The organism is Pedobacter sp. Bi126, assembly GCF_918698245.1.
GTDB lineage: Bacteria > Bacteroidota > Bacteroidia > Sphingobacteriales > Sphingobacteriaceae > Pedobacter.
The window spans coordinates 57,672-115,342 of the sequence record NZ_CAKKMS010000010.1; the positions used below are offsets into that span (position 1 = coordinate 57,672).

General features: G+C 39.4%; 51 protein-coding genes. 16 read left to right on the forward strand and 35 right to left on the reverse strand.

Annotated elements, in window-relative coordinates:
- Nucleotides 1-74 precede the first annotated feature (74 nt).
- From LQ201_RS24500 to LQ201_RS25755, 4 genes are all read right to left on the reverse strand, one after another.
- Nucleotides 75-920, reverse strand: a complete 846-nt coding sequence (locus tag LQ201_RS24500) for a sugar phosphate isomerase/epimerase (protein WP_230146370.1) — start codon at nucleotides 918-920, stop codon at nucleotides 75-77.
- A 123-nt stretch (nucleotides 921-1,043) separates the two neighbouring features.
- Nucleotides 1,044-2,216, reverse strand: a complete 1,173-nt coding sequence (locus LQ201_RS24505) for an efflux RND transporter periplasmic adaptor subunit (protein ID WP_230146371.1) — start codon at nucleotides 2,214-2,216, stop codon at nucleotides 1,044-1,046.
- Between the two features lie 12 nt (nucleotides 2,217-2,228).
- Entirely contained in the window at nucleotides 2,229-6,605 is a 4,377-nt protein-coding gene (locus LQ201_RS24510) for a CusA/CzcA family heavy metal efflux RND transporter (protein ID WP_230146372.1), read from the reverse strand.
- Nucleotides 6,606-6,721: 116 nt separating this feature from the next.
- On the reverse strand, nucleotides 6,722-7,039 hold the full coding sequence (locus tag LQ201_RS25755; protein ID WP_371823070.1) for a DUF6660 family protein: 318 nt from the start codon (nucleotides 7,037-7,039) through the stop codon (nucleotides 6,722-6,724).
- 195 nt (nucleotides 7,040-7,234) lie between these two features.
- On the opposite strand from LQ201_RS25755, the gene LQ201_RS24515 reads away from it, so the two are divergent.
- Entirely contained in the window at nucleotides 7,235-8,350 is a 1,116-nt protein-coding gene (locus LQ201_RS24515) for an acyltransferase (protein ID WP_230146373.1), read from the forward strand.
- 305 nt (nucleotides 8,351-8,655) lie between these two features.
- Here LQ201_RS24515 and LQ201_RS24520 read toward each other — a convergent pair whose 3' ends face one another.
- Nucleotides 8,656-9,531 carry an alpha/beta fold hydrolase gene (locus LQ201_RS24520; protein WP_230146374.1) on the reverse strand — a complete coding sequence of 292 codons (876 nt, stop codon included), beginning with the start codon at nucleotides 9,529-9,531 and terminating at the stop codon, nucleotides 8,656-8,658.
- A gap of 598 nt (nucleotides 9,532-10,129) precedes the next feature.
- Here LQ201_RS24520 and LQ201_RS24525 point away from each other — a divergent pair.
- Together LQ201_RS24525 and LQ201_RS24530 are read left to right on the forward strand one after the other, a co-directional pair.
- Nucleotides 10,130-10,381, forward strand: a complete 252-nt coding sequence (locus LQ201_RS24525) for a hypothetical protein (RefSeq protein WP_230146375.1) — start codon at nucleotides 10,130-10,132, stop codon at nucleotides 10,379-10,381.
- A gap of 225 nt (nucleotides 10,382-10,606) precedes the next feature.
- Nucleotides 10,607-11,197 (forward strand): cupin domain-containing protein, encoded by a 591-nt coding sequence (locus tag LQ201_RS24530; RefSeq protein WP_371823071.1) that lies wholly within the window; start codon nucleotides 10,607-10,609, stop codon nucleotides 11,195-11,197.
- 50 nt (nucleotides 11,198-11,247) lie between these two features.
- Here the strand turns inward: LQ201_RS24530 and LQ201_RS24535 are convergent, their stop codons facing one another.
- Together LQ201_RS24535 and LQ201_RS24540 are read right to left on the reverse strand one after the other, a co-directional pair.
- On the reverse strand, nucleotides 11,248-11,754 hold the full coding sequence (locus tag LQ201_RS24535) for a hypothetical protein (protein WP_230146378.1): 507 nt from the start codon (nucleotides 11,752-11,754) through the stop codon (nucleotides 11,248-11,250).
- 31 nt (nucleotides 11,755-11,785) lie between these two features.
- Nucleotides 11,786-12,583: a DUF4382 domain-containing protein gene (locus LQ201_RS24540; RefSeq protein WP_230146379.1), complete on the reverse strand. Its 798-nt coding sequence runs from the start codon at nucleotides 12,581-12,583 to the stop codon at nucleotides 11,786-11,788.
- A gap of 194 nt (nucleotides 12,584-12,777) precedes the next feature.
- Here LQ201_RS24540 and LQ201_RS24545 point away from each other — a divergent pair, with 194 nt between their 5' ends.
- From LQ201_RS24545 to LQ201_RS24560, 4 genes are read left to right on the forward strand one after another with little or no spacing between them, the layout of a single operon-like run.
- Nucleotides 12,778-13,062 carry a hypothetical protein gene (locus tag LQ201_RS24545; protein ID WP_230146380.1) on the forward strand — a complete coding sequence of 95 codons (285 nt, stop codon included), beginning with the start codon at nucleotides 12,778-12,780 and terminating at the stop codon, nucleotides 13,060-13,062.
- Nucleotides 13,063-13,066: 4 nt separating this feature from the next.
- Nucleotides 13,067-13,918 (forward strand): hypothetical protein, encoded by an 852-nt coding sequence (locus tag LQ201_RS24550; protein ID WP_230146381.1) that lies wholly within the window; start codon nucleotides 13,067-13,069, stop codon nucleotides 13,916-13,918.
- 5 nt (nucleotides 13,919-13,923) lie between these two features.
- A complete protein-coding gene (locus tag LQ201_RS24555; protein WP_230146382.1) occupies nucleotides 13,924-14,598 on the forward strand; it encodes a response regulator transcription factor in 675 nt (224 codons plus the stop codon).
- Nucleotides 14,534-15,910 (forward strand): HAMP domain-containing sensor histidine kinase, encoded by a 1,377-nt coding sequence (locus tag LQ201_RS24560; RefSeq protein ID WP_230146383.1) that lies wholly within the window; start codon nucleotides 14,534-14,536, stop codon nucleotides 15,908-15,910. Before LQ201_RS24555 ends, LQ201_RS24560 begins: the two co-directional genes overlap by 65 nt.
- Nucleotides 15,911-16,695: 785 nt before the next feature.
- On the opposite strand, the gene LQ201_RS24565 is transcribed toward LQ201_RS24560, so the two are convergent.
- Genes LQ201_RS24565 through LQ201_RS24575 form a run of 3 tightly spaced genes read right to left on the reverse strand, consistent with a single transcriptional unit; the run spans nucleotide 16,696 to nucleotide 20,009 of the window.
- Nucleotides 16,696-18,969 (reverse strand): alpha-galactosidase, encoded by a 2,274-nt coding sequence (locus tag LQ201_RS24565; RefSeq protein WP_230146384.1) that lies wholly within the window; start codon nucleotides 18,967-18,969, stop codon nucleotides 16,696-16,698.
- A 54-nt stretch (nucleotides 18,970-19,023) separates the two neighbouring features.
- On the reverse strand, nucleotides 19,024-19,755 hold the full coding sequence (locus tag LQ201_RS24570) for a DUF3667 domain-containing protein (RefSeq protein WP_230146385.1): 732 nt from the start codon (nucleotides 19,753-19,755) through the stop codon (nucleotides 19,024-19,026).
- Between the two features lie 5 nt (nucleotides 19,756-19,760).
- Nucleotides 19,761-20,009 carry a hypothetical protein gene (locus LQ201_RS24575; protein WP_230146386.1) on the reverse strand — a complete coding sequence of 83 codons (249 nt, stop codon included), beginning with the start codon at nucleotides 20,007-20,009 and terminating at the stop codon, nucleotides 19,761-19,763.
- An 84-nt stretch (nucleotides 20,010-20,093) separates the two neighbouring features.
- On the opposite strand from LQ201_RS24575, the gene LQ201_RS24580 reads away from it, so the two are divergent.
- Nucleotides 20,094-20,852, forward strand: a complete 759-nt coding sequence (locus LQ201_RS24580; protein ID WP_230146387.1) for a response regulator transcription factor — start codon at nucleotides 20,094-20,096, stop codon at nucleotides 20,850-20,852.
- A gap of 74 nt (nucleotides 20,853-20,926) precedes the next feature.
- Here the strand turns inward: LQ201_RS24580 and LQ201_RS24585 are convergent, their stop codons facing one another.
- Nucleotides 20,927-21,667: an SDR family NAD(P)-dependent oxidoreductase gene (locus LQ201_RS24585; protein WP_230146388.1), complete on the reverse strand. Its 741-nt coding sequence runs from the start codon at nucleotides 21,665-21,667 to the stop codon at nucleotides 20,927-20,929.
- 92 nt (nucleotides 21,668-21,759) lie between these two features.
- Between LQ201_RS24585 and LQ201_RS24590 the strand changes: the two genes are divergently transcribed.
- Together LQ201_RS24590 and LQ201_RS24595 are read left to right on the forward strand one after the other, a co-directional pair.
- Nucleotides 21,760-22,152, forward strand: coding sequence for a helix-turn-helix domain-containing protein (locus LQ201_RS24590; protein WP_230146389.1), 393 nt, complete (start codon nucleotides 21,760-21,762; stop codon nucleotides 22,150-22,152).
- A gap of 102 nt (nucleotides 22,153-22,254) precedes the next feature.
- Nucleotides 22,255-22,713 carry a DinB family protein gene (locus LQ201_RS24595; RefSeq protein WP_230146711.1) on the forward strand — a complete coding sequence of 153 codons (459 nt, stop codon included), beginning with the start codon at nucleotides 22,255-22,257 and terminating at the stop codon, nucleotides 22,711-22,713.
- Between the two features lie 327 nt (nucleotides 22,714-23,040).
- On the opposite strand, the gene LQ201_RS24600 is transcribed toward LQ201_RS24595, so the two are convergent.
- The 9 genes from LQ201_RS24600 to LQ201_RS24640 all read right to left on the reverse strand — a co-directional run bounded on the left by LQ201_RS24600 (nucleotide 23,041) and on the right by LQ201_RS24640 (nucleotide 31,438).
- Nucleotides 23,041-24,009: a YafY family protein gene (locus LQ201_RS24600; protein WP_230146391.1), complete on the reverse strand. Its 969-nt coding sequence runs from the start codon at nucleotides 24,007-24,009 to the stop codon at nucleotides 23,041-23,043.
- A 52-nt stretch (nucleotides 24,010-24,061) separates the two neighbouring features.
- Nucleotides 24,062-24,652, reverse strand: coding sequence for a YdeI family protein (locus tag LQ201_RS24605; protein WP_230146392.1), 591 nt, complete (start codon nucleotides 24,650-24,652; stop codon nucleotides 24,062-24,064).
- 268 nt (nucleotides 24,653-24,920) lie between these two features.
- Nucleotides 24,921-25,082 (reverse strand): hypothetical protein, encoded by a 162-nt coding sequence (locus LQ201_RS24610; RefSeq protein ID WP_230146393.1) that lies wholly within the window; start codon nucleotides 25,080-25,082, stop codon nucleotides 24,921-24,923.
- 70 nt (nucleotides 25,083-25,152) lie between these two features.
- Nucleotides 25,153-26,889, reverse strand: coding sequence for an STN and carboxypeptidase regulatory-like domain-containing protein (locus LQ201_RS24615; protein WP_230146394.1), 1,737 nt, complete (start codon nucleotides 26,887-26,889; stop codon nucleotides 25,153-25,155).
- On the reverse strand, nucleotides 26,889-27,848 hold the full coding sequence (locus tag LQ201_RS24620) for a FecR family protein (RefSeq protein ID WP_230146395.1): 960 nt from the start codon (nucleotides 27,846-27,848) through the stop codon (nucleotides 26,889-26,891). The genes LQ201_RS24615 and LQ201_RS24620 overlap by 1 nt, the downstream gene beginning before the upstream one ends.
- Nucleotides 27,849-27,858: 10 nt before the next feature.
- Complete coding sequence (locus LQ201_RS24625; RefSeq protein WP_230146712.1) at nucleotides 27,859-28,461, reverse strand: RNA polymerase sigma-70 factor; 603 nt, start codon at nucleotides 28,459-28,461, stop codon at nucleotides 27,859-27,861.
- A gap of 127 nt (nucleotides 28,462-28,588) precedes the next feature.
- Nucleotides 28,589-29,683, reverse strand: a complete 1,095-nt coding sequence (locus tag LQ201_RS24630; RefSeq protein WP_230146397.1) for a hypothetical protein — start codon at nucleotides 29,681-29,683, stop codon at nucleotides 28,589-28,591.
- A gap of 157 nt (nucleotides 29,684-29,840) precedes the next feature.
- Nucleotides 29,841-30,635 carry an SDR family NAD(P)-dependent oxidoreductase gene (locus tag LQ201_RS24635; protein WP_230146398.1) on the reverse strand — a complete coding sequence of 265 codons (795 nt, stop codon included), beginning with the start codon at nucleotides 30,633-30,635 and terminating at the stop codon, nucleotides 29,841-29,843.
- Between the two features lie 227 nt (nucleotides 30,636-30,862).
- Entirely contained in the window at nucleotides 30,863-31,438 is a 576-nt protein-coding gene (locus LQ201_RS24640; RefSeq protein WP_230146399.1) for a Crp/Fnr family transcriptional regulator, read from the reverse strand.
- A 120-nt stretch (nucleotides 31,439-31,558) separates the two neighbouring features.
- On the opposite strand from LQ201_RS24640, the gene LQ201_RS24645 reads away from it, so the two are divergent.
- Nucleotides 31,559-32,299 carry an SDR family oxidoreductase gene (locus LQ201_RS24645; protein WP_230146400.1) on the forward strand — a complete coding sequence of 247 codons (741 nt, stop codon included), beginning with the start codon at nucleotides 31,559-31,561 and terminating at the stop codon, nucleotides 32,297-32,299.
- Nucleotides 32,300-32,456: 157 nt separating this feature from the next.
- Here LQ201_RS24645 and LQ201_RS24650 read toward each other — a convergent pair whose 3' ends face one another.
- The 7 genes from LQ201_RS24650 to LQ201_RS24680 all read right to left on the reverse strand — a co-directional run bounded on the left by LQ201_RS24650 (nucleotide 32,457) and on the right by LQ201_RS24680 (nucleotide 40,229).
- On the reverse strand, nucleotides 32,457-32,819 hold the full coding sequence (locus tag LQ201_RS24650) for a hypothetical protein (RefSeq protein WP_230146401.1): 363 nt from the start codon (nucleotides 32,817-32,819) through the stop codon (nucleotides 32,457-32,459).
- 76 nt (nucleotides 32,820-32,895) lie between these two features.
- Nucleotides 32,896-34,026, reverse strand: a complete 1,131-nt coding sequence (locus LQ201_RS24655) for a sensor protein KdpD (RefSeq protein WP_230146402.1) — start codon at nucleotides 34,024-34,026, stop codon at nucleotides 32,896-32,898.
- A gap of 274 nt (nucleotides 34,027-34,300) precedes the next feature.
- Nucleotides 34,301-35,371 (reverse strand): porin, encoded by a 1,071-nt coding sequence (locus LQ201_RS24660; protein ID WP_230146403.1) that lies wholly within the window; start codon nucleotides 35,369-35,371, stop codon nucleotides 34,301-34,303.
- Nucleotides 35,372-35,550: 179 nt separating this feature from the next.
- On the reverse strand, nucleotides 35,551-36,111 hold the full coding sequence (locus LQ201_RS24665) for a K(+)-transporting ATPase subunit C (protein WP_230146404.1): 561 nt from the start codon (nucleotides 36,109-36,111) through the stop codon (nucleotides 35,551-35,553).
- Between the two features lie 127 nt (nucleotides 36,112-36,238).
- Nucleotides 36,239-38,266, reverse strand: coding sequence for a potassium-transporting ATPase subunit KdpB (gene kdpB, locus LQ201_RS24670; protein WP_230146405.1), 2,028 nt, complete (start codon nucleotides 38,264-38,266; stop codon nucleotides 36,239-36,241).
- Nucleotides 38,267-38,393: 127 nt separating this feature from the next.
- On the reverse strand, nucleotides 38,394-40,112 hold the full coding sequence (kdpA, locus tag LQ201_RS24675) for a potassium-transporting ATPase subunit KdpA (RefSeq protein ID WP_230146406.1): 1,719 nt from the start codon (nucleotides 40,110-40,112) through the stop codon (nucleotides 38,394-38,396).
- Nucleotides 40,113-40,151: 39 nt separating this feature from the next.
- Complete coding sequence (locus LQ201_RS24680) at nucleotides 40,152-40,229, reverse strand: potassium-transporting ATPase subunit F (protein WP_082035969.1); 78 nt, start codon at nucleotides 40,227-40,229, stop codon at nucleotides 40,152-40,154.
- 610 nt (nucleotides 40,230-40,839) lie between these two features.
- Here LQ201_RS24680 and LQ201_RS24685 point away from each other — a divergent pair.
- The gene (locus LQ201_RS24685; RefSeq protein ID WP_230146407.1) at nucleotides 40,840-41,037 is read left to right on the forward strand and encodes a cold-shock protein; all 198 of its coding nucleotides are present in this window, start codon (nucleotides 40,840-40,842) and stop codon (nucleotides 41,035-41,037) included.
- 95 nt (nucleotides 41,038-41,132) lie between these two features.
- Nucleotides 41,133-41,771: a Crp/Fnr family transcriptional regulator gene (locus tag LQ201_RS24690; protein WP_230146408.1), complete on the forward strand. Its 639-nt coding sequence runs from the start codon at nucleotides 41,133-41,135 to the stop codon at nucleotides 41,769-41,771.
- Nucleotides 41,772-41,842: 71 nt separating this feature from the next.
- Here the strand turns inward: LQ201_RS24690 and LQ201_RS24695 are convergent, their stop codons facing one another.
- From LQ201_RS24695 to LQ201_RS24725, 7 genes are all read right to left on the reverse strand, one after another.
- Complete coding sequence (locus tag LQ201_RS24695) at nucleotides 41,843-43,330, reverse strand: redoxin domain-containing protein (protein ID WP_230146409.1); 1,488 nt, start codon at nucleotides 43,328-43,330, stop codon at nucleotides 41,843-41,845.
- A 4-nt stretch (nucleotides 43,331-43,334) separates the two neighbouring features.
- Nucleotides 43,335-44,456, reverse strand: coding sequence for an AhpC/TSA family protein (locus LQ201_RS24700; RefSeq protein ID WP_230146410.1), 1,122 nt, complete (start codon nucleotides 44,454-44,456; stop codon nucleotides 43,335-43,337).
- Between the two features lie 38 nt (nucleotides 44,457-44,494).
- A complete protein-coding gene (locus tag LQ201_RS24705) occupies nucleotides 44,495-45,874 on the reverse strand; it encodes a RagB/SusD family nutrient uptake outer membrane protein (protein ID WP_230146411.1) in 1,380 nt (459 codons plus the stop codon).
- Nucleotides 45,875-45,885: 11 nt separating this feature from the next.
- Nucleotides 45,886-49,179 (reverse strand): TonB-dependent receptor, encoded by a 3,294-nt coding sequence (locus LQ201_RS24710; protein WP_230146713.1) that lies wholly within the window; start codon nucleotides 49,177-49,179, stop codon nucleotides 45,886-45,888.
- Nucleotides 49,180-49,448: 269 nt separating this feature from the next.
- Complete coding sequence (locus LQ201_RS24715) at nucleotides 49,449-50,441, reverse strand: FecR family protein (RefSeq protein ID WP_230146413.1); 993 nt, start codon at nucleotides 50,439-50,441, stop codon at nucleotides 49,449-49,451.
- A gap of 164 nt (nucleotides 50,442-50,605) precedes the next feature.
- On the reverse strand, nucleotides 50,606-51,202 hold the full coding sequence (locus LQ201_RS24720; RefSeq protein ID WP_230146414.1) for an RNA polymerase sigma factor: 597 nt from the start codon (nucleotides 51,200-51,202) through the stop codon (nucleotides 50,606-50,608).
- Between the two features lie 394 nt (nucleotides 51,203-51,596).
- Nucleotides 51,597-52,562 (reverse strand): phosphatidylinositol-specific phospholipase C, encoded by a 966-nt coding sequence (locus LQ201_RS24725; protein ID WP_230146415.1) that lies wholly within the window; start codon nucleotides 52,560-52,562, stop codon nucleotides 51,597-51,599.
- Nucleotides 52,563-52,734: 172 nt separating this feature from the next.
- On the opposite strand from LQ201_RS24725, the gene LQ201_RS24730 reads away from it, so the two are divergent.
- Genes LQ201_RS24730 through LQ201_RS24740 form a run of 3 tightly spaced genes read left to right on the forward strand, consistent with a single transcriptional unit; the run spans nucleotide 52,735 to nucleotide 55,632 of the window.
- Nucleotides 52,735-53,919, forward strand: a complete 1,185-nt coding sequence (locus tag LQ201_RS24730) for a glycosyltransferase family 87 protein (RefSeq protein ID WP_230146416.1) — start codon at nucleotides 52,735-52,737, stop codon at nucleotides 53,917-53,919.
- On the forward strand, nucleotides 53,916-54,848 hold the full coding sequence (locus tag LQ201_RS24735) for a glycosyltransferase family 2 protein (protein ID WP_230146417.1): 933 nt from the start codon (nucleotides 53,916-53,918) through the stop codon (nucleotides 54,846-54,848). The genes LQ201_RS24730 and LQ201_RS24735 overlap by 4 nt, the downstream gene beginning before the upstream one ends.
- Nucleotide 54,849: 1 nt before the next feature.
- Complete coding sequence (locus tag LQ201_RS24740) at nucleotides 54,850-55,632, forward strand: polysaccharide deacetylase family protein (RefSeq protein WP_230146418.1); 783 nt, start codon at nucleotides 54,850-54,852, stop codon at nucleotides 55,630-55,632.
- Between the two features lie 23 nt (nucleotides 55,633-55,655).
- Here LQ201_RS24740 and LQ201_RS24745 read toward each other — a convergent pair whose 3' ends face one another.
- On the reverse strand, nucleotides 55,656-57,422 hold the full coding sequence (locus LQ201_RS24745; RefSeq protein WP_371823072.1) for a S8 family peptidase: 1,767 nt from the start codon (nucleotides 57,420-57,422) through the stop codon (nucleotides 55,656-55,658).
- Between the last annotated feature and the right edge of the window lie 249 nt (nucleotides 57,423-57,671).

Consider the following 57,671-nt stretch of genomic DNA (forward strand, 5'->3'; position numbering starts at 1 on the left):
GGGTATAAATTGATATGCGGCCGAAGGAAAAAACCGCATATCAATCATTAATTTACGATCAATCGCAAACAGAACTAGCGGGTACCATCGCAAACACCCCTAAAATAGCCAACAGATTCAGCTATTCCTGCTAAGGGATCTTTCATGTCTTTTTCATACTCTAAACTACAGCAGCCCTGGTAATTAACCTTTCTCAGCATTTTTACGAATGCAGGGATATCAATTACGCCACGGCCGAGTTCGCAAGTGGTACCTTCATTTGCCGCGACAGTTACATTCTTTAAATGCATATCAAAAATACGTTTCGAGAATTTCTGAAGGTCTGCAACTGAATCCCGTCCGTCTCTTTTATTATGCCCCATATCAAAGCATATACCAACACGTTGATCCAGGTTTTTAATGAGGTTGTAGATGCTTTCTGCATTTGGATATAGTTTATCCTGCGGGCCATGATTATGAATGGCATAACGAATATTATATTCTTTTGTCTTTTGGGCAACATACTCCAGGTCAGCATGCGCTGGAATTCCGATCAACAGATCAACACCAACCCTTTTTGCATAATCAAATGCATTATCGATCTCTTCTTTATTTTTGGTGTATATAGGGCCTACGGCATACCCTACTATGTTATTATCCTTAAGTTTAGCATGAAAGGCAGCAATTTCTTCTGCTGTACTTTTAAAAGGCAAATGAAAGTCTTTAATACAGAGGTAATGTACATCAACCTTTTTCATCATTTTAAGCGATTCGTCAAGGTTAAAGTTAAGGAAGCTATAACCGGCGATTGCTAATTTAAAAGCGTCTTTACCCGCGGCATTACCTTTAGCAGGCGCTGCAAAAACTGACGGGGCATCGATCAGCGTTGCTGCAGTTAGCCCCAATATTCCTGTTTGTAAAAAATTTCTTCTTGTAGTCATTTTAATTTATCTGGCGAATAAAGTTAATATTTAAATTGGTGCAGTTCAAACCTGCAAACAGATCTTTTAAAAAAATGAACTGTTTCACAGCATCAATTTTTGCCAGCTATAAAGCTTAAATAGCTAATGTTCCTCACCTTCTTCTTCAGCGTTCTTAACCTTGCTTAACAGATCGTAGGCGCCTTTTACCACCACCTTCACATCATTGATCTGCCCGGCAAAAGAAACCTGGGTGTAACCATTTTCGGCAACACCTGTTTTCACTTCTGTCATCCTGTACCGATAAGTGCTACGGCCCTTATCAGCAGGCTGATCTATAAATACGAACTTTTTGCCTTCAAACTCAACAATAGCGGCATCGGGTAGTGCTTCAACTTTGTTCATTCCACTTTCCACATAAGCCTTAAGGTACATGCCCGGAAGCAGCTGTGTATCCTCCTTATCCAGGTGGCAATGAATTTGCACGGTACGCTCTTTGCTAATTTCCCTTCCGATGAGGTAAACCGTAGCCATGCGCTCCTTTTCTTCATTGGCCAGTACAAAGCGGACTTTCTGCCCCAGCTTAAGTTTGGGTACATCCTTTTCAAATACCGTAAGCTCTGCATGCAGGTGCTCGGTATCGGCAATTTTAAACAACACATCGGTGGTGCTGGCAAAGGCACCTATATTGGTATTAACCTGCGTAACGTAACCCGCCATTGGCGTATAGAGGTTAAAGGTTTTCTGGATCTGTCCTTTTTCCAGTGCCGCAAAACTGATGTTCATAATGGAAAGTTTCGAACGCTGCCCCAGCAATCTTGCACTCACACTCTGGTATTCGCTCCTTGCTTTCTGAAGTGCTTTTTTTGAATTTACGTTTTCCTTTGCCAATTCTTCCTGGCGATCGAGCTCCTGCTTTAAAAACTGCAGCTGGCTTTTATAGTCCAGATAATCTTGTTGCATCTGAATAAATTCCGGATTCTGCATTACGGCTACGAGCGCCCCTTTGGCTACCCGTTTTCCCTGTAGCATATCGGTGCTTTTTACAATACCTTCCAGCGGTGTGGAAATAGATACCAGGCTTTGCGGGGGAAGATCGAGCATGCCGTTTACTTTCGTTGTTCCGCTTAATTCTTTCAGTTCAATGTCTCCCAGCGTAATTTCTGATAGTTTGTGCTGCTCTGGGGTAAGGGTTACAATATCGCTCTCTTCGTGAACGGTCTCTTTTTCGGGCTCCTTTTCTGTATTGGGGCTGCTACAGCCAGCCAAATAAAATGGAAAGGACAGCAGGGTAAGATATTTATATATGGATCTCATGAGATTTATGCTTTAAAATGATTTGTTGTTACCGGTTAAAAATTCAATCTGGTTGATGCTCTGGCTTAACTGGAGTAGGGCCATCAGGCGCCCCTCGTAAATACCATTTGCCTGTTTAAGGTTCAACAGGTATTCCGAATAGCCTATTTCTCCGTTCTGGTAGGCGATGCGGCTATTTTTTAATATCAGTGCCGCATTGGCTAGCGCCGAAGTAATAAAATAGTCGTAACGTTTCCTGTTTTTCAGGTATTCGCCCAGGGCCTGCTGGTACTGGCCTGTTAGTTTTCGCTGATGGAGCTGCAGGTCGTTCGAGGCAATATCCCTGTTAATGGATGCGGCCTTTGCCTTCGCAGAATAAGCGCTGTAAAATAGCGGAATGGAAAGCCCTACCTGAAAGCCTTGAAAACGTTTGTCGCGGCCAAAGAAAACATCACTGCCGTTAACATTTTGAAAACCGGTTAGCGACTGGTTAAAATACCCCAGGGTAAAATCGGGCATCGCTTTGGCAAGTTCTACTTTTCGCTGTTTTTCGGCAATCACAATCTGTTGCCTGAAATAGGCAATGGCTGGATTTTCATTTAGAAGAACCGTATCTCCGATCGAAACCCCGGGTGTTTCCCTTAAAAATTTGTCGGCGATTAGGGGTAGCTCGCCCCTTCCAATCAGCGTAGCCAACTGCGTTTTATAAATTTCGATATCAGACCGGTCTTGATCGAGCAGGTTCTGTACATCTTTGAGCTGCGTCTCTGCAGCTACCTTTTCAAGCAGGTTACCCTCGCCTGTTTTGTATTTTAGCGAAGCTGATTTTACAAAACCCTTATAGATACTGTCTTGCTCGAGCAGCAGTTTTTCCTTCGAATAGAGGTACTGAAGATTGGTGTAAACCGTCTTCACCTGAAAAATGAGTTCGTTTTTACTTGAAGCCGCCTGAAGCTGGCCTGATTTGATACGTTCATCCCCTAATGCAGCATTTGCGGCGAAAAGTGTTGGAAAGGGAATGTTTTGCGAAATGGTAAAGTTGTTGTCGTTTTTGATCAGACTGTTGTACTGCCCGTAAAGCATAGACACTTCAGTTTTGGGCATTTCGAAGGCACTTTTCCTGAGTGCCTGTTGCAGCCCTACACCAAGGTTAGCCCCGCTAATCGCCCTGTTGTTTTCCAGTGCCGAAGATATTGCCTGTTCAAGCGTTAATGCAGTTTGGGCCTTAGCAGGCTGAAATCCAAACAAAGTAATAGACATCACGATTATGCCTGCTACTGGAGCAATTCTTACTTTTTTGCGCCCCATTTTTTCTACCCAGATATAAAGCACCGGAAGTACCAAAAGGGTCAGTAATGTGGCAGAGATTAATCCACCGATAACAACCGTTGCCAATGGGCGCTGTACCTCAGCACCGCTTCCGCCCGAAATGGCCATTGGAAGAAAGCCCAGAGAGGCTACAAGGGCCGTCATAATCACCGGGCGAAGCCTAACCGAAGTTCCTGTTCTGATAATTTCGAGAATATTGTTCATTCCTTCTTTTTTTAACCTGTTAAATTCACTGATCAGTACGATACCATTCAATACCGCCACGCCAAAAAGGGCAATAAAACCGATGCCTGCGGAGATGCTAAACGGCATGCCCCTTGCCCATAGGGCAAATACGCCACCAATGGCCGACAATGGAATTGCGGTAAAAATTAAAAGCGCATGTTTAATCGATGAAAAAGTAAGATAAAGCAACAGCAAAATGAGCAATAGGGCCAGTGGCACGGCAATACCCAATCTTTTGGTGGCTGCCTGCAGGTTCTCAAAAGTGCCGCCAAAGGTTGGATAATAACCTGGTAAAAACTTAACCTCTGTATCAATATTCTGCTTGATTTCCTTCACAATACTTTCCACGTCCCTTCCCCTCACATTAAAGCCAACGGTAATCCGTCGCTTTGCATCATCACGCTGGATCTGGTTTGGCCCTTCCCTGTACTGGATATCAGCCAGTTGTTCCAACGGGATCTGGTTGCCATTGGGTGCCGTTACAAACAGATTCTTCACATCCTCAAGCGACTGCCTGTTTTCTTTTTCCAGGCGTACAACCATATCAAATCGCTTTTCGCCTTCAAATACAAGTCCTGCAACCTCTCCGGCAAATCCCGAGCGGATAGCGGTATTCACATCTTCGATGTTCAGTCCGAACTGCGCAATCTTTTCTCTATGGAACTTGATGATAACCTGTGGAAGTCCCGAAGCTTGTTCCACATAAATATCCTCAGCACCTTCTATTTTTCTGGCTATAGCACCAATCTTAGCTGCATAGGTACTGAGTTTCGAAAAATCCTCTCCATAAACCTTGATTACCACATCCTGCCTGGCACCTGTCATGAGTTCATTAAAGCGCATCTGAATGGGCTGTTGGAACCCGAAAGTAACCCCAGGAATATACTGTTCAAGCTTGGCCTGCATCTTTCCCGCAAGCTCATCTCTTGTCGAAGCATTTGTCCAGTCGCCTTTATCCTTTAAGATAATGATCAGGTCACAGGCTTCAACCGGCATGGGGTCGGTTGGAATCTCGCTAGAGCCAATCTTTCCGATTACCTCTTTTACCTCAGGGAAATTTGCCTTTAATACCTTTGCTGCGCGTGTAGCAGCCTCAATGGTTTGAGAAAGGCTGCTTCCGGTAAGCACCCGGGTTTCTACGGCAAAGTCGCCCTCCTCTAGCGTGGGAATAAATTCGGCGCCCAGATAATTGAAAATAATGAGACAAATGGCGAATAATCCTATGGCAATGCCCACAACAGCCACCCGTGCCCGCAGTGCAAAATTGAGCATTGGGGTGTACACCTTTTGAAAAAAAGACATGATCCTGTCTGAGGTATTTCTTTTGGTGCTGATGGTTTTGTTTAGAAACAGCGCACTCATCATCGGCACATAAGTTAACGACAAGATAAAAGCGCCAAGGATAGCAAAAGTCACCGTTTGGGCCATTGGCCTGAACATTTTGCCTTCTATCCCAACCAGTGCCAGAATTGGCAGGTAAACGATGAGGATAATGATTTCTCCAAAAGCAGCACTGTTACGGATCTTGGAAGCAGATTCAAAAATCTCGGCATCCATCTCCTGCTGGTTTAACCTGTTTTTGTTTTTTCGGACACCCAGATGGTGAAGAGATGCCTCCACTATAATTACCGCTCCATCTACGATTAGCCCAAAATCTATAGCGCCAAGGCTCATCAGGTTTCCGCTGACGCCAAAAAGGTTCATCAGGCATATGGCAAAAAGCATAGCAAGTGGAATAACCGAGGCCACAATCAATCCGGCGCGGAAATTCCCCAAAAGCAGTACCAGTACAAAGATCACAATCAATGCGCCTTCAGCCAGGTTTTTGGTCACCGTACCAATGGCACTGTCTACCAGTTTTGTGCGGTCGAGAAATGGCTCGATCACCACGCCCTCTGGAAGATTCTTTGCAATCTGATCCATCCGGGTTTTTACATTTGCAATAACCTTAGAAGAGTTGGCGCCCTTGAGCATCATTACTACTGCCCCTACTACCTCGCCCTGATCGTTTCTGGTCATGGCGCCGTACCTGGTGGCCGCACCGATCCTCACTTCAGCTACATTTCGGATCAGCACAGGAATGCTATTCTCATTGGTCCGTACAACGATGTTCTCAATGTCCTCAATACTATTGATAAGCCCCTCGCTCCTGATAAAATAGGCGTTAGGTTTCTTATCGATGTAAGATCCGCCGGTGTTCTGGTTATTTTTTTCAAGTGCCTTAAAAATGTCGCTGATGGATATATCCATACTTCTGAGCTTGTCGGGATTAAGGGCAATCTCATACTGTTTGAGGTATCCCCCAAAGCTGCTCACATCTGCTATGCCCTCTACGCCCAGGAGCTGGCGGCGAACAATCCAGTCTTGAATGGTGCGGAGCTCGGTAGCATCATATTTTTTTTCATATCCCTTTTTGGGATGGATAACGTACTGGTAAATCTCTCCCAGTCCGGTTGTTAATGGTGCAATCTCTGGCGTGCCGATCCCCTTCGGAATGGCTCTTTCTACTTCGGCAAGCCTTTCGCTCACCTGTTGACGGGCCCAGTAAATCTCTACGTTTTCCTTAAACACCACTGTTACAACTGAAAGGCCGAACCTGCTAAAGGAACGGATTTCTTCTATTCCGGGAATAGTGGCCATGGTCTGCTCTACCGGGTAGGTTACAAAACGCTCAATATCTTCTGCGCCGTTGCTTGGTGAAGAGGTAATAATCTGGACCTGGTTATTGGTAATATCGGGAAGGGCATCTATGGGCAGCTGTCTAAGGGAGTATATGCCCCAGGCAATCAGCGCCAGTATCATAATTCCCACCAGCAGTTTCTTCCTGATGGAGAATTGTATTATTCTGTTCAGCATTGTCGTTTAAATCAAAAATCAATAAATAGCAGGGCATCATTGCACCTCATGGTGCAAAATTGTGCATGTAAAAAAGCATGCTTTTCATGGATAGCGCCATGAGATAAAAAAATTGATTAAACGAGTTTAGGGGGTTGCCAGATATCGAGTGGTTGTTTTTTCAATGCCGAGCACTGGAAAACCGGGTATGGTTTCCGGAATACCGGAACAATCAGATCTGTTAACTTTTCGGTTGGAAAGTGTTGCCCCACCGAGCAGCAGGCACAGCTGCAGAATGGCGGACAGGATTCTCCGTGCATATGCTCAGCTTTTGATTGATCGCTGTGCACAGTGCTTTCAGTGTGAGACTTCGAAACCATATCTTCCTTGTCCTGGCAGGGCATTAGGCCCAGAAGGATCAGATAAAGAGAAAAAAGGAATACAAAGTTTTTCACCAAGGGCAAATGTAATGATTAATGTTTTTAATTCATAAAGCCCGTTTTTATTTTAATACCTGTTTTGTTTTGATGGTAAAAAAACAATTTATCTCCTCAGGCAGTCTTAATATGCTACGTATCATTATAGATGCAAAGTTATGAGGTAAAGAATGTTGGTTATTTTTATGGCTTGCAATTTTTACAAGCCCTTACATGCGTACTAACCTAAATAATGAACTGGCCACCAAGCCACATTACCCTATATTAGATGGCCTTCGCGGTGTCGCAGCTATAATCGTTGTCACCTTTCACTTAACCGAGCCCTTAGGCACCGGGCACCTCGATATCCTTGTTAACCATGGTTATCTGGCTGTAGATTTTTTCTTCTTATTATCGGGTTTTGTAATGGGCTACGCTTATGACGACCGATGGAATAAAATGAGTGTGGGCAGTTTTTTCAAACGCCGTATTGTACGTTTGCAACCCATGGTGATTTTGGGGATGACCATGGGCGCTATCGGATTCTATTTTACAGATTCTACCATATGGCCGCTCATTCATACTATTCCACTCTGGAAGATGCTGCTGGTACTATTAATTGGCTATACCATCCTACCGATACCACTATCGCTTGATATACGTGGCTGGCAAGAAATGCATCCCATGAACAGTGTGGGCTGGTCCTTGTTTTTCGAATACATTGCCAACATTCTTTATGCGGTGTGGATCAGGAAGTTTTCAAAAACGGCATTAACTATCTTAGTGGTTATCGCCGCTATTGCATTGGCACAGCTGGCCATTACAAACGGCGATGTGAGCGGTGGCTGGACACTGAATGTAGAACAAGTGCGTATTGGCTTTACCCGTACCGTATACCCTTTCTTTGCGGGTTTGTTACTTTCGCGCATTGCCAAGCCCACCCGAATTAAAAATGCCTTTTTATGGTGCAGCCTTTTGGTGGCACTAGTACTTTATATGCCGCGCATTGGCGGTGCTGAGCAGCTTTGGATGAACGGGATTTATGAATCTGTCTGCATTATCATTGTGTTCCCGCTCATCGTGTATATTGGCGCCAGTGGCGTACTGCAAACGCAAAGAGAGCATAAGATATGCAAATTTTTAGGCGATATATCCTATCCACTTTACCTGGTACATTATCCATTGGTTTATTTTTACGTGGCCTGGATCAGCAACCATAAAGGCACAACAATTGTGCAGGCCTGGCCATATGCCTTACTCATTTTAGTTGGTGGGATTGTTTTGGCCTATGCCGCATTAAAATGGTACGACGAGCCAGTGCGCAAATGGTTGCAGAAAAAGTTTGCATAAGACTGAGTTAGGCTTAAAAGAGGCTGTGAGGAATCGTCATTGCGAGAAGGCTTTTTCAGCCGACGAAGCGATCTTACAACGATCGCTACCAGCGTGCGCATTAAGATTGCTTCGTTCCTCGCAATGACGATCTTTCTATTGGAATCTGTCATTGATAGCCTATCGAAAGCCCTGTTTAATGCCCGTAAAGCGTTTCGACTACTTGTCCCGATTCATCGGGAAGCTCTCCGTAGGAGTCCTTTGGACAACCTGACAAATCCGAATGGAATCAGAACTTGTGACACAGACTCTTCTTTTGGTCTATGTTACTTTAAAAAATCATTTAGGTAAGTTGAGATTATTTTCGTCTGCATCATTAAACTCACATGCCCCTGGCCAGGGACAATGGCCAAATGAGATTTTGGCATCGCCCCCATATCGGAAAATTTGTCGCCGCCAAGTAATTGGTAGGTTTTACTCAGTTCTACTTTATCCAGGCCGTCATTATCTCCTGCGATGATTAATACGGGTGAAGTAATTTTCGCAATATTGGCGTCGCCCATGTCGAATGTTGTCCCTGCAAAAACAATCATCTGTTCTATAAATTTTGTCCATTTTGTTTTGTCAGGCGCTACCGCATCATATGCCGTTTTCATAGGTGTATTTGCAAACATTTCAGGTTTCATATTTTTAAATGCATCTGCTATTTCAGGTTTCCAGCCAGTACTTTTATAAGTAGAAGAAATGACCACTAATTTTTTTATGCGTTTAGGACTTTGTATGGCTAACTTATAGGCTATAGAGCCACCCATGCTATACCCTGCAACATCGGCACTGTCTACTTTTAAATGTTTCATTACGCCCTCCACATCACTTGCCAGCACAGCCTGGTCTAATTTCCGATCAGAAAAAGGTGTGTGTCCGTGTCCCTGTAACTCAATAGCGATTACTTTTCTGGTTTTCGATAATTCGGGTATTAATTGCCCCCAGTTTGTTTCGATAGTCATAAAAGCACCATGCAGTAAGATGAGCGGTTTACCCTCACCATATACTTCGTAATAAACTTTAAGGCCGTTAACCGGTGCATAACCGCTCTCGGCAGGCTTAAGTTGTTGCGCTTTTGATTGAGCTGCTGCAAACATGATGATTGCGAAAAGTAGTACTGATTTAAGGATCTTACCTTTTTGAAATAAATTTTTCATAAAGCTGTTTAAATTTAGTTTGAACGATATTAACCATACAAATATGAGATTCATTCGGGGCTTTACCACGACGTAAAAACGACAACTTCGGTGGCGGATTGCGACATTGCAGATTTGAAGGTTGATGCCAGTATGTTTAGAAAAAATTGCAAATGAACCCAGCTAATGGTGTATCATAAATATAGAATGTCATCCTGAGGAGTAATTATTTTATAAAAATTCAATATTAATGACAGGAGAATTTAAAAAATTAAATCTCCTCAGATTATCGTCATTGCGAGAAGGCTTTTTCAGCCGACGAAGCAATCTTACAACTATCGCTAGTAGCGAGCGATTTAAGATTATTCATTTTTGCAGTTGTTTTCAAAGGCATTCATGAGCTCGCTTCGTTCGGTTGTCTTCGTGCCTCGCAACGACGGCCTTTCTTTTGGAATCTGTTAATGGTAGTTTGTCGAAGGGCTTTGTTAAATAACCTTTTAACTAAACTCATCGAAAGATGAGCTTCTTTAATTAAACCTAATCTACCACTTTTAGTAGTTGCGTTTAACACGTATATTTGAATATTACCCACAAGAGATTACGCTCAAAACCACGGAAAATGGAACAAAAAAATCTAACGGAATTAACAGACGAAGCGTTGCTGCTAGAAGCAAAAAAAAGGAAATCGGCAGTCATAACCAATGCCATACTAATTGGATTCCTGATCGGTGTTGTATTTTACAGCGTGATGAAAAACAGTTTAGGCTTTTTAACCCTCATCCCCTTATTTTTCATTTATAAGCTGACAAATAACTCAAAATATAACAATCAGGAATTAGAGAACCTTTTAAAAGAAAGAGGTTTGAAATAAGAAAGATTGTTGATGATCGGATAATGGTGGATCACCTTGGCCAATGGATTGAAGTGTAAAAATATACAGGGAAAAATCTAAGAAAGATGGAATCCAATATCAAAATCATTAATAAAAATGAAGGCGAGTATTTAGGCATTGCAGGAGGTAATTACAGGATCATCATTTCTGGTGAGCAAACCAGTGGCAACTATGCGGTTATTGAAATGATTGTCTCCCCAGGTGGTGGCCCACCGCCGCACGCCCCACCCCGACACACAGGAAATGTTCCATGTATTGGAGGGAGAAGTCGAGTTTAAAACAGAAAACGGCAAACAAATTGTTTCAAAAGATGGCTTTGTAAATATCCCTCTTGGTGGAGCCATTCACTGCTTTAAGAACACTTCAGAAAAACCTGCACGATTGCTCTGCACGGTAGTACCCGCCGGATTGGAAAATCTATTTCAGGAAATAGGTGTGCCTGTTCTTCCTGGACAAACACTCCCCATTCCTGAACTAACAGAAGAGCGGAAAGCATTTTTAAACGAGATGGATTTGAAATACAATCAGCAAACCTACCCCAAGGATTTCTGGGATAGTAAATTCATTGACTTGATTAATAAAAAAGATAACAGCAATTGGCACACTTATGGCTTATTAAAAACCATGAAACAGATATATCTTATTGTAGCGTTATCAGTAATGCTGCTTACCAGTGCTTGTTATAGTATCAGAACTGCTGGTAATAGCGGGAAAGTTCCTCCAGGGCAAGCCAAAAAAGGAACAGGTTCTAAATCGGCCAAGCCTTTTGCTCCAGGGCAACAAAAAAGAAATTAAAAAGAAAACCCTCCAAATTTGGAGGGTTTCTTTCTTTATTACACAAACAACTAATGTTTTCCCTTACCGTTTCCATGGCCTTTGCCATTTCCGTTTCCTTTATTAAAATGCTGTGAGGGTTTTCCTTTATTGCCTTTATAAACTTTGGTATTCCCCTTGGCCGGTGCATATTTCTGTCCTTTGCTTTTCCCTATTGCCGATTGCCCATGGTTGCCTTTAAATTTGGCATATTTTACTTTATGGGTTTCGAAATAACGGTAAGGTTTACGTGAGTTAATTACTACCTTGTAGCCATTATATAAATCATACCCGCTATATCTTGGTGGTAGAGATGTGGTAAAAACCCAACCTCCTGCACCCATATAAATAAACTGTTTTTTGGGCACATAATAATAACTCTCAATATCGGGCAGGTAGTAATAATCTACATAATCATAGCCGGTTGGACCCCATGCAGGCTGTGCGCCAATGTTTATGTTTACACTTACCTGGGCCTGAGCTTTAAAAGTGAGGCTGCTGCTTACCACGAGTAACAACAGCAAGAATAGCTTTTTCATCGTTTTAAATTTAGATCTGAATAATGGGATTTTACTGTTTTAAAGTAACCGTGCCCAACGATGTGTTTTGCCCTAAAGCCACTTTAACAGCCGTAATGGTACTATCTCTATAACCAACAACCGGTGCAAATTTAACTGAATAGGTACCTGAAGATAAGCCACCAACTGTAAACTTACCAGTTAAAGGATCGGCAACGGTACCCACAGTATCTGTACCAGCAATAACCAAAACTTCAGGATGGCTTGCTAAAGGCAAAACAGTTCCCGAAATCAATCCGGTAGTTGCTGACGCGATTCCACGTACCACTGGTTTTAATAAATATTTTCCGTTTCCGGTGCTTACGATAGATTTCGCCGCATCAAAGTCTAATAGAAGTGTATAAGCAGCGCCTTCAACCAATTCAGGATTAGCGGTTAATTTTACTTTCCAGCCAGAAGATTGTGCACTTGGTGTTTTAAGTTCCTGTTGAACCCCATTTACCACAATTGTATTTCCGGTTTCGTTGAGTACCAGTCTGATTTCGGTAATTTCGCCTGAAGGCATTTCACCTGAAGCAACCAAAATATCAGGGTTACTGGTGCCGATCCTAAAATCAAGGATATCGAATATACCTGCACTAGCTGCAAATACATAAGGTTTATCGCCCGATACCAGTACAATCTCTTTTACACTTAAATTAATCTTATCGAAGTTACCCGGAGCATCCGTCATTTTAATCTGAACTTTAGTTGTTCCCTGGCTTGATTCATTTTTTTTACACCCATAAAAGACAGTCATCCCGATTACAACGAAGACGGCTAAAATGGTATTTACAAAATTTGTTTTCATAACTGTAGATTTTATTTAAAGTTTTACGCTTCAAAGTTGAGGGCCGAAGATGAAACCAACATGAAATTTAAATTTTATTTTTTTCATCTTAATTTCATGTTGCCATCCTACTTTTGAAATGTGAGCGCACCATGTATGGTGGTTTTTAGGTAGGGTTTACCTCTTAGGGGGTAAACTTTTTTTATATTTATAAAATGATCCGATTCGCCGTTATTTTTTGCCTGGCTATTGCCCCGTTATCGGGTGTTTTTGCCCTGCAACAAGATTCTACCGCTTTAACTGTTTCAAATCAGCAGGAAGAACTGATTAAAAAACAGGATAAGGCAAAAAAAGACAAACAGCCCGAAAACCAAAAACCTGAGCCACTTCAGATCAAAGAAGTACCAAAAGCCAAAAAACAGCTAAAACCCATGGCGGTAAAGCCCAAAGTAAAGGTAAAACCCATCAAGATTATTAAACCTAAGATTAAAAGGCCATAACTATATGCGCACCCGTCTCTTAATTTTCTTCTCATTTTTGGTGATATCAAATGTAAAGGCACAGCAAGATTCGACAAAAGCTACGCTTACACTTGCGGCCATGTACAACAGTAACATTAATTATTACGGGCAGGTTACCCCTGAAAAATATCCGTATGTACTCTTTAACGCTACCTTACGGTTTCCAAGCGGTTTATATTTTTCGGGCGGTGGTTATAAGCTCTTAAACTATGGCTCAACCATTTCGGAAACAGATTTAGGCGTAGGTTACGATTATGATTTTAATGAAAAATTTACTGCCGGACTAGCCTATACCCATTCTTTTTTTCCCGCTAATTCTCCTTTGCTTCAGGCATCCAACAACAATAACATCAATGCATCGGCCGCCTACCAATGGCCTTGGTTTAAAACAGATCTTAGTCTCGATTTGGCCTTCGGAAAGCAAACCGATGGATTTATCAGTTTCGGAAATTCAAAAGAAATCGAATTGGGAACGGTATTCAATGAAAAGAATCTTATTTCAATTACGCCAGCTGTAGAGATTACAGCAGGTACCACCCGCTTTTACGAAACCTATATCATCGAAAAAAACAAAAGGCAGAACGCTAATGGGAATGGAAAGGGAAAAAGTGATACCGCTCCGGGAATCGTTAACGGGAGCACCACCGAGGTAGTTGAAAATACGGTCAATCAGTTCAAACTATTGTCTTACAATTTTAAGTTACCTTTAAACTGGAGTAATGGAAATTTCCTTGCAGAGGCCAGTTATCAATTCTCCATACTTGGAAACAGAAAAGAAGAAAATGTAAAACATCAACAATCATTCTTCGGTTTAGCAGTTTATTATCAATTTTAATCCTCATGAAGGTACTGATCATAGAAGATGAAAAAACACTTGCCTTTGAAATGGAAAAGTTTCTTAAAAAGGCTTTCTTCTTGTGCGATCTGGCCCATAGTTTTAAACAGGGTTTTAATAAACTAGAACTAAACCAATATGATTATGTGCTGATTGATTTGGGCTTGCCAGATGGTGATGGCTTTGAACTGCTCAGCAAGGCGAAGAAAAGCAACCCAGATGCGGCCTATATTATTCTTACGGCGAGAGGAAAATTAGAAGACCGGGTGGCAGGCTTAGACATGGGCGCAGACGATTATTTAGCGAAGCCTTTCTTTTTACCCGAACTTCAATCGCGGATGCAGGCCATTGCCAGGCGAAAATTTAAAGTGGCCGAAGCGTTAATCCCCCTCGGAAATTTTAACATCGATCTGCAAAAACGCTTTGTATTTTTCGAGGAAGAGCAGATTGAACTTTCGCGCAAAGAATTTGATCTTTTAAGCTACCTTTTGCTACATAAAAACAGGGTGCTTACCCGAATGCAATTAAGCGAACATATTTGGGGCAACTTTGTTGATGATGATTACGACTCGAACTACATTGATGCACACATTAAAAACATCAGAAAGAAATTAAATGTTTACGCCCCTACCGAATGGCTGGAAACGGTTAGAGGCGTTGGTTATAGAATTAAGAAGTAATTTGAAACTATCTACTAAACTTATTTTATTTATTACCGGATCTAAACTTGCCATTGTAGGTCTGTTTATCCTTTTGCTTCCTTTTCTGATCGGGCAGATTGCTGCTAACTACACCAACTTTTCGCTTAGAAACCAACAGAAAAAAGTACTCCAGAATATCAATAAAAAGGGAATAGATTATTACTTCGAAGGGGATAACAGTTATGGGAGCTACACCATGCTGAAAGATGAATACATTGCACTTGAAACGGTAGCACAAACACTGAAATTAGACACCATACGCGATACCAAACGTATTGTAGAACAAGATACCATCGCGTATCGGGTGCTGAGTTTTACTTTTCAAAAAAACCAAAAAAACTACCTCTTAGAAATCGGTAAAACCACCGCCAGCATTAACCTTTATAACGATGCGCTCCAACGCTTTGCTTTATACGTGCTTATCATTCTTATTGCCCTAAGTATTATTATAGATTTGATTTTTACCCGGCAGTTAATCAAACCACTTAGTCAGATTATCAAATTAAGGCTGACCAATAGCCGGTTTCCCTTTAAAAAGAAACATGGCCATATTAAAACCAGTACACAAGACTTTAAATACCTCGATCATTCACTCATTTCGTTAATGGACCAGATTAACGAGGCTTTTGAAAAGGAGCGGGAATTTACGGCAAATGCCTCGCATGAGTTTATGACGCCCATTAGTATATTACAAAACAAGATGGAAAACCTGCTTACTGAAGAATCGGCATCCGAAGCGGTACAGGAACACATTGTGGATATGATGAAAACACTGGAGCGGTTAAAGAAAATATCGCGTTCGCTACTACTCATTTCGAGAATAGAAAATGAGCAATTCTCCAAACAGGATGAGATAGAGCCACAAACACTCCTTAATGAAATAGTGGAAGAAATAAGCCATAGGCTCGAGGAAAAAAACATTCAGATCGACATCGACCTTAGCCATAACAAAAGTTTAAGCAACATCAATCATGATCTTTTATTTCAGCTCTTTTATAACTTAATTAACAATGCCATTAAGTTTAACAAAGAAAATGGAAGTATACAGATTTCTGATCATCTCGAAAAAGGTTATTATTCCATTCAGGTTAGCGATAGTGGCCAAGGCATTAAAGCAGAAGATATACCACACGTATTTAACCGATTTAAAAAAACCGGTCATGCCGAAAATGCGGGCTATGGCTTAGGGCTTGCCATTGTAAAAAGCATAGCAAACTACCTTAACTTAAAGATTCAGGTGAATTCAATACCGGGAGAAGGGACAAGTTTTAAAGTTATTTTCGAGGGATAAGATTAAAAATGTTATTTGTTCCGTTTGATGTAGATTTCTACTCCAATGGTGAGAATGACACAGATAGCAAGAAAAATTATTGTCCAAATCCTCATCGATTTGCCTTTATATATTCAAAATAAGCTTTTGCACTTGCTAAAAAATTCACCCTGTATAAAGCTAAAGAATAGATAATCAAACCGGTAAACAGAGGAATCTTGTTCTCAATTGCATTATCACTGAATATCGCTGGTATCAGGATCAACATACTCAGAACAGTAAGTGCACTAAAAAGATTTCGAGCCCAACTATGGCCTTTAAAAACCAGGTAGAGCATGAGTACTGTTAGCACTAACCTAATAATTTGTACTATAAGTTTAGACTTATCTATGTACCCCAAGGCCACGTGATAAGTTACCAATACATATATGCTGAACAAAAACATACTTGCCAATGAGCGGAGAATATCGTTTCTGCCCTTTTTTTCAAATTCATTCATGAGATGCGTCAGATTTTTCTGATAGACGAATATAGTCATTAGCCATCCTTTCAAGAAATCAGAATGCGAAAATGATTATATACTGCATTAAGATTAGCTTCGCTGAGCACTTCGTGGTTCCCGCCTGCGCGAGAATGACGACCAGTTTTTACAATCTGTCAATGATAGCCTGTCGAAGGAGCTGTTAAATACGCCTCAAGGTGTTTCGACAAGTTCTTTGTAGGAGTCCTTTGGACAACATGACAGTATTTGAGGTAAAACCACCTCTGTGATACAACCTCTTTTTCTTTGGCAATATTTAAACAGTTTACTCCATCTTAAGCCAGGTATACCCTTCTGCTTTAATCTTGATTTTAAGCTGAATTTTATGTGATGCATCTACCACATAGTTTGTTTTCTTTCCTGCTTCATCGGTTACAACTACATTACGGGTTATACCAGCATAATACAACGGAACTGATATAACTCTTTCTATATCCTGACCCAAGGGGTTATAAACCATTAACAAGCCCTTTGTTTTCAGGCTGGGGTTTACATGTAAAATACCATCCCAATCTCTGCCGTCGGCCCTGCGCAGGTGGATAATATCGCTATTGAGAATATCGCGGTATTGTTTGTACCAATTGATTACACCTTTTACAGTTTCTTTTGTGGCTTCGGTATCGTATAAACGGGGACCACGGTAACAGGCCTGCACCCCTGCCCCATAATATTGCATCATCAACTGTTGATAGTCCTTAAGGTGATCGGCAAGTGGCTCAAGCACAGCTTCTGCCCCACCTCCCTGATAGGCCGTAAGTGGCACAAAACCCCAGCCCATACTCGGTGTTTTCTCCCAGGTACCGTCAAAAATATTCTGTCTGTTCAAAATCATCTGGTTAGTCCTTGGCAACGAAAAATTCACTTCACGATAGCCAATTGCAATTTTATTGGTACCATCTAAAAAATACCAGTCGGGTGCATTGATGTAAACGCCCCGTTCACTTAACCAGTGGTAAAGTTCTTTTTGCATTTCCATCTGTGTCCATTGACTATCGGCCAGCCCTTTGTGCCCCGGGTGTGTGGTCGAGGCACATACATCGCCAGGGTAAGGCCCGTCGTTTTCCCAGATGTCGAATCCTGTTTTCTGAAAAAAGTATTTGATTTTATCGCGATAACTCAAACCCCATTTACTACCAAAACACGGTGCGTTACCGAAAAAGGCACCTCCTGGTTTTCCAGTCAGCGGACTAATCACATCATCTTCATCACTAATTCTTCTGGAACTAAAAAGCGAATAACCGCCAATCTTTATATTTTTAGCATGGGCATATTCGGCAAGGTTTTTCCACTTCTGGATATTTAATGCGGTAGAATCTTCCATATTCATGTGGCTTCCAAAACTTAAAATCAGCGCTTCGTATCCGGTTACCGCACACTGATCAATGGCATTTTTTACCTGTTGATCGTTCTTGCTCACCAGGTGCATAAAGATTGGATTTTGAGTTGTCCACGGTGCAATAACGCGGTACATTTTACGAATGGCCAAACCCCGCCTTTCCCGATCATAACTATCCATTAAAAGCTCGTTGGTGCGGATAGAGCTGAATACCTCGCCTGCAGCGAGTTCAACATTTACGCCCTTATCTGGGTATACCTCCAATAAACAAGGAGTGGTTTTGTCGTAATTCACCTGTGAGGTATAAAGGCTGTCGGCCTTCCAATGCGTGCTCTGATCACTTAAACTGTATTTCATGGCATTGTTAAAGGCAAAATTACTTTCGATATAAATACCATGTGGTGTTTTCATTTTATCGGTACCACCCACAACAGCGCTTTCTTCTTCTACTACGCCGAGCACCTCATTTACCACCTGATCAATCTTGATTGGCGCATCTGTTTTATTCTCGACTGTTACCCATTTGGTCATCAATGGAAGTCCATCGTATAATGCATAATTTACCTTAACCAAAACACCGTTTAGTTTAGTGTCTGCGCTTTTATAAGTAAATGTTACTGTTTTGCCTGTTGGATTTTTCTTGTTGGCCGTCCACATGGAGCCTGGGATCCATTTGATAAACTGTGGCAATGCAGTAATTTCATATTCCTGGAACTGAAAATCTCTTGCATTCGCTTTCAAACTGGCCAGTATGCCAGTAGTAATGTAAGCATTTTCTGTCTGGCCATATAAACCACCAATATTGTATTTTTTGCCGTTAATGCTCACCTGGGCCTCTGGTTTAACTGACCGGAGCAGCTGCTCTCCGGTAGTCAGGTTACGAAGATCGGTACAGGCCACATTTGGCGATAAACGGAACACCCGCTTAAGCAGGCCATTGCTTAAAATAATATCTTTTTGATCTGCACTTTTAAAAACAGCTGCAGGATGACCTTCTGCATGAACAAGCCAATCTACAGTACTCAAATTATCCAGGGCGCTTTTCCAAACTGGGATCTGCTGGGCTAAGACTTCGGCAAACCCATAATTTAAAACCACCGCAAACAGCAATATTATTACTTTATAAAGCGGATGGGGATTACCTGCAGGCAATTTGGTTAGTTTCAAGGCGATTGTACTTTTCAGCCCTATTAATTTCAGCATATTCTTGTTGTCAGTCATGCTAAAATATGGAAATTGCGGAGATTTTACGAACGTTTAATGTTTTATCAATAAATCGACCGAACCCCCTAAAAACACCAATAAAAGGACAAATGTTAACATTCCCAAGCTATAAGCAATAATTGCTTTTAGGTAACTTGCTACTTTTTTGCCGTTAAAAAACTGTGCTATAGCCCATGTAGTATAAACTGCCCCTGTAATACCCGAAACTTTCATGAAACTGATTTTACTAAGTCCTTCAGCAATGGCAAAAAGAGAAATGATTAACATGCCAATTCCCATTACAAAGCACAGCAGGATCAATATTTCGAAGAAATTGTAGCTGTATTTTTTAAAAAATAATTTTAACCACAAGGAAATGCAAACACCCATTAAAATATTTGCATAACCATAATGTCCCTGTACCCATTCGAAAATTAAACCGATGCTCGTTTTTTTTACCTCCTTAAACTCAACATAACCATCTTCAATATGAAAGAAATGACTAATCACCGTATAAATTAACGAGCTAACGATGATAAATATAACCGGTTTTACCAAACGGCTGCGGTTCTCAGTAATGAATGTTCTGATATTTTGGCCGGGCCTGATGAGCAGTTCTTTTACGGTAAACAATATTCCTTTTTCGAAATGTAGAATATGTTGTATTTCGTGTAAGATATAGTGCGCATCTACCCTTTTAACATGCACAGGCTGACCACAACGGCCGCAGAAATCATCATTTACAACATGGCTGCAGTTTCTGCAATTGATTAGATCAGGATGCATATAATTTATTGATTAATATTTGTTGTATTACGTAATCTGATCTCATCATTTACCGATTTTAAGGAGATGTAAATAGGCAACCAGGTAATGGGTAGCACCATTGCTGGGATGAATAATACCAATTTTGCCTTGAGAAAAAACAAGGCTAAAGAAATAAGCACTCCTAATATGATAAATCCAATTAAGGCACCCTTTAACTTCGACTTGGTTTTATTTAATTCTGCCAAGCTTAATTCAGACCATTTTTTCATCATTCAAATCTTTTCTATAAAAGTGGATACAAAAATATTTTCAAAGGCTACACTTTAGTGTAAATTTGCTATTAAGCCATCCCTTAAATGAAAGACACCATTACCTCCACTTTGCTAACCAAGAATAAGGTTGAAAAAATATCAACCGAAGATCTTCAGCAGCAAGATTATATGGAAGCTATAAAAGCTTTTGCACGCTTAACCTACGAAAGTGTGTATGTAATCGATTACGAAAAAATGGCGTTTGAGTATGTTTCAGAAAACCCCTTATTTTTATGTGGTTATTCGCCTAACGAAGTTTTGGATTTAGGTTATGAATTTTATTTTAAAAATGTACCTGAAAAGGATCTTACATTATTGAGTCTGATTAACGAAGCGGGATTCGATTTTTTTGCCAAATTACCTGATGAAGAAAAAAAACATTATAGTATCACTTACGATTTTCATCTGATTAACCGGGAAGGTAAACCCACGTTGATTAACCATAAACTTACCCCCTTGTTTTTAACTGGCGAAGGTAAAATGTGGAAAGCGATGTGTATTGTCTCCCTTTCGCAGCATCAGCATACGGGCAATATCTGTATATACAAACAAGGTACTGATGAGCTGTGGGCGCTAAATATCGAAAGTAAAATCTGGCAGAAATCAGAGAAACCAAAACTCAGCAAGAGGGAAATCGAAATATTGCAATTGCATGCCCAGGGCTTAACCATTAACCAAATTGCCGAAAAAACATTTGTCGCTCCCGATACCGTAAAGTATTATAGGCGACGGATTTTTGAACGATTGGAAGTGAGTAATATGGTTGAAGCACTTTCACGTGCGGTTAATAGTAAGATGATTTAGCTCATCCATTTTTTTACAATATTTTGGCCGGGAATTACCGCCCCGACCAAAGTTTGACTTTATTGGCGATCGCTTTAGGCGTTCAACCCACCGTCGATTGTTAAAAACGAACCGGTGATGTATCTGGCTTCTTCGCTTGCAATAAAGCTTACAAATGATGCAATATCTTCTACTGTACCATAATCTGGCAAAGCCATACGGGTTCTCAAGAAATCAGCCAATGGTGTATCTGCGGGATTCATATCGGTATTGATTGGTCCGGGCTGAATCAGGTTTACCGTAATTTTTCGGGCACCAAGATCGCGTGCTAAACCGCGTGTAAAACCCTGAAGTGCCGATTTACTCATGGTATACAAAGTGGTTTCAGGACCAAGAGCGTTATCGCCCATATTGCTGCCAATGGTAATGATCCGGCCGCCTTCGGGCATGCCTTTTACCGCAGCCAAAGCCGCCACAAAAACTGCTTGTACATTAACGGCCATAATTTCGTTATAATCTTCAAGTGTATGTTCTTCAAAGGCTTTGCCAATGTAAATACCGGCGTTATTGATCAGGATATCAATGTGGCCAAAATCGGCAATTGTTTTAACCACTGCGCCAGTTACTTCAGCTGGTAGGGTACTGCTTGCTTTTATTGCCACAGCGAGCCCACCTGCGGCTTCAACCTCAGCCACTACGGCCAAAGCTTTTTCTGGTGAATTTGCATAGGTAAATACCACTTTTGCACCCTCGGCAGCCAATCTTTTTACAATTGCTGCACCTATGCCCCGGCTTCCTCCTGTTACCAAAGCAATTTTATCTGTTAGTTTTTTCATCTGTATTTTTTAAATTTTATGCTAAAGTAAAAGAGATACTTTACATTTGCAGGTAAGCGGCAAATTGTTAGGTACTAACAAAAAAGTAAGAAATGAGAAAAGAAACATCAACCAATGCTTTGAACGAAAAAATGATGATCGACAGCTGTGGCATGTCCTCGTCGCTGGCGGTAATCGGTGGAAGGTGGAAACCCGCTATATTGTGCCGCCTTTCTTATGGTACCATGCGCTATGGCGAACTTAAAAAAGACATTATCGGCATATCAGAAAGAATGTTAGTGGCTCAGTTGAGAGAACTGGAAAAAGACCAGATTATTACCCGGGTTGTTTTTCCTGAAGTGCCGCCAAGGGTAGAATACCGCCTTACCGATTTGGGCCGTACCATGAAACCAATGCTCGATGCGATGTCTGACTGGGGCAATATGTACCGGAAGCACATTAACCAAACACAAGATTTATCTGCTAACGTATTGCAAGACAAATAAATTTTCAATAAAATAATATGCTGTTTTTCGACTGACAAACAGCTGTCATAGGCCTGTCTTAGTTTTGTTCTATTAAATTAATATAACAAGATGTCAGCAACTATGATTACTAAAAGCGAATTATTACAGCATTGGTTAGGCCACAGAAAACTAACCAGAAAAACCATTGAAAAATTTCCCGAGAAAGAATTATTCGAATTTTCGGTCGGTGGAATGAGGCCGTTTTCTTCATTAATTAAAGAGTTGTTATCCATTAATGTTCCTGGTTTAAAAGAAATGGTCACCAGAGAAACAGCTCCCTTTAGCCATGATCTTCCGCTTAATAACAAAGAAGAGCTACTAACAAAATGGGATGAGGATACCCCAAAAATTGTGGAATTCTTTAACCAAATCGCTGAAGATCAGCTTCACGAAACTATTAAATTATTCGGGCAGTACGAGTTTTCGATCATTAGCCACCTTTTGTATTTCATTGATAACGAAATACATCACCGCGGGCAAGGTTTTGTATACTTAAGGGCCTTAGGCATTGAGCCTCCATTTTTCTGGGACCGTTATTAAAAAGCAGGAGACTGTATCATAAAGGCTATTTCACCTCAGATGCTGTCATGTTGTACAAAGGACTCCTACAGGGAGCTTGTCGAAAAGTTTGCGAGACATTTACACGGTTACTCCAACTGGCCACCGTTGATGAACTCCAATAAAAAATCGTAATTGCGAGGAGGAACGACGAAGCAATCTTTCATGCGAGTGTTCCTTGCATAGAGATTGCTTCGTCGGCTAAAAAAGCCTTCTCGCAATGACGATACTTTGAGGGGATTTATTGTCTTTTAAATTCCACTTTCATTTTTATAAAATAAATTATCCCTCAGGATGACAATTCTATATTTATGATACAACCTCTTTGTTATTTATTCTCTTCAAACCAGCTTCCATTATTTCAATCAGCTCGTTGTTTAAATGGGCTGGTTCTATAATCTCGGCAACATCAACAAATTTAACAAACCAGCGCACAAAAGAAACCACAGAAAGGGAACAATCGAAATACATGACCACAAAATCATCTGAAATTTCTTCGCCTGTAAATCCAAAAATCTGCCGTTCCCAATATAGAAAATGTGCGTACTTCCGGTCTACCTTAATTTCGACTTTCATCACATTTTCAGATAGGCTTTTATCCCTGAATTCGTTAATTGGCGGGTGTGCAATAGTAAAGTTTTCTTCAAGCACCAGAACTTTTTTGATCCTGTCTAACCTAAAATTGCGGTAATCATTCCTTAAATGGCAATAGGCTAAAAGATACCAAAGACTGTGTTCGTAGAATACGCCGATTGGCTCTACTGATCTTCCTATCGGATGAATATCACCACCTTTGAGATAATTGATATGGGTTATTTTTTTCTTTAAGGTACTATTGAGTAAAACATCGATAATGTTAGGCAGGTAATCATTAGATTTAAAATCGTTTTTAAGATGTATTGTGTCTTCTAAATGCAGGAAATCTCTTTTTTGATGCACCTGAAAAGAACTTTTTATTTTGATAAGTGCTACCTCAAAATGTTTTTTGATAAACTCGGTTTCATGTTTCTGCATCACTTTTTCGGCAACCATTAAGCTGAGAATTTCTTCCTGACTAAACCTTGATGGCTGTAGCCTAAACCCTTCCATAATCGAATAACCAGATCCTGATTCATTAACGATCGGAATACCGGCAATCTCAAGGGCTTTTAAATCCCTGTAGATCGTTCTTATACTAATTTCGAACCGCTTTTGTAATTCTTCAGTAGTTACTACAGATTTAGATTGCAATAGAAAAAATATCTGTAATATCCGGTCAAATCTTTTGGTAATATCCATTTTTAAAAATGTTGGGTATTTAATTAAACAGCTAATTTATACGGCTTGCCCATTAGCGGAGAAATTGCTTAGGCAGTACCTTTTCTGATGAAGATTTTACAAGTTCAAGAATTCTGTTTTGCCGGGTTTCTGCTCTTTTTGCCAGTACAATCCATTGTAAGATGGCTTTCTTAGCGGATTTACTTAGGCCAAGAAAAAAAATCTTTGCGTTTTTACTGTTTTTAAATTCTAAAGCTAAATCTTTAGGTATTTTAAGTGTTTCTACTGCATCCAAAACTGTCCACGCCCCATTTTGTTTGGCCTTTTTAATGGCTTCTAAACCTGCTTTTGCGATAAGTTTTTGTGCCAACAGGCGCTTTACCTTTTCCTTATTGATTTTCGACCAAATGCTTTTGGGTTTCCGTTTACAGAAAAACTGCATAAACCTCTCCTTATCTATGGGCTTTTTTATACTGTCTATCCAGCCGAAACAAAGCGCCTCATCTACAGCTTCGCTCCAGGTAATGCTTGGCAAACCAGAACCTTTTTTGCCATAAACAAGCCATACTGACGATTTAAGCTCATGATTGGTGGCTAACCAATCCCGCCATTCTTTGATGTTGACAGGACAAAAAGTTTCTATATCTTTTACTTTGTTTTCCACTATTTCGCAATTAATAAAATAATTTTCAGGAACATTGATCCGTCAATTATTTTAAACATGCAGCAAATTTAGCAGGCGGAGTGACAACCCTATGGCAGTTGTGATTTTATCTTTTATAAAGATCCTTAGAAAACAATTTTTATTCTGTTTGAGCCGTCAGCGCTCCTTCTTTATCTGGATAATAGATTTCAAAGGCATAAACAAAATAAACGTAATCAATATTAAAGAAAAGGCTGGCCATGCAACAGTGGAGACAGTAGAATACTAATTAAATATAGGCAATGGTTACAATCACCATCCAGATCAAGCTAAACACACCTCCAAAATAAAACATTGGCATGTTTTGTTTCAAGTTTTTCTTAATCAAGGCAGCGTAAATGATCCAACCAAAAAAGGTAATAAAATATAGCGGAACTGCAAATAATAACATAAGATTAAATTGGTAATCAAATATAGCCATTTAATTAATTGAAGCCATAAAATTGGCAAAAATAAACGATCTACAGCGCAACCATAACGCCAAAATTCCAGCCTAACCAACCCTGTGCACCATTTTTAAAATGATGGCTCCAAGCAGGCGCCACTTCCTTTTTATAATTTTCGCCAGGAATAGCTTCTCCCTTCACGTAATATGAATACGCGGGTCCTGCAAAAAAAGCAAGCCTCGACAAAGCATTAAACTGCAGGTTTACCTGGAGCCTGTAAAGGTTGTTTGCTTCTTCAAAATTGCCGAGATATATAGATTGAATGGTTCCTTCGGCGGAGATAGCAAAATGTTTGTTTAATATAAAATCATGACCAAGGCCTAATCCAAAAGTAAATGCTCGGGCAGTATCTGAAAAATTTTTACCCGCAATTAATAAGGTATATAATTTAGCATTTCCGGTTTTAAAGGCGATGTTGGTATTGATTACCTCGTTGTTATATACTGTTATTTTGCGGTAGCCATTATTGGATAGGTTGATCAACCCGATACTGATACCCGATGATGAATCGGCCAGATTTACCACAGCCAGTTGAAAACCGTCCATGTTTTTAGTTTGATTAACCAATCCGGCAAGCTGCATGCCCTTTAAACGGCCTGAGGTTTTATTCAATACACCTGCCAGCTGAACTCCTGTGGTATTTTTGCTCACATTAACCAGTCCGGCTACTTGCACTCCTTTAACATCTTTGCCAGCAAGATTGCCCACCCCGGCCAATTGCGCTCCGCTAACCTTACTTTCTACCCTATTTAATAAACCGGCCACCTGCAAACCATCTACATTCATATTTACATCGTTGTAGGCACCCGAAAATTGAGTTCCTTTTACTGATCCGCCAACTACATTGAACAGGCCCGCTACCTGAATCTTTTTAATATCGCCTTTGGTTAAATTAAACGCACCCGCTATTTCAAAGCCATTTGTTCCGGCAGTATAACCACCAAGTACATTTAAAGATGCCTTGTTTACTACACTAGAACTCATGCTGCCATGCGAACTTAAGCCAGGGGTAAACGATGCCTGAAAAGGTGTTTGTGCCAAAAAATCTGGAATATTAAGATTCTGGATGCGTTGCTTTGAGGAAAGCAAAAAACGCCATATGCCACGTCCACCAAAAGTATTGGTGAAAAATGCACCTTTTTCTTTGTCCGGATCTTCGTATTTCTCAGGCTTTATATTAATATCAGCCAGGAAAACCAGGGCAGTATCGCGATAGGTTTCTTTACTTGCCGTTAAAATCACACCACTGTGCTCGCCTCTAAAACGCAGGGTAAAATAACCGTTGTTATCTGTAAGTGCAGCCTGAAGCAGTTTTTTTTCGTAAACACTGGCCTGTTTAACTTTACTACCGGTTCGGATATCAACCACGTAACCGCTTATTGCATATTCATTGTCGCCGTTGGCAATATGCTCTGCTTCTATTGTTAAATGATTTACGGCATAGCGAAGAATAATGTATTCGGCATTTTCTTTATAATCTACCTTACCATCAAATAGCTGATCTAAAACTTCACGTACCGGAACATTTTTAACATTCAGGCTAACCAGGCTATCCTGCCTGAACAGTACACCATTATAAGAAAAATAGAACCCGCCAGCTTTGCTGATCATCTGCAAAACATTGCCAACCCGTTCTTGCTTAACATTTAAGCTTACTCCTTTGGATAAATTCCTTCTATAATCGACTGTGGCAACCTGTGCGCAACAATAGCCCGAAATAAAGAGCAATAAAATAACTAGTCTTGTCTTCATTATTTTTTAGCAGACAACAAAATGGCGTTGCCGTTACGGGATAATTGTAAATTTAAGGTTTGGCAGATAATTTCAAGATTCTGGTTTACCGATCCCATTTTTAAAGTGGTATTAATTGTTAAGCCTTTAATCTTTTCATCCAAAGTAATGTTGCTTCCATAAGCCTCATTCAAAGTAACTATCAGCTTGGATAAAGAAATGTTATTCGCCTGAAATAGATTGCTACGATAGTAATTGTAGAGCTGATCGGTGCTTTGTTCTTTTACCAGTTTACGGGTATTGCCGTCGATATGGATTTTTTCGCCCTTATAAAGCTTAATCTCATCATTGGCCAGGCGAACCTTTACAATTCCGGTTTCTACATTAATTTCGGTATCCTTTTTTATATGCTTAATATTGAAAGACGTACCCACTACTTCTACACTTACCTTTTCGATATCAATTATAAAAGGATGCGTTTTATCTTTGGCTACATCAAAAAACACGTCACCTTGTTCCAACTTCAGTTTTCTGTTGTTTTTAAAGTTAGCGGCATAGCTTATTTTGGTATTCTTGTTTAACGTAAGTGCCGATCCATCAGGTAAGGTTTCGGTACGTACCTGGTAGGTAGCCGTGAGTTCGGTATATTTTCCGGGGCCATATAAACTATATGCGATCCATCCCCCAACGGCAATAAACAAAACTGCTGCTATCCTTAACCAGACTCTACTGGCATTTAACCGTTTGCTGTTGTCGCTCTCTGGTTTTAAATCTGCTCTTCTCGCCTTAAAACTTGCCCATGCCTGCTCTTCATCCCTTTTGTTATCGTTTTTTAAGGTATTGCTTACCTGCCAGATGGTTTCCAGCTGGGTAAAATGCTTTTTATTGGCTTCAGCAGCGTTTAGCCACTTTTCTACCTTTTCGTTTTCTTCTATAGTACTTTCTTTTAGAAGAACCTTTATCAATAATTCATCAGTCATGCGCTTTCTTCTAATTAAAAAAATCGTTGTAATACCATAATCCGAGTAAAATAAACACCAGGAAGTCGGCAAGTTTTAGTCTTAAAATCCTTAAAGCCTTTCCCATTTGATTTTCTACCGTTTTGATTGACAGACCTAAATGATCGGCAATTTCGCGGTATTTCAATTCTTCGAACCTGCTCATTTGAAAAATGGTGCGGCATTGTTCTGGTAAATGGCTCAGGGCATCTCTTAAATGTTGCTGTAGTTCAGTAAATTCGATTTTTGCAGCAGCAGGTTCATGTTCTGTATTCATGGTGTGTACCGTAAATTCCTGGTATTTGCTTTTGGTTTTTTCCTGTTTAATGTAATTTAAACTATCGTTGTAAACACATTTGTAGAGGTATGCTTTTATAGATTGTATTTTAAGGTTCTCTCTTTTTTCCCAAAACTTTAAGAACATTCCCTGTACAATTTCTTCAGCAACATCTTCATCTTTTAAAATCACCTGAGCATAAGCGTGCAGTGCATTGTAATGCGTTTTGAACAAATGTTCAAATGCGGCATCATCATGGTATTGATGGCTGATTTCGGAAGCTACTACTGTTAATTCCACGGGTTTAATTGTAATCAAATATATATCTTTTAATAATTGAATGAGAGAAGGACATATTGATTGAATGAGAGAAGGACTGAATAAGAGAATATTAGCTAGTGCACAAATTCAATCATTCAAAATTCAGTCATTCAATAATTCATTTTTAAAAACTAATTGCCAAACCACCTGTATATCCTAAAAACAGGGCATGTAAGGTATTGTCTTTTCTATCCCAGCTTTTCACATAGTGTTTCTGTAGGGTTTTTCCTTCTTCGGTATTGGTTGATACAAAATTGAACGATGGTCCTGCAAAAATTTCTAAATTCTGGCCTATCCTAAGCGAAGGCAGTAACTGAAACGTAGATTTGAAATAATTGCCACGTTTAAAGTTTTGTAATGAACCCGATGTAAGTTCTGCATTTAACCTAAAGTGTTCTGATTGAAAAAAGTGAGCACCCAAACCTGCTTCGAAAGCATAAACCTCATCTTTATTTTTAAAGTTATAACCAGCTCCGATAATACCATATAATACTTTCCCGCCCGATCTGAATGTGGCCATGGTTGTTAAATTCTGGTTGGTAGTTAAAGCAATACTTTTCTCGCCATTTTTAACAATATTGATAATCCCGATCGGATAATCGCTGCTATCGGCCACGTTAATAAAACCAGCAAGCTGAACGCCTTTCACTTTCTTTGCCACATTGATAAAACCTGCAATTTGCGATCCTTTTACATCGGCGGCTTTATTCATAAAACCTGCAACCTGCACTGCAGAAACATTTTTCGAAGTCAAGTTCATAAAACCAGCTACCTGTGCACCACTGTTTTCTTTTGAGATATTGGCGAAACCTGCAATAGCGGCCCCATTTCCTCCACCATAAGTATTGATGAAACCTGCAAACTGTGCCCCACTTGCTTGGCCACCAATGTGGTTAGAAAAACCTGCCAACTGTGTACCGCTTGCATTTTTACGCACGATATTGGAAAGGCCTGCAAATGAGAGCCCTTTTTCTGCTGCCGAAACACCAACCAAAGCGTTTAAAGAAAATACATTTGTATCTAGTGTTGCATGGGTTCCGTTTGTGCTTACTGGGTATACAAAACCCACATTTACTTTACCTTTTTTGCCTTCTTGTGCAAAACCATTTAAACCTGTGCTTAATAGTATAGCTAAACCCAATGCTTTAACACCAGATGCTTTTTTGAAATTGATGCATGCCGTAAAGCTGTTTTTAATTTTTGTCGAAGTTGTGTCCATTTCTGTCTAATTTTAAAATGAGACAACAAACACGACACTTACCCCTACGTGCAGCAAAAAAATATTTCTTGCTCCCCAATATTATTAAAAGTCTTTTTTTAACAGCTGAAAACGATAAATTAAAAGTTTACTAGCATAATATAAACGCCTAAATCAGCTATAATATTGATCTCACCAAACCGCCTTCTACCCTAATGGCGGCACCATTGGTTCCGGAGGCTAACGGACTTACATAAAAAGTAACCGCATTTGCAATTTCACTCACATCAAGAAAGCGTTGCAGTAAGGAAGTAGGCCGCATGTTCTTAAAGAAATCAGCTTCTACCTCAGCAATAGTGATGTTTCCATTTTTGGCTAAATCTTCAATAAAAGTTCCAACCCCTTTTGATTTGGTAGGGCCGGGCAAAATTGAATTGACGGTTACCCCGGTGCCTTGGGTTAATTCTGCCAAACCTCGGCTAACCGCCAGCTGTGCAGTTTTAGTCATGCCATAGTGGATCATTTCATCCGGGATAAACACGGCCGATTCGCTGGAGATAAAAATAATCCTGCCCCAATTTTTCTTTAACATTTTGGGGAATAGCTGCCGCGACAACCTGATTCCACTCATTACGTTAACTTCGAAAAACCTAAACCAATCGTCATCACTGATCTCTTCAAAAGCTTTAGGTTCAAAAATGCCTGCGTTATTGATCAGAATATCTATCTCTGGAAGTTTATCGATCAGGTCATTTACTTCATCGGCTTTCGAAAAATCAGCAGCTATTCCTGAAATAAATTCGTTCCCGGCAATACCTTGCAACGATTTGACTGCATCGTCTACGCTGCTTTGCGACCGGCCATTGATAACTACTTTTACACCTTCTTTTAGTAAACTTTCGGCAATTGCGAATCCGATCCCAGCGGTAGAGCCGCTTATAAAAGCCGTTTTATGCTTTAATTGTAAATCCATTTTTCCTTTTTAATAATGTTTATACCAAAATAATTATTGCCCTAGGGTTATACAAACTGAACAATTTTTTGGATAAAAAGTGTCATAGGAATATGCTAAAATGAATGGCAAGGCTACAAAAATCGGTATTGTTTCGAACACGGACAGGTTAAAGCAAGAAATGCCAAAATAGCCTCCCCTATCATTTGCCGTTAAAAAAGAGCCCTTGTAATTAGTGAAGATAATAACTAGTTATTGATCTGTCTTCTGATCCTGGATAAAGATTGCGGCGTGATGCCCAAATAAGAAGCTACATCTGTTAATGATACGCGTAGGGCAATGTCGGCCTGACGGGCAACAAACAATCGGTATCTATTGGCAGAATCCTGCCCCAAATAGGCATTTCGGATATTGATCTTGTCTATTAAAGCTTGTTGTGTAATCTGATCGATAGCTGTTTTAAGATATGGCACCTGTTCGTAAAGTTTCAAAAGCGCTGTTCTGCTAATGCCTAAAACCTCACAATTGCAGGCTGCCTGTATACACTCCTCCGCCGGTATCTGCTTATGGAAACTATTCAATATCGTACAAAACTGGTTTTCCTTTAAAAAATAATGGGTCACTTCATTCCCTTTTTCATTTCGGATAACAATCCGGAGTACGCCCTCAATAATAAAAAAAAGTTCTTTGCTAATACTGCCAGGCTGGGAGAGCGCTTCTCCCTCTTTAAACGTTTTGCGATTAAAGGCTTCCGCGATATACTGTTCTTCTGCTGCCGAAATTTGATGGTACAGTTTCAGGTAGCTGATAAGTTTGTTCGGCATTGGGATTTATATATGGTATGGAATTGAGTTGAACAAAAATACAGGCTCAGACCGTTTTTACCAATTGGTAAGTGGATTGGTCGTTAATATCTCAAAATTTGCACTTCAATTTACAACATCATGAAAATAAAAGCAAATGAATTTACACTGAAAGGAAAAACAGTGATCATATTAGGTGGAAGCTCAGGCCTAGGTTTTGCAACCGCACAGGCTGCAGCGCACGATGGTGCAAAAGTGGTAATTGTTTCCGGTAATGAAAACAGGATTAATGAGGCGTTAAAATCCTTGCCCGAAAACTGCAAAGGCTTTGCCGTAGATCTGAGTAAAGAAGAAAACATTAAACAGTTTTTTAATTCAGTCGAACCTTTCGATCACCTGGTATATACCGCGGGAGAAAATATAGTATTGAATACGATTAATGAAACTAGCCTGGATGATGCCCGTCAGTTTTTCACATTAAGGTATTGGGGTGCTTTTGCTGCAGTTAAATATGCAGCAAAGAAGATTAAGGCGGGCGGTTCTATTAACTTAACAGGAGGTATTGCCAGCCCAAGACCAAGTGCCGGATGGGGCGTAGCGGCCAGTATTTGTGGCGCCATGGAAGGTTTTACCCGTGCAATGGCTGTAGAACTGGCACCACTGCGTATAAATTCGGTATCGCCAGGCGTGGTTAAAACCAATTTATGGAACAGCATGAGCGATGAGGATAGAAATAACCTCTATGTTGGTGTAGGTGAACGTTTACCTGTAAAGCGCGTTGGTGAAGCCAGCGATATCGCACAGGCATTTTTATACACCATGAAACAACAATATGCCACAGGGCAAGTAATTGTGGTAGACGGTGGTTCGGTATTGGTGTAAACCACGATAAAGAAATCGTCATTTCGATCAGCGTGTAACGCAATCTGGAAACCAGGTAGTGCTTAGCGAAGCTGAATCTATTGAGATCTCCCCATTTCATTACGTTTCACCCGATAGCTCTGGGATCGAAATGACGACTTTCAGGAATGCCAAAATATCACGCATTTTGCCGTTTTAATGCTTTAAGTTGCGTGGCCAATAATACCCCTCCAAGTGCAGCGGTGAGAAAAATACCTTCAAAAATCAACAATCGTTTTTTCTTTTTAAAGCCGCGGTAAAAGGTATGTGCTGCAATAATCCCCAGGCCAACAAAGTCTATGTCTCTTTGTACTCTTTTCGACGAATCTTTACTTTTAATCAGCACAATGCGCAATAATTTATCAATTAAACTGATGTTTTGAGAAACACCTTTTCTAATCTGTGCTTTACTTGCCGAAGCGCCCAATTTCTTAGCCGCAGTTTGTAATCCTGTAGTCGTGATCTCGTTAATCAAATGTGTTTTGGTATCTTTTTTTTCCATAGGTCCTATTATTTCAACCCGATATAAAGGGATATGGTTTTGATTATTTGAGAATGATGTGGATAACCATTGTTATTTAAGAGAGAATCACCAGATCGATGTCTTTCATTGCCAGGTTTTTCAATAAACCATTAAAAACTGCAGTACGCAGAATGACCTGGAAAATATTAAGATGGGGTTTCCCAATGCAAATGGTGGTAATTTCTTTCGCGTTGGCAATATCGATGATGGTTTTGGTTATCACATTACTCTTTATTTTGATTACTTCGGCCCCAAGTTCGGTAGCCAGTTTAAAATGATTAATCAGATGGCGCTGCTTATCGAGTTTAATACGTTCCATGCTTTCACTATCGCTCTGCACATACAGTACAATCCATGGCGATCGGTAATAGGAGGCCAGCCTTGCTGTTTTCCGGATCACCACTCCTGCGGTTTCGGCATTAGAAGAAATACAGGCTAAAAAACGTTCGGGCCGAAGCTTGATTGATTTTGGAATTTCGGTCTGGATTTTCCGTTCTACCTGGTGCACCACTTCTTTTAAGGCCAGTTCGCGCAACTGAAGAATTTTATCAGACTGAAAAAAATTGCCAAGTGCCCTTTCAATTTTTGATTGATCGTAAATTTTGCCTTCTTTAAGGCGGGTAACCAATTCGTCGGCGGTAAGGTCGATATTTACGATTTCATCGGCAATTTCCAATATCTTATCCGGGATACGTTCGGTAACCACTATTCCGGTAATCTGCTCAATTTCCTCATTAATGCTTTCCAGGTGCTGGATATTAACAGCCGAGATCACGCTGATTCCCGCCTCAAGCAGATCGAAAACATCTTGCCAACGTTTAGTATTTTTGCTGCCCTCGGCATTGGTATGAGCAAGTTCATCAACAATAACAATCTCAGGATGGCGGTTCATAATTCCTTTCAAATCCATTTCTTCGATTTCTTTGCCACGATAGAAGATTTTCCTTCGTGGAATAATGGGAAGGCCTGCAACAAGGGCTTCTGTTTCTGCTCTTTTGTGGGTTTCAACGTAGCCGATATAAATGTCTACCCCATTCCGCAACAGCGCATGAGATTCCTGGAGCATCCGGTAAGTCTTGCCCACACCGGCACTCATGCCGATATAGACCTTGAGCTTTCCGCGCCTGGATTTTTTAACCAGATCCAAAAAATGCCTGACCGATTCTTCTTTTTGTTCTTCTTCCATGATCATGTACTTTTCAGCTGTTTAATTTTAGTTCGAATAGTGGGTCGTCATCTCGACTGAAGCGCAGCGCAATGGAGAGATCTTTGAACTATGTTACCGAAAAGTTTAAAGATTTCTCCATTACGCTACCGATGAAAAATCGGTAAACTTCAGTCGAAATGACGATATTATTTCTTTTAAATTTAAATGTCACTTATATTGATTTATAAAATAAATCGCTCTCAGGATGACAAATCTTAAAGAGTAATCGTCGTTCCCGCGCAAGCGAATCGTATTAAAATGAAACCGCTATACTCGCTGTAAGGGCTGCATTCGCATTTACCGCAGTGCCTTCTCTTGCAAATATTTTGTCTTTACTATCATAGGCTTTTCCCTCCAATCTGATTACTGCATTTGCTATGGGCGAATAATCAAGGTTTAACGAGTAACCCTTGGTTTTAAAACCTTCTGGCGTTCCGGTTGCAATAAAAATTCCGTTTTTATCTTCATAATATTCGAATCTTCCGGCAACTGCCCATTTTGGTGCAAATTTATATTGTAGAATTGCTACTGGTGAGATCACCTCATTTTTATCATTACTTCCTTTTTGTTTCTGCTGCGTTCCGTAATCAAATCCAAGGGTTACGCCAAATTTATCCGTAAGCTGAAAGATGCCATAAATGTTGTGGTAAAACCTATTTACCCTAACCGAATCGGCCCCTTCCGTTCCAAGATAATTGCTGTAGTTTACCGTAATCTTAGCTGTTGGTTTCCAACTTAATTGAAGTCCACCTGCGGGTTTGTTGTTTCCATTCTGGCGGCTAATGCGTTGCCATCCGTTTAGGTAAAGTGCCGTTGCCGTAAACTTGCCATCTTGGGTACCATAGGTAATTTTCGCACCCGACTCGTAATAAGGGGTATTCTCTGAGGAAATATTCCTGGTGAGTACCCAACAGTCTTTCGAAACTGCACCTTCAAAACCAATATGCGAAGAAAATATTCCGGCGTCAACCCAAAGGTTTTCCGATTTTGATAGTTTTACACCAGCATTGGCCTCGAAGATATTTTTTAATACGCCAGGTTCGGCAGCAAGGTTTGCATTGGCATAAGTCCCGGCCATGACCGCTAAGTTTGCGCGGATATTCCCTGTATCGTAGGCGGCTTTAATAAATCCAAGGTTCAGGTTTACCTCGTTTGCACGGTTATGTGAATAAATAAAGCCGGGGCGGTTATGATCGGCTGGTTTGTTAAAATCGTATCCATAATAGGCCTCAAGATAGCCCGTTACTTTAATTTTAGGTTCATCCTGTGCTTTTGCAAAAATTGTAGTGATAAGTATAGCAGCAAGTAATAATAATTTTTTCATCTGTATTCTATTTATTTTTATCTGATTGTTTTTATTGATAAAGTATAGCGTAATCGTCATCTCGACTGAAGTGCAACGGAATGGAGAGATCTAATAAATGAAATTTCAAAGATCTCTCCTCCGAAGGAGTTCCTTTGGAACACTACGGTCGAGATGACGATTTATCTCTAAACCACCATTTAAAGCTCATCAAGCGCAAGGTTTAGCTTCAACACATTTACTGATGAAGGGCCGAATACACCCATAAACGGTTTAAGGGTATTCATGGCAATAAGTTCTTTTACCTTTTTCTCATCTATATTTCTGGCTTTTGCTACCCTTTGAATCTGAATTGCAGCACCTTGCTCGGAAATATTTGGATCAAGTCCACTTCCTGATGCAGTAACCATATCGGCAGGGATATCTGATTTTTTGATGCCCGGATTGTATTTCAATAAGGTATCGATACGCGACTGCACCTCTTTTAAATAATCGGGGTTGGATGGCCCTTTGTTAGAACCTGCGGAACCCGCTGCATTATATGCAACTGCTGATGGTCTTCCCCAGAAATATTGCGGTTTGCTAAACGATTGACCCAACAAGGCATAACCAACTGTTTTACCATTTTTGGTGATTTTTTCTCCTCCACCGTTTCCATTAGACATTTTGCCAATAAAGGCCACAGTGACTGGATATACTACGCATAACAGCACCAATAGTACTAGGGTTAAGCGGATGGATTGAATGATATACTTTTTCATTTTTATATTCTTTTAATTTTTCTTTGCTGTCATGCTGAGGCACGAAGCATCTTTCGAAGGCAGTGCCAGATTTTAGGAACTTCCCTTTCGCTTGCAGATTCTTCGCTGCGCTCAGAATGACATTCTTTTATACAAATAAGCCAACCAATAAATCGATTATTTTAATCCCTATAAATGGGGCTACTACCCCACCAATACCATATATAAACAGGTTTCTGCGTAATAAAGCAGTTGCGCCGATAGGTTTGTAGGCCACTCCTTTTAATGCCAGGGGAATCAGAATTGGAATTATGATGGCGTTAAAAATCACAGCCGACATGATTGCCGATTCCGGTGAGTGCAGCCCCATAATATTCAGGCTTTGCAAGGCAGGAATTGAAGCAATAAACAATGCCGGAACGATGGCGAAATACTTAGCTACATCATTCGCGATGGAAAAAGTAGTTAGCGTACCACGTGTAATTAGCAGCTGTTTACCAATTTCTACAATCTCGATTAGTTTAGTTGGGTCGTTATCCAAATCGACCATATTACCAGCCTCTTTTGCAGCCTGTGTTCCACTGTTCATGGCTACACCAACATCTGCCTGTGCTAAGGCAGGCGCATCATTGGTTCCATCCCCCATCATTGCTACCAGTTTACCTAAGTTCTGTTCGTCTTTGATGTAGTTCATTTTATCCTCGGGCTTGGCCTCAGCAATAAAATCGTCAACACCAGCTTTCTCAGCAATATATTTAGCTGTTAATGGATTATCTCCGGTAACCATCACAGTTTTCACACCCATTTTTCTCAAACGTTCGAAACGTTCACTGATCCCTGGTTTAATGATATCCTGTAATTCGATTACGCCAAGAGCTTTTTCATTTTCAGACACCACAAGTGGCGTTCCTCCATTGGTAGCAATGGCCTTCACATGATTTTCGATATCGGAAGGAAAAATATTCCCTGCTTTTTCAACAATATTCCTGATCGAATCGAAGGCTCCTTTTCTAATTCTTCTTCCTTCGAGGGTATCTAATCCACTGGAGCGGGTTTCGGCGGTAAATTTGATAAAAGTAGATCCCTGAGGTGTTCCGGCAGATTTAACACCCTGCTCAGCAGCCAGTTCTATGATTGATTTTCCCTCTGGGGTTTCATCGGCCAAAGAGCTCAGCAAACAAGCATCAGTAAAAGCTTGAATGTGTACGCCCGCAGTTGGATAAAAATTGGTCGCTTTACGGTTACCAATAGTAATTGTTCCAGTTTTATCTAAAAGTAATACGTCAATATCACCTGCGGTTTCTACCGCTTTACCCGATTTGGTAATTACATTGGCTCTTAGCGCCCTGTCCATTCCGGCAATACCAATGGCAGATAAAAGTCCGCCTATGGTGGTTGGGATCAGACATACAAACAGCGAGATCAGTGCAGCAATGGTGATCGGCGTATTCGCATAATCGGCAAAAGGTTTCAGCGTTACACATACGATGATAAACACCAGGGTAAAACTGGCCAGTAAAATGGTTAAAGCAATTTCGTTTGGTGTTTTCTGACGCGATGCACCTTCAACCAAGGCAATCATCTTATCTAAAAAGCTTTCGCCTGGGGCAGTACTCACCTGAACTTTAATCTCATCAGATAATACTTTTGTACCGCCTGTTACCGAAGATTTATCACCACCTGATTCGCGTATTACAGGAGCAGACTCACCGGTAATGGCCGATTCGTCAATAGTGGCAATACCTTCAATAATCTCTCCATCAGTTGGAATGGTATCGCCTGTTTCGCAAATAAACACATCTCCTTTTTTTAGCTGGCTGGATGAACGGATTTCGATGGTTCCGTTGGCCAAAAGTACTTTTGCAGGTGTTTCTTCTCTTGTTTTACGCAGACTGTCGGCCTGTGCCTTACCTCTTGCCTCTGCAATGGCCTCGGCGAAGTTTGCAAACAGCACAGTAAGCAATAAAATTAAAAAGATGAAGAAATTGTATAAAGGTGATCCTTGTCCGCTATGGCTAAAAGAGTACACGGTAACATAAGCCATTACCAGTGTTCCGATTTCGACGGTAAACATGACCGGATTGCGGACCATTACCCTTGGATCTAGTTTGATGAAAGATTGTTTTAGCGCGGTCTGCACCAAGGCAGGTTCGAACAATTTATTATTGGGTTTCATTTTTTTATTTATTATGTGATTTCACAGATTTAATTGATTTCACAGATTATGTGTGGTCTGTCATCCTGAGCTTGTCGAAGGACCTTTGACAACTTCATTTCGACAGGCTCAATGTGACGGTTCTCATTTATTTAAGCATGGTAAAATATTCTGCCAAAGGTCCTAGTGCCAATGCAGGGAAATAAGATAATGCGTTCAGTACCAGAATAACGGCAAAAGTCATCAGTGCAAAGGTTTTGGTATCTGTTTTAAGCGTACCGGCCGATTCAGGAATGAATTTTTTAGCACCTAATAATCCAGCGATGGCAACAGGGCCGATAATCGGTAAAAAACGACCAAGAAAAATCACAATACCGGTAGATAGATTCCAGAAGATATTGTTATCACCCAATCCTTCAAACCCTGAGCCGTTGTTGGCGTTGGATGATGTCATTTCATATAACATTTCTGAAAATCCATGGAAACCAGGGTTATTGAGCCAGTTTTTAGGTTGCACTGCCCATGCGGCATCGCCATGACTGGTAAAAATATAACTTGCAATGGCTGTTCCGGCAAGGATCAAAAACGGACTTAACAAAGTGATAATGGCCGCAATTTTAATCTCTCTGGCCTCTACTTTATGCCCAAGAAACTCCGGCGTTCTTCCCACCATCAAACCTGATATAAATACAGCAACAATGAGGTAAATAAAATAATTCAATAGACCTACGCCGCAGCCTCCGTAGAATGAATTAATCATCATTCCAAGTAATTGCCATGTACCTGACATCGGCATGGTACTATCGTGCATGCTGTTTACCGATCCGGTAGAAATAATTGTCGTTACAGTAGCCCAGTAGGCTGAGGCCGCTGGACCAAAGCGAACTTCCTTTCCTTCCATAGCACCAGTGGTTTGGGAAATCCCCATTTTGGCCAATGCCGGATTACCACCCAGCTCAGAGCTGAGCATCGGGATGAGCAGCATAAACAGACCGATGGTCATAACACCAAAGATGGTCCAGGCTAGTTTTTTCCTGCGGATGAAATAACCAAATGCAATAACCATAGCAATAGGGATGATTACCTGCGCAATTAGCTCAACCATATTGGTAAAATAACTTGGATTTTCAAAAGGATGTGCCGAATTGGCCCCAAAATAACCTCCACCATTAGTGCCTAAATGTTTAATAGCAATCATTTGAGCAGCTGGCCCTCTCGAAACATGTACGGTATCGCCTTGCAGGGAAATAAATTGATCTTTACCCTCATAGCTCGCAGGGGTACCATTAAAAGTCAAGATTAAGGCCATTACAAAAGATAATGGCAATAATAAACGGGTAATTGATTTTACAAAAAACTCCCAAAAGTTGCCCAGTTCTGTAGTTGTTTTATCTCTAAAGGCTTTAAAAAGGACTACTGCAGCTGCAATACCTGTTGCAGCACTTACAAACTGAAGAAACATCAGTACGTATTGCTGAGTGAGGTAACTTACACCACTCTCACCCGAATAATGCTGCAGGTTACAGTTGGCAACAAAGCTGATAATGGTGTTAAAAGCAAGATCTGGCGTCATCCCAGGGTTTCCATCCGGATTGAATGGGAGTTTATCCTGAAAGATGAGTACAAAAAAGCCGTAAAACAACCATAGTATATTAATGGTAAGCAGTGCTTTTAACTGCTGTTTCCAGTTCATTTGTTCTTTAATATTGATTCCGGAAAGCTTGTAAATACCAGTTTCCAATGGCTTTAAAAAATCTGTCCAGACTTTTTCTCCTGCAAAAACCTTAGCCAGGTATTTACCCAATGGTATTGCGATGACCAGGGTGAGCAGGAAGGTGGCGATAATGCCTGTTAATTCAATATTCATTTTTTGATTTGTTAATTGCGCTCCGTACAGGAGAAAAGATTAAAATTTTTCAGGTTTGATGAGCACGTAGATCATATAGATAAATACGGCGATGGCGATAATGAATAATGCGATCATAATATTAGATTTTTTCGAACCAGTCGATTGATTTGTAAATAGCCCAGCAGAGCAGGATTAGGATTAAAAAAAAGAGTATGGTCATGATTGTATTGATTTTTCATGCCATTAGCCAACTCTTATACCACAAAAGAAAAACAAGTCACAAACAAATGATTTACAAATAGTTACAAACGAACAAGGCTTTTAAATTTAAATTAGGCATAAAAAAACCCTTCCATTTTGGAAAGGTTTTTTTCATTTGGGAAAAATTAGTTCGTCATTGCTGAGAAGAAACGACAGCCTAACTCTGGCCTTAGCATCCCGCTAAGCCCCTCATAATGTAATTGGTGTTCTCCGAATCTCCATGGCAAAACTTAGCCTTAGCGAGATGCTAAGACTAGGAAAGAGATCCTTCGACTCCGCTCAGGATGACAATCGCACCCGGGGTGTATCAGTTAAAGAAATAAAATTTCTGGTCTTAGCATCCCGCTAAGACCCCACAATTTAATTCCGTGTTCTCCGAGTCTCCGTGGCAAAAACTTAGCCTTAGCGAGATGCTAAGACCATGAGAGCCAAAAAACTTTGTAGACACATTACACGTATGTTAGTAAATGCAAACAGACGTATAATGAGAAAGGGCACGGTAATACACATCGATCAATCGGTTGGCTTTGGGCTTATACAAGATGAAAATGAACAGGAAATTGCATTTTGTTTAACAAGTCTTAATGAAGATATCACTGCTGGCGACCTGGTAGAATTCAAAATCGAACTAATGGCGCATGGGCTTACGGCCACCAACCTTCGCCAATTATTACTTATTTAAATGTACGTTTTCAGATTATTTTTGTATATTATATAATAGCAGGATGATTATTTATCAAAAAAGATCTCTTTTTGAACCTAAAAGTTTATAACATTATGCCCAATTCTAACAACAGTTCTTTTATACGGCCACTTCTCCAGTATATGGAACAATACCATAAACTTTCCAGTAGCCTTATTGCACAGTACGAAAAACATTGTTCATTGGTTATAGTCAGAAAGAATAAACACATTGTTTCACCTGTTGATAGTAATGCAGCACTTTACTTTGTAAAAAGCGGCATTGTTCGTGGTTTTATAAAAGATGGGGCCAAAGATATTACCACCTGGTTTTGTTTTGGTAATAATATTGTAGGCGCCATTCGTCACCCTGATTTACAATCGAACCACTCTGTAGAATATTTACAGGCATTAGAAGATTGCGAATTGATCCGTATTCCTTATACGTTAATCGACTATGCGTATTCCCATTTCGAAGAAGCCAACATTATCGGGCGAAAACTATTAGCAGTACACTATTATGCTGCATCCGAAAGATCTATACTGGCCAGAATACCCAATGCCTTGCGACGGTACCAAAAGCTGGCAGAAAGCGGAAAAGTAGATTTAAATAAAATACCGCTCCGTTATTTAGCAAGCTATTTAGGAATGAGATTAGAAACATTAAGCAGGGTTAGAAGCAAAGAACTGCATAAAAGCGTACATCGCGATGTTGGCGTATTAATAGAGAAATAGTGGCGCTTTTAAAGAACAAACCCCATACAACTATTTGTACAGGGTTAAAAATTTCAGTAAAACACAAAGGGTTAACCTTTTTTAATCATATCGATCATCATCGAAATTTCATCTACTGCAGCTTCATTGCTACCATCAAAACCCATCAGGTTAAATCTGATGTTCCCTGCAGGATCGATCACAAATTTTGAAGGAATTCCCGACACTTTATAATCAGTAACCACCTTGTTAATTTTCGAATCAGGATCTTTGGTGTCCATTAACACCTCGAAACTATACTTCTGCGATTTAATATATTCGCTCGCATCCTGAGTTGGGGTGGCTGTTTTCTCCCAGGTATGAATAAACAAAAACTTCACGTTTGGATCTTCTTTATATTTATTAACCGCCATTTGCATGGCAGGAAAAGAAGCCTTACATGGCCCACACCAGGTAGCCCAAAAATCGAGGATTACCACCTTACCCTTTAAACTGCTCAATGTAACTTTTTTGCCTTCAATATCGGTTAATGTAAAATCTACAGCTGGTTTATTGATAATTTCTTTATTGAGTTTTTGCTGTAGATTCGCCAGAATCCCTTTTCTGATTTCAGCAGCATAGGCGTCGAAACCCGCATCACTTCCCTTTACTTTGATATAAAGTGTTTTAAAGGCACTGCTCATTTCATCATTGGCCTTGCCCGATTTTACGGCCTCTTCCAATTTAGTATAAGCCTCCTGATTTCTATTCAATGCCATTAATATTTTGGCGTATTGAAAATTCGATCTCGGCGAAGCAGTTTTTGGATTTTTAGCTGCTAAATCGGCATAAACAAGGGCTTCATTATACTTTTTTTGTTCGAAAAGAATACCTGCATAAGTCATGGTTAAACCCGGGTAACCCGATGCGGCAAATTTAGATGAATTTTCGTTAGGCAACTTTCCGTCATAATAAGTTTTAGCACTTTCCATGGCTTTTTTATAATATACAGCTGCATTTTTTAAATCGCCGGTTTTATAGAAAGCCTCTGCAACACCACCAAACCCGTTTCCTTTCCAAAAATCTACCTGCAGCTTGTTAATATACTCAATAGCCTTAGCCGCATTTTTTTCTCTGGCATATTCGGAAGCAATAGCCGATACCGCATAATCGTACACAATTAATTCTTCTCCAGAACCCGAAACCGGAAAGTTCTTAATCCATATTTTATAGGCATTTTCTTTCGCCAGCGCCGTTTTCTCATCATAAATTTTGCTGGCTTCCTGCGCCCTCGCTCTCGAACCTTTAGGAAACTTCTGTAATTCTACCTGAACAAGCGAATCGGAAGCTTTTACGTTTTTTAACCGATAATAGTAATTAATGGCCAGGTCAACATCTTTTTCCTGATCTGCAGCAGCCAGTTTTTGTAATTTGGCTGCCAATAGTACTTTATCTGCAGGTTCCTTCGAAGCTACCAGTTTGTCTAGATAAATCCTGGTTGTATCTACTGGTTTGGTTTGTGCTTTTAAAGCACTAACACTTCCTAAAATGAGGATAGAAAGTAATCCTAATATTTTGTTACTGATATTTAATATGCTCATGTGACTAATCTTTAAATAGGTTTGACAATGTATTGTTCAATTCTTCTCCACGTAAATCTTTTGCAACCACTTTTCCATCTTTATCCAATAAAAAGCTTGCGGGAACCGATTTCACACCATATAATGCAGCAGCAGAATTCGACCAGCCTTTAAGTTCAGAAACATGTTTCCAGGTTAAACCATCATCGTTAATTGCTTTCAGCCAGGCTTCTTTTTTACTGTCTAATGATACGCCTAAAATTTCGAAACCTTTATCATGGTATTTTTTGTAGGCTGCAACTACATTCGGATTTTCTTTACGGCAGGGACCACACCAGCTTGCCCAAAAATCTACTAAAACATATTTTCCACGAAGTGCAGAAAGTTTAAGTGGTTTTCCATCCACATCATTCATTACAAAATCCGGAGCCAGTTTTCCTGGAGCAGTTTTATTGGTTAATGCTAAACTTTCTTTTATAGTTCTACCGTAAAATGAAGCTTTAACCGTTGGTGCAAATAATGCATACATGGCTGCTGCTTGCTCGGGATATGGATAATTAATAAAGCGATCTTCTACAATTGCCGCAACTGCTACCGAAGAGGCATGTGATATTACATAAGCTTTTATTGCATTTTGGTTAAGCACATCGAGTGCTTTAAATTCATCATCGAAGGGTTTACGCTGTGCCGGACTTAAGGTTACTTTGCCTTTTTGGTTTGCGCTATCTAAACGACGGTAAATATCGCCGGCTTTTGCTGTTATCGATTTCCAAGGGCCATTATAAAAACCAAAATAAACATCGGTTTCTGGCGAACCGATCACTTTGGCCATAAACAACGAATCCTTATCGCCAACGATTGTGATGTTTCTATTTTCTAAAAGAAAGTTTTTTTGTTGTTTACCGCCTTTAAGCTTTAAAGCATACATTTTAACCTCAGGCACGGTACCACTAAAAGTGAAACTGCCATTGGTAATAACAGCAGAATCCTTAATTTCTTTCTCGCCAATGTTATGCGAAAGATAAATTAATCCCGTCTCTATCCCTTTTATCTTACCCGTTAATTTATACCCTCTTTGTATGTTAAACGCACTTGCTACCAAAATAACCAAGGTAGCTGTTGCTATTAATTTTATTGTCTTTTTCATGATTGATGTAGTTATGGGAGCCAACAAGCTCCCAATAATTAATTTTGATAACCTGGATTTTGAGTTAGAGATGGATTAGCAAGAATCTGTGCCTGCGGAATCGGGAATAAAACGGAAGTTGATTTCCAGGTTGGTTTTAATGCGCTAATTACAACATTTGCGCGACCAGTTCTTTTTAAATCTAACCAGCGGTGGCCCCATTCTCCAAAAAACTCTACTTTTCTTTCTTGTTCAATGGCTGTTAACATCTGCCCTTGATCTAAGGTAGCACTCACACCATCTAAACCAGCCCTGGTTCTAACCATATCTATATCTGTTTTTGCACCAGAAAGGTTGTTTTGTTGCGCACGTGCCTCTGCGCGGATCAAATATTGTTCGGCCAACCTTAAAACAATATTATATTCAGTACCGTTACCCGACGCTAGTTTATATTTACTAATACCATAGTAGGTTTTACCTGAAACAATTTTGGGAGTAATCCAGGTTGATCTGCGTAAATCTGCGGCACTCTCAAACCCCTGATAACTAACATCAGCCAAAGAAAAAACAGGTATCGAGGTAGCTGTTGTAGTAACATAGTTGGCTCCGAAGGTTGAGAAACCGGTTAAGGTAGCCAATTGCCATATAACCTCACTGCTGTTATTTAAAAATGAGGCATTAGGCCCTGGCATACCATAAATGTTGGCACCTATGATCTGGGTAGCCTGCGCCTCTGCATTAACATAGTCTTTTTGATATAGATAAACACGTGCTAAAAGTGCAGTTGCAGCATATTTATTCACTCTAATTCTTAAATTATTAGCGACATATTCTACAGGTAACAGACCTTGTGCCTCAGTTAGATCTTTGATGATTTGTGCATAAACCTGGGCGGCAGGAGTACGTGGAAGCGTTGCATTTTCAAATGCAGAATAATCATCTTTTAAAGGTAAGGGGATGTCACCATAAAGATTTACCAAATAAAAATAGGCATAAGCCCTCATAAATTTAGCCTCGCCCAAAAGTTGATTCTTTATTGATGGAGTTAAAGTATTGGATGCACTAATACCACTAATAACATTGTTTGTGTTTTTTATCAGTCCATAGGTATTAGCCCAAATATTGCTAGCAGTAATATTTGTAGTAGTAATAGCATTATTTGCAAACTCTTGCTGAGCAGCGTCTACGCCATTATATTGAAGGTCATCAGCAGAAATACCAGAGAAAAAACTGAAATTACCAATACTAGATGTTGTAACATTATTAGAGTAGAGGCCTAGTACAGTACTTTGTGCACTTGCATCAGTTCTGAAAGCATCTTCGAATAAAATTTGTGTTGGTGGGGCACCCAATTCTACGAACTTTTTACAGGATGAAACAGTTAAAACTGTTCCTATTATTAATGTTTTATAAAAGAAATTTTTATATATTTTTTTCATGATTTTATCAGTTAAAATGAACAGTTAACACCAAATACAATTGTTCTTAACGGAGGTAATACCTGACCAATTGTACCAGTACCTAAACCTGAAGGCCCACCCTGAACCGTAGTTTCTGTATCTAAAATATACTTGTTTTTCGCCCAGGTATATAAGTTTTGGCCTTGAACGAATACGCTAGCATTGGCTACTTTTATAGGCTTCAGCCATTCTTGAGGAAGCGTGTAAGATAAATTAACAGACCTCAACTTAAGGTAAGATGCATCGCCATACACGGCATCAGAAGAAGTATACAAATTATAAGATGCAGCTATTGGTTTTCCAGCGGTTGCCGATGCTCCGGGAATATTGCTATTGGTGTTCGTTGGCGTCCATCTTCCCAACCAATAGTCATTCTGGTTAGCCAGCGCCCCAGGTCTGGTATTCACGATTTGCGTAACACCAAAGCGATGGTTAAATTGGAAGAATACCCCCAGTTCAAAACCTTTATAAGTAAAAGTATTACCAAAGCCACCAAAGAAAGGTGTTCCAAGATCGGCTACATAACGGTCATTTATATCAATTACACCATTACCATCTCTATCTTCATACATAGCCGTTCCATTTGTAGGATTTACTCCTAGAAAATGATAGAGACGGAATAAATTGATTGATTCACCCACCACGTAGCTTGAAGCAGAAAAAGATTTATCGAGATTTGGAAATTCGAGTAACTTATTTGCAGTAAAAGTGAAGTTGACATTTGTTTTCCAGCTAAAATCTTTAATAACCAAGTTTGTACTGTTCAATTCTAACTCCAAACCTTTATTCTGAATCAACGCAGGTAGGTTAGCCTGGTATGAATTGTACCCACTTTGGGTAGCCAAAGTATTATAAGCTATTTGATCAGATGACCTGTTTCTATAATAGTTGGCTGTAAATGAAATGCGGTCTTTTAAAAAGCCTAAATCAATACCAAACTCTAGTTTTTTAGTGGTTTCCCATCTTATATCTTCATTTGGAATAGTTGTAACAACTGTTGCTGCATTGCCTGCGTAAGCTGTAGTATTGGAGTATAGTGGAAGATAAATAAAATTAGGAATCTGATCATTTCCGGTAGTACCAAAACTTCCTCTAATTTTACCAAAGCTTAAGAATGATAAATTATCTTTTATAAAACCTTCATTTGAGAACACCCATCCTGCGCCAATTGCACCAAAATTACCGAAACGGTAAGGAGGGCCAAATCTCGAGGAACCATCCCTTCTGAAAGTGGCGTTTAAAAGATATTTTTCCTGCCAGTTGTAGTTTAGTTTGGCAAAAACAGCATCATATTTATACTTAACAATATTATTGTACAATACAGTGGTAGTACCTGCAGCACCCAATGTGCCCAAGAGTGCTTCATTGCTATAATTGGTTCCAGAAAGATAAAGTCCATTGGATGTGTTTTGTTGAAAACTTGCTCCAATAAGTGCTGTAAATTTCCCCTCCCCAATTGTTCTTACATAATCCAATGTTGGCTCAACGATCCAGTTTTGGGCGTTAAGGTTAGTAAAAACTGCAGAACTTGTAGGGTTGTTTGCAGGGTTTTGAGATGATGCGGGTGTAGTGGCAACCTGCTCGAGCCTGGTATTGGTATAGCCAAAATTTGCTTTAGCGGTTAAACCTGGTAAAATGGTATATTTAAGATTGGCATTGGCAATTAAATTATTAGTTACTCCGTTATATCTTCTTAATAAACTGGCCAAGGGGTTTGTAAAACCTGTAGCCCAAAATAATTTACCAGCAGCATCGTAAAGTGGCAAATTTGGTGGCACATTATATACTGATGATACATCGGAAGTGGGTACATCTGTATTATCATTACTATAGCTAACTGAAAATGAAGCATTGAACTTCTTGTTTAGCGAGCTATGATCTAAATTCAGTCTCGATGAAAATCTTTTTGCTGCGTTATCCCCTAAAAACACGGTGCTTTCTCTGCGGTAAGCAGAATTGAAGAAGAACCGGGTCTGATCATTGCCACCCGACATCGATCCTTGTACTTCGTTGATATGCCCTCTGTTTCCAATTAATAGTTTTTGAAAATCAGTACTACTATTTTGGTCCCAAACAGTTAAGTCGGGTGCATTTGCAGCATCAGGAACAACATTGTCGTTTTTAAAAGCTTCTTTTCTTAAAGCAAGGTACTCCTGGAGATCTAATACGGGAATAAATCTGTTTACTTCGGTAAAGCCAGTATTTAAATTTACATTAATTTTAACGCGTCCTGATGTCCCCTTTTTAGTCGTAATTAAAACTACGCCATTTGCACCTCTCGATCCATAAATTGAAGTGGCATCTGCATCTTTCAAAATATCGATACGCTCAATATCAGATGGATTGATCATGCTAAAAGGACTTACACCTCCACTTGCGCCAGAAGTTCCAAAGGCATTTAAATTATCTGTTGCAGGCTGACCTCCATTAAAATTGGTAAACGGAACCCCATCAATTACATATAATGGAATTCCTCCCTGCGACAGTGAATTTTGCCCTCTGATCTGCACCTGGATCGCTCCACCCGGAACACCATTGTTCTGGGCAATCAATACACCCGACATCCTGCCCGATAGTGCCGCTAATGGATTACCAACAGGTTGTTTTTCGATCTCTTTCGCCGTAATGGATGCAACAGATCCGGTACTTGTTTTTCTGGTTGTAGTGCCATAACCAATAATCTGTACCTCATTCAGGCTGCCTACCGAAGGTTTCATTACAATCTTGTACGAATTTTCTGAGCCAATAACCTGTTCCGTATTCTGATAACCAATACAGGTAAAAAGCAGCACTTTCGTTCCCTCATCCGGAAGGTTAATTCCAAACTGGCCGTTTCTATCAGTCGCTGTACTCACCTTATTACTTTGTTTCAGCAGGATTGAAACCCCTGGGATGGGAACTCCATCTTCATCTACCACAATACCAGAAATTCTGATGTCAACAGGCACCGCTTTAACTTCTGGTTTTATCGAAGAAATTAAAATTCTGTTATTTAACTGGGTTATTTTAAAACGTTTGGAGTTAAACAGCACATCAAGCAGTTCCTGAACCGTACGTTTTTGCACCGGGATATTTATTTCCTTTAGTTCTTTAAGATCGGTATTCCTGTAAATAAAAATAAAAGGTGTTTGCTTTTGAATTTTTTCAATAGCAGAGAATACACTCTCATGATTTAATCCAAGCACTACTTCTGTATTGGAGATCGATTGACCGTTGGTATTAGAAGCAAAGATTAATGAAGAGGTGGCAAAAGTTATTATAGCTAATACAAAGCTTAAACGCATAATCTGACGAATTAGATATCGTGATTTTTTGGAAGCGAAAAATTTCTTACAGGGATTCCCGCCCTCTGCTGATTGTGCAGAAAATTTCATAATTTTAAATGTTTTAAATGATGCCTAAATTGTTTAATACATGCTGTTCCAATTCCAGCTGGAACAGTGCAAATTTTATCTCTCTGTCTTGCAAGGACAGGGAGATTTTTTCATCAGATGTGGAAATAGTAGAGTTCTTTCATGTAGTTTGGTCTGTTTGGTTTTAGTTGATTGATTATTTAATTATTGCAATCCTTGCCCGAAATAAAAATCTCGTTGGCTTTGGTTACATATGCTGCATTATTAAAAGAAGTTATCACCTGCAAAATCTCATCAAGGCTTTCACCCTTTTGAAAAGTAGTGGTAAAACGGCAATTTTTGCCCCGGTCATCTACAAAAGTAATTTTGGTTCCAAAACGTTTGGCTAATACGTCAATGGCATCTTTCATGGTAATATCCTCAAAGAAAATATCTTTTGCCTGCCAGTCTACAACTTCCTGCGATATCACTTTGGTCAAGCTTGGCATTTTTCTCTTCTCGTCAAAGGTTAGCTGTTGATTAGGTGTAAGTACCCCTAAAAGCTTTTGATGATCTTGCACACTTACTTTTCCACGCGTTACTGTTACCACAACCTGCTGTCCGTCAATGGCTTTAATATTGAAAGCGGTACCTAAGACAGTTGTTTTAACTTTTCCTGCATAAACAATAAAGGGCTTGGCCGAATCATGAACAATATCAAAATATCCTTCTCCTTTAAGTGTAACTTCTCTGGTATTGCCATCAAAGTTTTGGGGATACAGCAAAACCGCACCACTATTTAATATCACTGTACTCCCATCCGGTAATACTATTTTTTTATGTTCTGTGTCTGCTACTACATTAACAACTGCTCTATTGGTTTTAGCGGTTATTTTTTGTGTGGCAGGTTTTAAAAAATAAAAAGTAGAAAAACCTGCAATTAATAATATAGCGGCCCAACCTATCCAGGCAAAATTTAATTTAAACGACTTCTTTTCTTCCCCGCTGACAATTTCATTAAAAATTTTATTGGCCTTACTTTCTGCTATAGTTTCTTCAGATTGAAATAAATCCCAATCCTTTTCCATTAAGCGTTTTTCAAATTCAACATTGCTTGAGGCGTTAAGATGATTAAATAAAACGCTCTTTTCTTCTTCGGAGATCGTATTTTGAGCATACTTCTCCAGAAGTTCACTTATTTCTTCATTTTTCATACAAATGGCGATATAGAAAAGATATTATTTTGTTCGTTTTAATAGTTGACGTTTGTGAAACACAAAAAGAGGTAGTCAAAAAAAAGTTTTTTTTTAAAAAAAACAACCTAATACTAAGAAAACAACTTAAATCTTAGCAAAATCCAATAGAATTGATGGAGCGCTTATTTTAATAATCCGAGAAAAACGAAAGAGATGAGTGGTATGGCATTATTTTCACCAACCAGGGTGCGTAATGTTTTTAAGGCCTCTCTTAAATGAACCTTAACAGTAGCGGGTGCAATATGAAGTATTTCTGCAACTTCTTTTTGTTTCATCCCTTCAATATGGCACATCCGATAAACCAATCCTTGTTGCTTAGGGAGCTTAGCCAGTAATTGATCAACGTAGCTTTGCGCATCTTTCCGCATAATGGCATCTTCAGTCCCTGTGTCCTGCTCGCTCCACACAACTTTCTGTAAGTCTGATGTTTTGTTTTCAGCGGCAATAGCCCTAAGCAAGTCTAAAGTAAGGTTAACGGCAATTCTTCGAATGTAGCCACCAAAGTTTTCAACAGCATTCAGATTTTCTCTTTTTAACCAGATTTTAAGGAAGGTTTCCTGAACGATCTCTTCAGCTTTTTCTTTAGATTTAAGGTAGCGGTTGGCGTAAGAAAAAACTTTATTTTTATAAGCATCAAAAATCAAGCGAAAGGCCTGTTGATCGCCAACAGCTATTTTGAGAATTAAATCCCTTTCCTCTCCCAATTCCTTATTTTGCATATACTAATATAATATTTTCAAAGCAGGTTTTTTGGCTGGTGATATGTTTTTGCAGTGCCAAAACGTCTCATTCATTAATTACACTGAATTTAAAAACAATCCATAAGTGCCAAAAAATTAGTCCCTAACCTACAATGGTTGCAAATTATATCTTCGGTCCGAATCTATAATTTTTGGTAAGACTACAAAAAAATCCCACAATTATTTCTAATTCTTCTATAATTTAACAATAAAAACTGCTAAACAGTAAAAATATGATCAGTCACTTCAAAAATAAATCAAGAATTAAAATTAATCATCGAAATGTATGAATTTTTATAAAATGTTGCACCGTACTTTACAATACAGTGCAACATTTTATATTTTACTGAACCAATAAACCTATGCGTTAAGATTAGAAATTTGTATTAATGATTAATTGGCTTCTGCCAGAATCAACAAAATCAAGTGGAATAATCCCGAATTTACCATGGGTATTGTTGGTAAAAAACGTATTGATTTTTGGATTGATGAAATTCGATACAGTAGTAATACTTGGGATACTGAATATACCTGCCTTATAACCACTTGCATAGTTCAGATAAAGCCTATTGGAAGCATCATTTTTTGCCTCATTTAACAATGTTTCTACTTTTGTCCATTTAGTATTCACATCGTTAACATTGTAAAAATCCTGAACTTTTAACGTTGCAGCATTATTGATATCAAATGTGGTATTATCAGCCCAGGCCGTAGCATCGATTCCTTTAGGCGATGATCCGGAAAACCTTCTTAAGAGTCTGATTTTTCCACGGATACTGCCCAGTGTTGGAATATTATTCCCCAAATCCCATTTTGCAGGATTTTGCTGAACATAAGCATCAAAAGTTTGCTCAAACGACCTGGTGTTGTTTGTTGGCGTATGCTCCTCTTTAACACTCATAATGATTGTTTCGGTTGGATGGCTGTTCAGAAAATTGATACACGCATTTAGTACGTCATTAAAATTAAGGTTCTGATAAATTGCCCCGTGATGGATCGCGAAAGCATTATCAATGTGCCTGCAGCGAATGTCTAGATAACGGACGCCCGCATTTAATTGATCGGTAATACTCAGGTTCTGGCATTTTGCAGTACCTGCAACTTGCTCTTGTGTTGCGCCAGAATCATGCGTACCAGGAATAGAAATGGCAGCGATGCTTGTTTGGTCGGCTACTACACTCATCCAACTGTTTAATGAAAAGCTTAACAATTGAGCATTTGCATTTGCCGTGCTTTTTAGATTGGAGTTTGAAAAATTGCCTTTTGGTTGTTCTTCTTTTTTACAGGCACTAAAGGTTAGCACCAGGGCCACAATAAGTGGTAGTTGTAATTTTCTCATAGTTTTTTAGAAAGATTGATGATCTATTTGGTTCAGGATAATAAAGCTAGTAAAAGGTTTTACTAAATCGATATACCATAAATAATTTCATAATTAATTAATATTGATCGGGCTGAGCTGATCCATTTCGGATTGATGGACCGAAATAGTTATATTAGCAGCATTAATCATAATGAACACGTTCACACAAACCAATCTGACGAAGCTATCTTCATTTCTTTTAAAAAAGCAATGCGTAATTGCCATTTATCTTCTACTGGCTATTGTTGCGGGTTACAAACAGTATCACCATCATTCTTACAATAATTATCTGATTTTCAAATATGTATACTGGCATACTGTAGATCTGCAAAATTTATACAATAATTATCCAGAATATTTAGACAGTAACCACTACGGACCTGTATTTTCAATCTTTATTGCGCCTTTTGCACTGTTGCCCGATGGTCTAGGTGCTGTTTTTTGGAATGTAGCCAATGTATTGATTTTGCTTTGGGGAATTTACAGTCTTCCGATATCATTAAACAAACGCACTATTATTGCCTGGATCTGTGCACACGAAGCCTTAACTGCACTCTTTAGTTTTCAGTTTAATATTGCCCTAACAGGGATTATTTTACTCAGCTTTTCTTACCTTATTAAAAAGAAAGAAATACAGTCTGCTTTTTTTATCGCTTTTGGTACTTTGGTTAAACTATATGGAATTGTTGGACTGGCATTTTTCTTTTTTAGCAAGAACAAGCTAAAATTTATCATAGGCTGTTTTATTGCTTTTGCGGTATTATTTGCTTTGCCAATGGTTATTTCATCTCCGGCATTTGTAATTCAATCATATAGCGACTGGTATCATTCCCTTGCCCATAAAAATGATTTAAATGCATCATTGACTTCATTCCAGGATATTTCTTTAATGGGTATTGTAAGAAGGGCAACAGGTAACATAAACATTCCAAATACTCCATTTTTATTGGTTGGTCTTGTATTATTTGGTTTGCCCTATTTACGGATTAAGCAATATAAACACCTCGGCTTTAGGTTAATGTTATTGGCATCGACACTTATTTTTACGGTTATATTTAGCAGCGGTTCTGAATCTCCAACCTATGTTATCGCTTTTGCAGGTATTGCCATTTGGTTTATGGTGCAGCAAAACCCTAAAAAAGGATGGATAATTGCCTTATTTATTTTTGCATTTATATTAACCAGCCTATCGCCAACCGATATTTTCCCAAGGCCGGTTAAAGAATTTATTCGTCTATATTCGCTTAAAGCCCTACCTTGCGTTATCATTTGGCTAACCATAGTCTATCAAATGATGAAAGAAGATTTTGAGTCTTATCTGATTGCCGATAAATGAATAAACTAGTTTCTATAGTAATTCCTGCTTACAACGAAGCCGATAATATTTTTGTAATAGCCGAAAGTATAAAAAAAGTTTTTTCGACCATCAACTACGATTATGAAATTATTCTGGTTGATGATGGAAGTGCGGATCATACGCTCGAAAAAATAAAGGATTATGCTTCAACCGCAGACAATATATTCTTTCTCGAATTCTCTAAAAATTTTGGCCATCAATTAGCGGTTAAAGCGGGTATGGACCATGCTTTTGGCAATTGTGTAATTTCTATGGACTGCGATATGCAACATCCTCCGGAACTGATTCCGGAAATGCTACAGAAATGGCAGGAAGGCTTTGAGGTGGTATACACCATCAGGGAAGAAGATAAAAATTTGTCAAAAGGAAAAAGAAGTTCATCAAATCTATTCTACAAAACCTTAAACTGGCTATCGGATATTGATCTCGAACCAGGTGCAGCCGATTTCCGCCTGCTTGATCAAAAGGTTGTTAGCGTTTTTAGGAATTTTCACGAAAACGAGCCCTTTCTACGTGGTTTGGTAAAGTGGCTTGGTTTCAAGCAGTTTGCCATTCGTTACAATCCTGCGGCACGCTTTTCAGGGAATAGCAAGTATACCTTTAAAAAAATGTTAAGGCTGGCACTGCACGGCGTTACCTCGTTCAGCATAAAACCATTGTATTCTGCGGTATACCTGGGTTTCATCCTTTCTTTTGCCTCTGTATTGTACATACCCTATATTATTTACGCATTTGTAAATCATGTAGAGGTTTCTGGTTGGGCATCTGTAATTATGACTATCGTCTTTTTTGGAGGGTTACAGCTCATTATCTTAGGTATTATAGGCATATATGTAGGTAAAATGTTTATGCAGTCTAAAAACCGTCCTAATTATATTATCCGTTCAACCAATATTCAGCAAAAATAAGATGGTACTGTTAAGTTTTGATATCGAAGAGTTTGATATGCCTTTTGAATACGGAAAAGATATTTCATTTCAAGATCAGATTGCCATTTCGAGGGCTGGCACCATAACCATTTTAGACATTTTGGATAAATACGAAGTAAAGGCTACTTTTTTTTGTACGGTTACCTTTGCTGAAAATATTCCGGATCTGATTAAAAGGATTACAGAAACGGGCCACGAACTTGCCTCGCATGGTTATTATCATTCTGATTTTAAGCCCGAACATCTTCTCCAATCCAAACTAAAATTAGAAGAACTCTCTGGCAAAGAAATTACAGGTTACCGCATGGCGAGAATGATGCCTGTTGACGAAAAGGAAATTGAAAAAGCCGGATATGTTTATAATACGTCTATTAATCCAACCTATTTGCCAGGGCGCTACAACAATTTTAATGTTTCCAGAACACATTTCATCAAAAATAATGTATTACAGATTCCAGCTTCGGTAAGCCCGTTAATTAGGTTTCCGCTGTTTTGGCTGTCATTCCACAATCTGCCTTTAGGCATTTACAAAACATTAGCCAGCTGGACATACAAAAAAGATAAGTACCTGAATATTTATTTCCACCCTTGGGAATTTACAGATTTAGAAGATTTTGAACGCTTTGGTTTCCCGGCTTACGTAAGAAAAAACACGGGCACAAAAATGGCAAAACGCACAGAAGATCTTATTTCATGGATGAAGGCTAAAAATTATCCCTTTGGCACCTTTCAGGAATTTATCCGTACTATTTCTTCAAACTGATAACTGCCATTGTAATTTGAAAACTATTTATACGTTTCGGCCAATTTAAGTGCATTATAGGCATTAACAATACCTCCGCTAACACATATTTCGCTAAAAGGTGTTCTAACATTCTCACCTCTTTCATTTTTATATTTCACCTTGTGTGCTACTTTCGAAACAGATTTCATGATAATCTCTCTTACCTGCGCTGGTTTTAAATCTGGGTAATAGCTTAAAATTAACCCCGCCAGGCCAGCAACAACAGGCGAGGCCATACTCGTTCCATCAGCTTCTTCATATTTGTTACCTGGCACCGTTGAGTTGATTAAAAATCCAGGGGCAAAAACATCTACATTATATTTGCCATAATTAGAGAAATCGGCTTTCAGGTTATCATCATCTTTATAAGCACTTGCACCTACTTCAATCCAATTATTGGCATGAGGCAGATTAAACTTTGCTGAGTCTATCGGCACTGGCTTTGTTAATGCAGATCGGTCATAAGATGGCCTCATGCCCATTCCGTTATTTTGTGACATCGGCTTGGGTGGCGTAAAATCTGGCTTGCTAGGTTTCTTATTGGCTTCCTTATAAGCTTCAGCTTCTTTACTTTCAAAAAACTTATTAGGAAAATTCTCTTCGATATCATTATTCTGGTTATCGTTTCCAGCTGCATGTACCAACAATACACCTTTAAGTTCTGCATATTTTACTGCCGAGTCTACTGCTTTTTTATCCCACTTGTAACTTTTACCAAAACTCATGTTGATTACCTTAGCACCGTTATCAACCGCGTATCTGATGCCATTGGCTACATCTTTATCCCGCTCATCACCTGTAGGTACCACCCTAATGGCCATAATACTCACATTATTGGCTACACCCAAAATACCTGCAGAATTTGTGCGATCAGCGCCAATAATTCCCGACACATGTGTACCGTGAAAAGCATCAGGGCCTTTTACGTCATTGTTCCCATAATCTTTCTCATAAGGATTGCTATAATCATCGCCAACCAATTCTGCACGCATATCATACTTAGGGTTTAAGTTGTACTTCAACATTGCATCGTATTGCTTGTACCCGTCTTTTATATTCTTATAAAATTTTTCGAAACTACCATCCTCTTTAGCGCCTTTTCTGATGATTGTTTTTACCTGCTCTTCAGTTTCATCATCAGCTTTATAACGGTCAATATCCTCCATCGTAGGGATCTCTTTTTTATTGATCTTGGCTACAGAATCTAAAACATTGTTAATGGCAATCAGAACTGAAAAGGTATTGCTGGCATCCTCGTACTTTTTGCCAAAATCGCCAACCATCTTCTTATAAAGTTTAAATTCTTCTTTTTGTATACTATCTAGAGGTGTCAAATTAGTTGTCGATTGATATTTTGGTGTATAAATCCTTAATAAACGCACCAGTTCCAAATTATCAAACTCTAGATTACCCTTTTTTGAACCTATAAAATTCCAGCCATGCATATCATCAACATAACCATTGCCATCATCGTCTATTCCATTTCCGGGGATCTCTTTTTTATTCGTCCATAAAACACGTTGTAAATCAGGGTGCTTGGTATCCACTCCACCGTCAATTACTGCTACAATAATATTTTGCTTAGGTTTTTTATCTTTTAAAAGCTCACGATAAGCTTTCTCTGTACTGATACCAAAATATCCATTCTCCAATAAATCGAGGTTAAACCAATTGGCAGGGAGTTGTACATTTTTACTTTGAGCAAAAACACTAAAATTTACACACAAAATAAAAGCAAGAAAAGTTAATTTCTTCAGGTTCACATTCATCATCATAATATGTACGTAATATTACAATAATACGGTTTTATTACCTTGAGGTTGAAAGATTTTACATTTTTTAACAAGCGTATAATAATCAATTTAGAGTAGCTACTTTAAGAGTAGACTAATCCTTAAATGCCTGGCAATAATCGAGGTCCTTTTACCATTAAGAATGGTAAACTTAAATAATTTCTTAGCTATCCTTCGCTGTGGAGAAATATAGTCTTAATGCGGCGTTTAAGTTATTTGTTAAGC

Excerpts from the sequence above, each read along its gene's own strand:
- LQ201_RS24665 (WP_230146404.1), bottom strand. The coding sequence starts at position 36,111 with ATGAAAAAGTATATCATTCAATCCATCCGCTTAACCCTAGTACTATTG.
- LQ201_RS24525 (WP_230146375.1), top strand. The coding sequence starts at position 10,130 with ATGGAACAAAAAAATCTAACGGAATTAACAGACGAAGCGTTGCTGCTA.
- LQ201_RS24560 (WP_230146383.1), top strand. The coding sequence starts at position 14,534 with ATGTTTACGCCCCTACCGAATGGCTGGAAACGGTTAGAGGCGTTGGTT.
- LQ201_RS24620 (WP_230146395.1), bottom strand. The coding sequence starts at position 27,848 with ATGACTGATGAATTATTGATAAAGGTTCTTCTAAAAGAAAGTACTATA.
- LQ201_RS24635 (WP_230146398.1), bottom strand. The coding sequence starts at position 30,635 with ATGGATTTACAATTAAAGCATAAAACGGCTTTTATAAGCGGCTCTACC.
- LQ201_RS24715 (WP_230146413.1), bottom strand. The coding sequence starts at position 50,441 with ATGAAAAATGAAGAAATAAGTGAACTTCTGGAGAAGTATGCTCAAAAT.
- LQ201_RS24545 (WP_230146380.1), top strand. The coding sequence starts at position 12,778 with ATGATCCGATTCGCCGTTATTTTTTGCCTGGCTATTGCCCCGTTATCG.
- LQ201_RS24510 (WP_230146372.1), bottom strand. The coding sequence starts at position 6,605 with ATGCTGAACAGAATAATACAATTCTCCATCAGGAAGAAACTGCTGGTG.
- LQ201_RS24550 (WP_230146381.1), top strand. The coding sequence starts at position 13,067 with ATGCGCACCCGTCTCTTAATTTTCTTCTCATTTTTGGTGATATCAAAT.
- LQ201_RS24610 (WP_230146393.1), bottom strand. The coding sequence starts at position 25,082 with ATGTTATTATTTGCAGTTCCGCTATATTTTATTACCTTTTTTGGTTGG.
- LQ201_RS24735 (WP_230146417.1), top strand. The coding sequence starts at position 53,916 with ATGAATAAACTAGTTTCTATAGTAATTCCTGCTTACAACGAAGCCGAT.
- LQ201_RS24700 (WP_230146410.1), bottom strand. The coding sequence starts at position 44,456 with ATGAAAAAGACAATAAAATTAATAGCAACAGCTACCTTGGTTATTTTG.
- LQ201_RS24505 (WP_230146371.1), bottom strand. The coding sequence starts at position 2,216 with ATGAGATCCATATATAAATATCTTACCCTGCTGTCCTTTCCATTTTAT.
- LQ201_RS24575 (WP_230146386.1), bottom strand. The coding sequence starts at position 20,009 with ATGATGAAAAAATGGTCTGAATTAAGCTTGGCAGAATTAAATAAAACC.
- LQ201_RS24740 (WP_230146418.1), top strand. The coding sequence starts at position 54,850 with ATGGTACTGTTAAGTTTTGATATCGAAGAGTTTGATATGCCTTTTGAA.
- LQ201_RS24710 (WP_230146713.1), bottom strand. The coding sequence starts at position 49,179 with ATGCGTTTAAGCTTTGTATTAGCTATAATAACTTTTGCCACCTCTTCA.
- LQ201_RS24540 (WP_230146379.1), bottom strand. The coding sequence starts at position 12,583 with ATGAAAACAAATTTTGTAAATACCATTTTAGCCGTCTTCGTTGTAATC.
- kdpB (WP_230146405.1), bottom strand. The coding sequence starts at position 38,266 with ATGAAACCCAATAATAAATTGTTCGAACCTGCCTTGGTGCAGACCGCG.
- LQ201_RS24500 (WP_230146370.1), bottom strand. The coding sequence starts at position 920 with ATGACTACAAGAAGAAATTTTTTACAAACAGGAATATTGGGGCTAACT.
- LQ201_RS24660 (WP_230146403.1), bottom strand. The coding sequence starts at position 35,371 with ATGAAAAAATTATTATTACTTGCTGCTATACTTATCACTACAATTTTT.
- LQ201_RS24570 (WP_230146385.1), bottom strand. The coding sequence starts at position 19,755 with ATGCATCCTGATCTAATCAATTGCAGAAACTGCAGCCATGTTGTAAAT.
- LQ201_RS24720 (WP_230146414.1), bottom strand. The coding sequence starts at position 51,202 with ATGCAAAATAAGGAATTGGGAGAGGAAAGGGATTTAATTCTCAAAATA.
- LQ201_RS24725 (WP_230146415.1), bottom strand. The coding sequence starts at position 52,562 with ATGAGAAAATTACAACTACCACTTATTGTGGCCCTGGTGCTAACCTTT.
- LQ201_RS24645 (WP_230146400.1), top strand. The coding sequence starts at position 31,559 with ATGAAAATAAAAGCAAATGAATTTACACTGAAAGGAAAAACAGTGATC.
- LQ201_RS24655 (WP_230146402.1), bottom strand. The coding sequence starts at position 34,026 with ATGGAAGAAGAACAAAAAGAAGAATCGGTCAGGCATTTTTTGGATCTG.
- LQ201_RS24535 (WP_230146378.1), bottom strand. The coding sequence starts at position 11,754 with ATGAAAAAGCTATTCTTGCTGTTGTTACTCGTGGTAAGCAGCAGCCTC.
- LQ201_RS24600 (WP_230146391.1), bottom strand. The coding sequence starts at position 24,009 with ATGGATATTACCAAAAGATTTGACCGGATATTACAGATATTTTTTCTA.
- LQ201_RS24555 (WP_230146382.1), top strand. The coding sequence starts at position 13,924 with ATGAAGGTACTGATCATAGAAGATGAAAAAACACTTGCCTTTGAAATG.
- LQ201_RS24640 (WP_230146399.1), bottom strand. The coding sequence starts at position 31,438 with ATGCCGAACAAACTTATCAGCTACCTGAAACTGTACCATCAAATTTCG.
- LQ201_RS24520 (WP_230146374.1), bottom strand. The coding sequence starts at position 9,531 with ATGAAAAATTTATTTCAAAAAGGTAAGATCCTTAAATCAGTACTACTT.
- LQ201_RS24745 (WP_371823072.1), bottom strand. The coding sequence starts at position 57,422 with ATGAATGTGAACCTGAAGAAATTAACTTTTCTTGCTTTTATTTTGTGT.
- LQ201_RS24590 (WP_230146389.1), top strand. The coding sequence starts at position 21,760 with ATGAGAAAAGAAACATCAACCAATGCTTTGAACGAAAAAATGATGATC.
- LQ201_RS24615 (WP_230146394.1), bottom strand. The coding sequence starts at position 26,889 with ATGAAGACAAGACTAGTTATTTTATTGCTCTTTATTTCGGGCTATTGT.
- LQ201_RS24680 (WP_082035969.1), bottom strand. The coding sequence starts at position 40,229 with ATGATCGCATTATTCATTATCGCCATCGCCGTATTTATCTATATGATC.
- LQ201_RS24650 (WP_230146401.1), bottom strand. The coding sequence starts at position 32,819 with ATGGAAAAAAAAGATACCAAAACACATTTGATTAACGAGATCACGACT.
- kdpA (WP_230146406.1), bottom strand. The coding sequence starts at position 40,112 with ATGAATATTGAATTAACAGGCATTATCGCCACCTTCCTGCTCACCCTG.
- LQ201_RS24585 (WP_230146388.1), bottom strand. The coding sequence starts at position 21,667 with ATGAAAAAACTAACAGATAAAATTGCTTTGGTAACAGGAGGAAGCCGG.
- LQ201_RS24690 (WP_230146408.1), top strand. The coding sequence starts at position 41,133 with ATGCCCAATTCTAACAACAGTTCTTTTATACGGCCACTTCTCCAGTAT.
- LQ201_RS24515 (WP_230146373.1), top strand. The coding sequence starts at position 7,235 with ATGCGTACTAACCTAAATAATGAACTGGCCACCAAGCCACATTACCCT.
- LQ201_RS24630 (WP_230146397.1), bottom strand. The coding sequence starts at position 29,683 with ATGGACACAACTTCGACAAAAATTAAAAACAGCTTTACGGCATGCATC.
- LQ201_RS24730 (WP_230146416.1), top strand. The coding sequence starts at position 52,735 with ATGAACACGTTCACACAAACCAATCTGACGAAGCTATCTTCATTTCTT.
- LQ201_RS24695 (WP_230146409.1), bottom strand. The coding sequence starts at position 43,330 with ATGAGCATATTAAATATCAGTAACAAAATATTAGGATTACTTTCTATC.
- LQ201_RS24685 (WP_230146407.1), top strand. The coding sequence starts at position 40,840 with ATGAGAAAGGGCACGGTAATACACATCGATCAATCGGTTGGCTTTGGG.
- LQ201_RS24565 (WP_230146384.1), bottom strand. The coding sequence starts at position 18,969 with ATGCTGAAATTAATAGGGCTGAAAAGTACAATCGCCTTGAAACTAACC.
- LQ201_RS24580 (WP_230146387.1), top strand. The coding sequence starts at position 20,094 with ATGAAAGACACCATTACCTCCACTTTGCTAACCAAGAATAAGGTTGAA.
- LQ201_RS24705 (WP_230146411.1), bottom strand. The coding sequence starts at position 45,874 with ATGAAAAAAATATATAAAAATTTCTTTTATAAAACATTAATAATAGGA.
- LQ201_RS24595 (WP_230146711.1), top strand. The coding sequence starts at position 22,255 with ATGATTACTAAAAGCGAATTATTACAGCATTGGTTAGGCCACAGAAAA.